The 57,671-nt window shown below is 55.3% G+C and carries 41 protein-coding genes and 4 pseudogenes (2 of these 45 only partly in view); 25 read left to right on the top strand and 20 right to left on the bottom strand.

Going from position 1 to position 57,671, the window contains the following annotated elements; translation table 11 throughout:
* From F8R23_RS17430 to F8R23_RS17415, 4 genes are all read left to right on the top strand, one after another.
* Positions 1-284: the 3' portion of a hypothetical protein gene (locus F8R23_RS17430; protein WP_112346958.1), read on the top strand. 10 nt of this gene lie to the left of the window's left edge; the window shows 284 of its 294 coding nt (coding positions 11-294); its start codon lies off the left edge, out of view; its stop codon occupies positions 282-284.
* Positions 285-409: 125 nt separating this feature from the next.
* On the top strand, positions 410-1,381 hold the full coding sequence (locus F8R23_RS17425; RefSeq protein WP_242503241.1) for a fimbrial protein: 972 nt from the start codon (positions 410-412) through the stop codon (positions 1,379-1,381).
* A 13-nt stretch (positions 1,382-1,394) separates the two neighbouring features.
* Positions 1,395-1,895 (top strand): fimbrial protein, encoded by a 501-nt coding sequence (locus F8R23_RS17420; RefSeq protein WP_129939285.1) that lies wholly within the window; start codon positions 1,395-1,397, stop codon positions 1,893-1,895.
* A gap of 151 nt (positions 1,896-2,046) precedes the next feature.
* Complete coding sequence (locus F8R23_RS17415) at positions 2,047-2,928, top strand: alpha/beta hydrolase (protein ID WP_129936390.1); 882 nt, start codon at positions 2,047-2,049, stop codon at positions 2,926-2,928.
* A 63-nt stretch (positions 2,929-2,991) separates the two neighbouring features.
* On the opposite strand, the gene F8R23_RS17410 is transcribed toward F8R23_RS17415, so the two are convergent.
* The 6 genes from F8R23_RS17410 to F8R23_RS17385 are packed head-to-tail and all read right to left on the bottom strand — an operon-like array spanning position 2,992 to position 10,302.
* Positions 2,992-3,315: a hypothetical protein gene (locus F8R23_RS17410; RefSeq protein ID WP_017893985.1), complete on the bottom strand. Its 324-nt coding sequence runs from the start codon at positions 3,313-3,315 to the stop codon at positions 2,992-2,994.
* A gap of 11 nt (positions 3,316-3,326) precedes the next feature.
* Complete coding sequence (locus F8R23_RS17405; RefSeq protein WP_129936389.1) at positions 3,327-5,636, bottom strand: type VI secretion system Vgr family protein; 2,310 nt, start codon at positions 5,634-5,636, stop codon at positions 3,327-3,329.
* A gap of 46 nt (positions 5,637-5,682) precedes the next feature.
* Positions 5,683-6,075 carry a DUF4150 domain-containing protein gene (locus F8R23_RS17400; protein ID WP_012146887.1) on the bottom strand — a complete coding sequence of 131 codons (393 nt, stop codon included), beginning with the start codon at positions 6,073-6,075 and terminating at the stop codon, positions 5,683-5,685.
* Between the two features lie 10 nt (positions 6,076-6,085).
* Positions 6,086-6,691 (bottom strand): DUF3540 domain-containing protein, encoded by a 606-nt coding sequence (locus F8R23_RS17395; RefSeq protein ID WP_151415851.1) that lies wholly within the window; start codon positions 6,689-6,691, stop codon positions 6,086-6,088.
* A 9-nt stretch (positions 6,692-6,700) separates the two neighbouring features.
* Entirely contained in the window at positions 6,701-7,771 is a 1,071-nt protein-coding gene (locus F8R23_RS17390; RefSeq protein WP_151415850.1) for a pentapeptide repeat-containing protein, read from the bottom strand.
* Positions 7,768-10,302 (bottom strand): DUF2169 family type VI secretion system accessory protein, encoded by a 2,535-nt coding sequence (locus F8R23_RS17385; RefSeq protein WP_151415849.1) that lies wholly within the window; start codon positions 10,300-10,302, stop codon positions 7,768-7,770. The genes F8R23_RS17390 and F8R23_RS17385 overlap by 4 nt, the downstream gene beginning before the upstream one ends.
* 968 nt (positions 10,303-11,270) lie before the next feature.
* On the opposite strand from F8R23_RS17385, the gene F8R23_RS17380 reads away from it, so the two are divergent.
* The 9 genes from F8R23_RS17380 (at position 11,271) to F8R23_RS17340 (ending at position 22,377) form a co-directional block, all read left to right on the top strand.
* Positions 11,271-11,681 (top strand): GNAT family N-acetyltransferase, encoded by a 411-nt coding sequence (locus F8R23_RS17380; protein WP_112346971.1) that lies wholly within the window; start codon positions 11,271-11,273, stop codon positions 11,679-11,681.
* A gap of 25 nt (positions 11,682-11,706) precedes the next feature.
* Positions 11,707-12,393 (top strand): helix-turn-helix transcriptional regulator, encoded by a 687-nt coding sequence (locus F8R23_RS17375; protein ID WP_129936385.1) that lies wholly within the window; start codon positions 11,707-11,709, stop codon positions 12,391-12,393.
* A gap of 19 nt (positions 12,394-12,412) precedes the next feature.
* Complete coding sequence (locus F8R23_RS17370; RefSeq protein ID WP_129936384.1) at positions 12,413-13,708, top strand: cytosine permease; 1,296 nt, start codon at positions 12,413-12,415, stop codon at positions 13,706-13,708.
* Positions 13,709-14,259: 551 nt separating this feature from the next.
* Positions 14,260-14,874, top strand: coding sequence for a helix-turn-helix domain-containing protein (locus F8R23_RS17365; protein ID WP_129936383.1), 615 nt, complete (start codon positions 14,260-14,262; stop codon positions 14,872-14,874).
* Entirely contained in the window at positions 14,875-15,771 is an 897-nt protein-coding gene (locus tag F8R23_RS17360) for a queuosine precursor transporter (RefSeq protein WP_099063335.1), read from the top strand.
* Positions 15,749-16,591 (top strand): NADPH-dependent 7-cyano-7-deazaguanine reductase QueF, encoded by an 843-nt coding sequence (gene queF, locus F8R23_RS17355; RefSeq protein ID WP_129936382.1) that lies wholly within the window; start codon positions 15,749-15,751, stop codon positions 16,589-16,591. Before F8R23_RS17360 ends, queF begins: the two co-directional genes overlap by 23 nt.
* A 124-nt stretch (positions 16,592-16,715) precedes the next feature.
* Positions 16,716-18,863 carry a phosphocholine-specific phospholipase C gene (locus F8R23_RS17350; protein ID WP_151415848.1) on the top strand — a complete coding sequence of 716 codons (2,148 nt, stop codon included), beginning with the start codon at positions 16,716-16,718 and terminating at the stop codon, positions 18,861-18,863.
* A gap of 86 nt (positions 18,864-18,949) precedes the next feature.
* Positions 18,950-20,086 (top strand): ABC transporter substrate-binding protein, encoded by a 1,137-nt coding sequence (locus tag F8R23_RS17345; RefSeq protein ID WP_129936380.1) that lies wholly within the window; start codon positions 18,950-18,952, stop codon positions 20,084-20,086.
* A gap of 161 nt (positions 20,087-20,247) precedes the next feature.
* Positions 20,248-22,377 carry a TonB-dependent receptor family protein gene (locus F8R23_RS17340; protein ID WP_151415847.1) on the top strand — a complete coding sequence of 710 codons (2,130 nt, stop codon included), beginning with the start codon at positions 20,248-20,250 and terminating at the stop codon, positions 22,375-22,377.
* 29 nt (positions 22,378-22,406) lie between these two features.
* Here F8R23_RS17340 and F8R23_RS17335 read toward each other — a convergent pair whose 3' ends face one another.
* The gene (locus tag F8R23_RS17335; RefSeq protein WP_129936397.1) at positions 22,407-23,303 is read right to left on the bottom strand and encodes a LysR family transcriptional regulator; all 897 of its coding nucleotides are present in this window, start codon (positions 23,301-23,303) and stop codon (positions 22,407-22,409) included.
* A gap of 270 nt (positions 23,304-23,573) precedes the next feature.
* Here F8R23_RS17335 and F8R23_RS17330 point away from each other — a divergent pair, with 270 nt between their 5' ends.
* The 3 genes from F8R23_RS17330 (at position 23,574) to abgT (ending at position 27,969) form a co-directional block, all read left to right on the top strand.
* Positions 23,574-24,890 (top strand): M20 family metallo-hydrolase, encoded by a 1,317-nt coding sequence (locus F8R23_RS17330; protein ID WP_112346982.1) that lies wholly within the window; start codon positions 23,574-23,576, stop codon positions 24,888-24,890.
* Complete coding sequence (locus F8R23_RS17325; protein WP_112346984.1) at positions 24,887-26,338, top strand: M20 family metallopeptidase; 1,452 nt, start codon at positions 24,887-24,889, stop codon at positions 26,336-26,338. The genes F8R23_RS17330 and F8R23_RS17325 overlap by 4 nt, the downstream gene beginning before the upstream one ends.
* Before the next feature lie 104 nt (positions 26,339-26,442).
* On the top strand, positions 26,443-27,969 hold the full coding sequence (gene abgT / locus F8R23_RS17320; RefSeq protein ID WP_129939294.1) for a p-aminobenzoyl-glutamate transporter: 1,527 nt from the start codon (positions 26,443-26,445) through the stop codon (positions 27,967-27,969).
* A 46-nt stretch (positions 27,970-28,015) separates the two neighbouring features.
* Here abgT and F8R23_RS17315 read toward each other — a convergent pair whose 3' ends face one another.
* The 7 genes from F8R23_RS17315 to F8R23_RS17285 all read right to left on the bottom strand — a co-directional run bounded on the left by F8R23_RS17315 (position 28,016) and on the right by F8R23_RS17285 (position 43,565).
* The gene (locus F8R23_RS17315; protein ID WP_151415846.1) at positions 28,016-28,591 is read right to left on the bottom strand and encodes an Ail/Lom family outer membrane beta-barrel protein; all 576 of its coding nucleotides are present in this window, start codon (positions 28,589-28,591) and stop codon (positions 28,016-28,018) included.
* Positions 28,592-28,772: 181 nt separating this feature from the next.
* Positions 28,773-29,342, bottom strand: coding sequence for a hypothetical protein (locus tag F8R23_RS17310; protein ID WP_242503240.1), 570 nt, complete (start codon positions 29,340-29,342; stop codon positions 28,773-28,775).
* 107 nt (positions 29,343-29,449) lie between these two features.
* Positions 29,450-29,704: a hypothetical protein gene (locus F8R23_RS17305; RefSeq protein ID WP_129936375.1), complete on the bottom strand. Its 255-nt coding sequence runs from the start codon at positions 29,702-29,704 to the stop codon at positions 29,450-29,452.
* The gene (locus tag F8R23_RS17300; RefSeq protein WP_129939296.1) at positions 29,701-31,158 is read right to left on the bottom strand and encodes a VENN motif pre-toxin domain-containing protein; all 1,458 of its coding nucleotides are present in this window, start codon (positions 31,156-31,158) and stop codon (positions 29,701-29,703) included. Before F8R23_RS17300 ends, F8R23_RS17305 begins: the two co-directional genes overlap by 4 nt.
* A 327-nt stretch (positions 31,159-31,485) precedes the next feature.
* Positions 31,486-41,298: a hemagglutinin repeat-containing protein gene (locus F8R23_RS17295; RefSeq protein WP_244953399.1), complete on the bottom strand. Its 9,813-nt coding sequence runs from the start codon at positions 41,296-41,298 to the stop codon at positions 31,486-31,488.
* Between the two features lie 10 nt (positions 41,299-41,308).
* Positions 41,309-41,839: a toxin-activating lysine-acyltransferase gene (locus F8R23_RS17290; RefSeq protein ID WP_129937312.1), complete on the bottom strand. Its 531-nt coding sequence runs from the start codon at positions 41,837-41,839 to the stop codon at positions 41,309-41,311.
* 10 nt (positions 41,840-41,849) lie between these two features.
* Complete coding sequence (locus F8R23_RS17285; protein ID WP_129937306.1) at positions 41,850-43,565, bottom strand: ShlB/FhaC/HecB family hemolysin secretion/activation protein; 1,716 nt, start codon at positions 43,563-43,565, stop codon at positions 41,850-41,852.
* Positions 43,566-44,143: 578 nt separating this feature from the next.
* Here F8R23_RS17285 and F8R23_RS17280 point away from each other — a divergent pair.
* From F8R23_RS17280 to F8R23_RS17255, 6 genes and pseudogenes are all read left to right on the top strand, one after another.
* The gene (locus tag F8R23_RS17280) at positions 44,144-45,073 is read left to right on the top strand and encodes an aminoimidazole riboside kinase (RefSeq protein ID WP_129937305.1); all 930 of its coding nucleotides are present in this window, start codon (positions 44,144-44,146) and stop codon (positions 45,071-45,073) included.
* A 215-nt stretch (positions 45,074-45,288) separates the two neighbouring features.
* Positions 45,289-46,697, top strand: a pseudogene (locus F8R23_RS17275) (carbohydrate porin).
* Positions 46,698-46,762: 65 nt separating this feature from the next.
* On the top strand, positions 46,763-48,133 hold the full coding sequence (locus tag F8R23_RS17270; RefSeq protein WP_129937303.1) for a sucrose-specific PTS transporter subunit IIBC: 1,371 nt from the start codon (positions 46,763-46,765) through the stop codon (positions 48,131-48,133).
* Positions 48,133-49,542, top strand: a complete 1,410-nt coding sequence (locus F8R23_RS17265) for a glycoside hydrolase family 32 protein (protein ID WP_129938877.1) — start codon at positions 48,133-48,135, stop codon at positions 49,540-49,542. Before F8R23_RS17270 ends, F8R23_RS17265 begins: the two co-directional genes overlap by 1 nt.
* A gap of 21 nt (positions 49,543-49,563) precedes the next feature.
* A pseudogene (locus F8R23_RS17260) lies at positions 49,564-50,606 on the top strand (substrate-binding domain-containing protein).
* Between the two features lie 31 nt (positions 50,607-50,637).
* Positions 50,638-51,456, top strand: a complete 819-nt coding sequence (locus F8R23_RS17255) for a shikimate 5-dehydrogenase (protein WP_129937301.1) — start codon at positions 50,638-50,640, stop codon at positions 51,454-51,456.
* A 48-nt stretch (positions 51,457-51,504) separates the two neighbouring features.
* Here F8R23_RS17255 and F8R23_RS17250 read toward each other — a convergent pair.
* The 4 genes and pseudogenes from F8R23_RS17250 to exbB form a co-directional block, all read right to left on the bottom strand.
* Positions 51,505-51,797, bottom strand: a pseudogene (locus tag F8R23_RS17250) (type II toxin-antitoxin system RelE/ParE family toxin).
* Positions 51,797-52,057 (bottom strand): type II toxin-antitoxin system ParD family antitoxin, encoded by a 261-nt coding sequence (locus F8R23_RS17245; RefSeq protein WP_129937300.1) that lies wholly within the window; start codon positions 52,055-52,057, stop codon positions 51,797-51,799. Before F8R23_RS17245 ends, F8R23_RS17250 begins: the two are co-directional and overlap by 1 nt.
* Positions 52,058-52,194: 137 nt before the next feature.
* Positions 52,195-52,617 (bottom strand): TonB system transport protein ExbD, encoded by a 423-nt coding sequence (gene exbD, locus F8R23_RS17240; RefSeq protein ID WP_085119216.1) that lies wholly within the window; start codon positions 52,615-52,617, stop codon positions 52,195-52,197.
* Positions 52,618-52,620: 3 nt separating this feature from the next.
* Entirely contained in the window at positions 52,621-53,592 is a 972-nt protein-coding gene (gene exbB, locus F8R23_RS17235) for a tol-pal system-associated acyl-CoA thioesterase (protein ID WP_151415845.1), read from the bottom strand.
* Between the two features lie 457 nt (positions 53,593-54,049).
* Between exbB and metC the strand changes: the two genes are divergently transcribed.
* Both metC and F8R23_RS17225 read left to right on the top strand, forming a co-directional pair.
* A complete protein-coding gene (gene metC / locus F8R23_RS17230) occupies positions 54,050-55,246 on the top strand; it encodes a cystathionine beta-lyase (RefSeq protein ID WP_151415844.1) in 1,197 nt (398 codons plus the stop codon).
* Positions 55,247-55,398: 152 nt separating this feature from the next.
* Positions 55,399-56,061 (top strand): DedA family protein, encoded by a 663-nt coding sequence (locus tag F8R23_RS17225; RefSeq protein WP_129937297.1) that lies wholly within the window; start codon positions 55,399-55,401, stop codon positions 56,059-56,061.
* 26 nt (positions 56,062-56,087) lie between these two features.
* Here F8R23_RS17225 and F8R23_RS17220 read toward each other — a convergent pair whose 3' ends face one another.
* The gene (locus F8R23_RS17220) at positions 56,088-56,945 is read right to left on the bottom strand and encodes a LysR family transcriptional regulator (RefSeq protein WP_390901301.1); all 858 of its coding nucleotides are present in this window, start codon (positions 56,943-56,945) and stop codon (positions 56,088-56,090) included.
* Here F8R23_RS17220 and F8R23_RS17215 point away from each other — a divergent pair.
* Positions 56,850-57,056: pseudogene (locus tag F8R23_RS17215) on the top strand (zinc-binding dehydrogenase); the annotation flags it as partial. The gene F8R23_RS17220 and the pseudogene F8R23_RS17215 overlap by 96 nt on opposite strands.
* A gap of 21 nt (positions 57,057-57,077) precedes the next feature.
* Here the strand turns inward: F8R23_RS17215 and F8R23_RS17210 are convergent.
* Positions 57,078-57,671: the 3' portion of an AraC family transcriptional regulator gene (locus tag F8R23_RS17210; protein WP_099063314.1), read on the bottom strand. Its footprint extends 324 nt past the window's final position; the window shows 594 of its 918 coding nt (coding positions 325-918); its start codon lies beyond the right edge, outside the window — the gene reads right to left on this strand; it ends in the stop codon at positions 57,078-57,080.

Here is a 57,671-nt window from a genome sequence, read left to right as displayed (position 1 = left end):
TATCCCCGAAACAAAAGGAAGTCCGGCAGTTGCAGCAAGCTCTGCTACAAGCTTTATTAACGCAGTCCCCTCAACCCAGCCCTTTCATAGGGGTGCCACCTCAGCATGAATGGCTGTCAACCAGGCAACTGGCAGACATCATCGATGTAGGGGTTTATCGGGCCAGAAACCTACTGCTGGAAATGGTCGCTAAAGGTGAAGTTGTGGTCTCCTCTGGCTCAATAAAAAACTCCCTTAGATGGTACCCGGCGGCCATTTTCTCCGGCCATGGTGTCACGGTTTAAATCGCCGCTAACCTTATGTTTATAAAAATGAAAAATAAAACCTTCCGTATCTGGCGGGCTATTTTCATCTATAGAACATCAAGCGTTTAGCAAAATCGTTAGCCACCGATTATTGGAATATTATAGTGAGAAAGACATCCGTTTTATTATTACGTTGCTGTTTGGCCGCCTCCTTCTTTTTACTGGTCGGCAATGCCAACGCATTTACCTGCAGAACCTCAGATGGCGGAATAATCCCTCCGGGAGGCTCCAACACACCGGTTGATGTCAGGGTGCGAATCGGCCCGCAGCTGTCCTACGGGAAAAATGAAATTGTTAACGTGAGTCAGGTAACCTGTAAAAATGACGTTGCCAGCTGGTGGGATTACTTAAAAACAGATGCTCCGGCAATGACAATGAATACCGCCATTTTTGGGGCGATTGGCAGCGGTATGACTATTAATGGGGTAGATTATAACTCCCCAGTTTCTTCTAATATCAGCGTATTGAATTTGACTGGCCTGCAGACCAGCAGTGTCGCTATCAGGGTGTTTATCGTATTGAACCGTTTCCCTACGCCCGATATAAAAGTCAATAAAGGTGACGTTATCGGTCAAATCAACTTTCGTCAGACGAACGACCAATCAGGCTGTCCACAATGCGGTCCTTATCGCTGGCGGTTGATTGCCGACAACGACGCCTATTTTGTGACGACCAGTTGCACCATCAACAACGGGCAACAAATTAACGTCGCTTTTGATCAAATCAGGCAGGATTACCTGACGCAAAACGTCAGCGACGCACAAATAAAACAGGACAAGGCTCTGACTTATCAATGTGATGACCAAAGCGCCACCCAAGATATTCTGATCCGTATGGTCAGCGACGCCACCGGATTTTCTAGCGATTTTATTAAAACCAGCAACCCAAACGTCGGTGTTGCCATGGTTTATAAAAATGCGGTAGTAAAACCTAACAACAGCTTTAGAACGCGCATCGTTAATGGCATGGGAAGCGACACCATCACCTTTGTTCCGGTGAAAAACAATGTCCCTTATAACAGTATTGCCACCGGGCCATTATCAGGTTCAGCCACGCTTATTTTCAGCGCACCTTGAGGCAGAGGCAGATATGATCACCATGAAAAAAAGGCACCTTTATCGCCTTATTTTAGCCCTGTCGATTATCAGCTTCGCGGCATCGGCCGCAGATCAGGGGACCAGGGTAAACATCACGGCGACCGTGGTAGCCCCTCCCCCTTGTGTGATCAACGAGGGGCGGACTATCGACGTCGACTTCGGTAAGGTGGGCGTGAACAGAATTGACGGCACTCGTTATATGCAACGAGTGGACTACAGCATCAACTGCGAGTTTCTGGACAACACCAGACAACTCAAGATGAAAATTATGGGCAGTGGGGCGGCTTTTGATGCCAATGTGTTAAACAGCAACATTAACGGATTGGGCATAAAATTGCTGGCGAATGGCAAGGCATTCAATATCAATACGCCGTTGAGCATTGATTACACCAAGCCGCCAACCCTGGACGCCGTACCGGTTAAAAGCTCCGCGCTTGCCTTGAAGGACGGCGACTTTACCAGTGGTGCCACGATGCTGGTCGACTATTTTTAAGCTTTTAGCCACGGGGGAATAGATACAGGGCGGCATTCAACGAGTGCCCCCTGCCATCAGGAACAAAAACTCACTCCTGAGCCCGATAGCCATGTCACCTAATGGCCGATGAGATGTTAATATCGACGTTTTTCAGGTGAATAGGCTCAGCATGCCATCTTCTTATCTTCGCTGTCTTACCTTGGTTTTCACGCTGGTTATCGGCGTGTGCTCCCCTATGCTGGCGCAGGCCAGGCCCGATCTGGAACGTAAGATTGGCGTGACCGTTGCCGATAGTCCTTCACCTGATTATCAGTTCAGCGACCTGCCGATCACTTCTGCGGACGGCCAACGCCGTTATCGCATTCGCATAGCGCAACCGCGTATTGCCCCGCCGCCAACCGGCTATCCGGTGGTATACCTGCTGGACGGTAATGCGGTACTGATGGAGTTGAATGCCAGCTTATTGGCCCGGCTTGCAGCGCAAAAACAGCCGCCGGTATTGGTGTTGCTCAGTTATGACAACGATCTGCGCATCGATGCCAAAGGCCGCAGCCACGATTACACGCCGGCCAATGGTGGCGCAGATGCCTTTTTGAAACTGATCGAAAGCCGGGTTAAACCGGCAGTGGCGGCAAAGGTGGCCATTAACTCTCAACGGCAAACGCTGTGGGGGCACTCTTACGGCGGTCTGTTCGTTCTGCATACGCTGTTAACCCAGCCAGCCGCATTCCAAAATTACGTCGCCGTCGAACCTTCACTGTGGTGGGGAAAGGGCTTTATTCTGCAGGAAGCACAGCGGGTTATTGATCGGCATTCGACGTTGTCCGCCCATCTGTGGCTGTGGACCGGCGGCGGTGAGAAAATGCGCAGTGCGCCGCCCAATATCAAACAGCAACCGCTCCCCGCCGACGCCGCTCAGCGTCTGGCCGAACGGCTGGCGACGCTGAACGGGCTTAAGGTAGATTTCCGGGAATGGCCAGGCCTGGATCACGGCGGCATGTTCAATGCGGCCATCGCGCCAGCATTGGATAAGGTAGCTGCAGGCGACTGAATAACACCATGCAGCTAATCTGGCGATGATCTTAATTTTCTGTTTACGAAGAAGTTTTATTATCTACTTATCGAAAACAAACGAAATATGGTCATCGTCCAGATACTTGATCTCAACCTCACAGCCTTTCTGGACCTTTGAAGAGTAAAAGGCGGGAATGGTTTCCTTGCCTTCTACCTGCTTGGTCATCCCCTTTTCATGCCATGAAAGGCGGTATTTTATGTTGGTGGTCCCGTTATCATTTGAACTGATGTAATGGACTTCCTCAACCCGAGCCTGAATATCCCGCCCCAGTGTCTGGATTTTATGGTCGCGGTTAAACAGATAAACAATATAGGCAATGACGCCTACTGTAAGAATCACTGAAATAATAATCGCAAACTTCATCGATTCGTCCCTTAGCCGAACATGGTCAGACCGTTAAATGATGACATTATCTTCCCGACATGAGCCATCGCATCGATAAAAGCTACACGCCCCTCGGTGGTGGTAAGATCAAAGGCTGTCTTATCAAATTTCATATTGGTCAACCCGATCTTACCGCTCGCAGTAACGCTCATTGAATAGCCTTCCGTAACGATTTTCGCCGCCGTGAAATCAAAAGAAAACATGGAGGCAGACTCTTTATGATCTTTGTATTCAAAAGCATGTGGCGTCTTGATGCTCACCTTTTCCGCACTGTCGATGGTGATCATTTTCGGTGAGGTGATGGATACCCCTCCTTGTACCGTCTGCGTCCAGCTTCCCAGGATGTCCGTCTTGGCATCCTTGGTGATGGTCTGTACTCGCCCCCCCTGGATCTCGTCCGTGACGTCCTGGGTGACGATATTATGGCGTTTTCCCGTGACTTTGTCATAGCGATCCCCCTTGAGGAAGGAGTCCATGCCGTCGTCATAGGTGCGGGTCACCTTGCCGGTAACATGTTGATCTTCTATGCCATCGGTATCGACGCTCCGCTTTCCCTTAATGGTTAGCGTTTCCCCGCCGCTGGTAATATCCGACGTCCGGCCATTGGTGATAGTGATCTTTTCGCCGTCTTTAAAGGTTTTGGTTTCCGGTTTGTCGACCGTCGTGGTACGTGTGCCGTGGAATTGGAAAATAGCGTTGCCGAACACCTCATCCTTCTGGTCTTTTTGGATGGTCGTGGTGCGGTTACCGTCTACGGCCACCGTTTTATCGTTCTCTACCGAAATATTCATATCTTTTTCGGCATGCAGCTGCACCATCTCCGAGCCCGCTTTGTCTTCAAAGAACAGATGGCTGGAATTATCACTGTGGCCATCTTTAGAGCGCGTCATAAAGCCCATCATGGTCGCGCCGGCGGGCAGCGTCCACGGTGGCATACAGGCTTCGTTATACACTCGGCCGGTGACCATTGGGCGGTCCGGATCGCCATTGATAAAATCAATCACCACCTCATCCCCCACTCGTGGGATTTGCACCCCGCCGAAGCCCTGTCCCGCCCAGGCGCTGGAAACTCGTACCCAGCAGGAACTACTTTCATCCCCTTTCGCCAGACGATCCCAGTGGAACTTCACCTTCACCCGGCCGTATTTATCGGTCCAGATCGATTCCCCTTGAGGCCCCACTACCCGTGCTGTTTGCGGGCCATGGGTACGCGGCCACGGGGTACGCTGTGCGGAGCGGAATGGCGTGCTAACCGGGATCACCACAAAATCAGTGCGATGCACCGCCTCTTCCCCCCCGCTGGCGTAGCTGTTCTCTTCAAGATCGTAACGCGCGCTCAGTACCAAATACTCTCCGCCGTCGCTGGCAAATGGCGGATTGATCAGTGCAAAGGTACAACCCGGCACAATACCCAACGCGGTAGCCGTTGCGTCGATGCGCTGATGTTCAGCCTGCCACTCCTCTTGCCGCACGCGGGCGTAGGTTTCGCCGTGGCTGTGTTCCACGAAGTGCCCCGGCCAGTCGTAGTAGTCAATCTGGCCCGGTGAAGGTGAGGTTGGGTTCTGTCGCGCCTGGAACAGCCATGCGTTGGGCTTGCGGAAGTCGTAGTCGTCGATGCTGTAGATCCCCGGCGTCACCCGCTCGGATATCGCCCACTGGCCTATCCCCTCTTCGCCGGTGCTGCCACCGGAAGGTGTAGCGTGGTAAGGAATGGCTTCATAGCCGCTAAACGGCTGATGCTGCTGAGGGGCGTCGTACAGTACCATCGTATGTTTATCCGCCTCATGGCGGAAAAAGAAATAGATCCCCTCAAGCTCCATCAGGCGCGAAATAAAGTCGTAACTGCTCTCCTGGTACTGCACGCAATATTCCCAATTGCGGTAATTACCGGTGAGCTGGTTCTCCATCTGCACGCCGTACTCATCAAGTACCGTTTTGATGATATCTGGCACGCGCTGGTTCTGGAATATTCGCTGGTTGCGATCCCGCTTCAGCGGCCACAGGTCCGACTCCATGGTCAGCGTGTAAACCACGTAACGTTCACCATTTATATCCGCGCTATGCACGTTGACCCGGGTGATTTTACCGTTGAGATAGCGTGGTGCGGCAAGCAGCCCCTGAGTAGGGATAGTCAGGGTAATGGGCTGACCCAGCATGGCCCTGCGGTCGAGGCGGGCATGGGTGCTGAGTAACGTCACGTTCAATTCAAATGAACGAGAAACGACTTCCTCACCGTTAAGTTTCCAGAACTTCAGCGTTCCCTCGCCCGCAGGCGTTGTTGCCGTGATACGGTCAAACATAGCTTCTTACCCCTATAACTAAGACAGCGTTATGCCGCTCTGCCACTCATGGAGCCAGCATCAGGACTTTGAATTGACTGGGTACCGCGCGTATACCCACGGCATTGGTTGAATTCTGCAGGCTGACGCTGGTCAGGCGCGTCGCCGGTGTTCCTTTGAGCAGTACGGTAAAGGAACCGGTGAGATGACGCGACGGCCCCATCACGGTGCCTGATGCCACGCCGGTGGCAACACCGGGGTTATCCCCGTTGGTCAGCGGCGTCACCGTTGCCATGTTATGTGCAGGCATGCCCATAAACAGAATATTCAGCGCATTGGGGACCGCCGTTGGCCCAAGAGCGATATCCGGATAAGGTATCGGGGTTGGCGTCGGCATCGGCGTCATGCAGACATCGGGAAAGGCCAAATCGGTGCCCATCAGTTGACAGTTGGCAAACATCGCGGCCTCCTCAGCCCATATGGATCTGTTCGGCATCCACTTTGGTGATTGCCTTCGAAGTAATAACGGTATTTTGCGCATGCAGACGCGCATAATCTTCGGCCTGCATGTCCAGTTGCCCGGCACGTACCTGCTCCGTTTGGCGCGTAGTGCGCAGCAGGTTATGGCTCACCTGAGTCACGGTTTGCCAGACTGACTCCGCATGCTTGCCCACCATGCGCGAAAGGCTTACCCAGGCGGAAAGTTTGTCGCCGCTGTACTGCATTTCGCTGATATGGCAGTCCCCTTGCCTGGCGCTGACGCGCAATGCCTCACTGCTGAGGCTGATTTCGCCGTGGCTGCGGATATGCAAATCGCCCGGTACGCTCAGTTCGGCCATTTCCGGGTTGGCACGTTCCAGCACCGCCAGTAGCCACACCTGATTATCCACGCTGGTGATAAGCACCAGATCCCCCATCTGCGGGGCAATAACGCAGCTGGCGGCACGCTGACAGTGCCAACCGCGCCCTTCACTTTCCACGCTCAGGCTGCCGTTGGAAAAGCAGTGGGTAACAACCCCCGCGCTCTGTAACGGCGGTACCACTGCCTGTGCCAGTCTGTGATTGATATTGTTCATCTTCTCTCCTTAACGACGGCTCTGATGCTGGAGGCTCCAGGCCTCCGCAGCCAGTAACTCTTCATCATATTCAAGGATGCCCCGGCGATCGGAAAAATGGGCCCCCTCCTGCCGCGCCCGATGGAACCGGGTGCGGGAAAATGTGGCACTGCGGAAATCGGCCCCGCTCAGATCGGCACCGGTGAAATCGCTGTAAGTCAGGTCGCTCATGGCAAAGCGGCTGCCTTCAGCCTTCACCTGCCGCAGAATGCTCTGGAACAGGCGGCTGTGGCTAAAATCGGCCTGTTGTAACCTGGCACCGATAAACAACGCCTGATCAAACAAACTGCCCTGGCAAGCGGCGCCGGTGAGATCCGCACTCATAAACAGCGCCTGACTGGCGTTCACCCTCGTGAGTTGGGCATTTTTTAGCGAAGCGCCTTTGAAATTGCATTGCGTCAGCTGCGCCCCGCTGAAATCCACCGCATCGAGCTGATTATCGGTAAACTGGCAGCCGCTAAAGCGCTGCCGGGCATAGTTTTTTCCGCGTTGATCGCAGTTGAAAAACACCGCCCGGTCGAATTGACTGTTGCCCAGACGGGTAGTGCGCAAGTCGAGATTGAAAAAGGTCGTCAGCAGGCACTGGCACTGCTCCAGTTGCGCTTCATCCAACGAGCTTTCGAAGAAGGTGGTACGTTCCAGCGTGGACTGGTTGAAGCTGCTGCCGGAAAGCGGGCTGCGCATAAATTGGGTAGCGTCAAATCTGCTGCGGGAAAAATCGCTGTTGCCAAGAGCGCAATGATTAAAGATGCACTGCGTCATTAGCGTGTCGCTGGCGCTGATGGCCGTCATCTCACAGTCGTTAAACACGCTCTGCTGCATGTTTGCACCGCTCAGCCTTGCCCCATTCAACGGACACTCATTGAACACCGTCTCATGTAAATTAGCCTCCTGGAGGTTCGCCCCATTCAGTGAGACATCCTGAAAGATACCGCCGGACAGGTCGTACCCTTGCAGATCCAGGCCATCCAGGTTGCACGCGTTAATCATCTCGCCATTTTTAATTTTTTGCTGTAGCTCTGTCGCGCTCAGCGTCGTCATGACAGTTCCTCATCACGCTTCGGCAGCGTTTTCACCCGGCTGGTATAGGCATTGCCCAGCCGCGTCTCCATATTGATAAAAGATTGTGACAAATCGGCGCGGAACAGGTTGGCGCCGGTAAAGTCCGCGCCATCCAGTTGGGTTTTCTGCAACAGTGCCCCCATAAGGTTAGCACCGGTGAAATTGACCTGACGGAAATCGGTGCGGATCAACAGGCTTCCCATCAGGTTGGCGCGGGTGAAATCCGCCCTCTGGCAATCCGCCTCGCTGAGATCGCTGTTCTCCAGCTTTGCCAACCTAAAGTTGGCCTGCGTCAGTAAAGCCTGGCGCAGGTTGCTCTCCTTCAGCGTCGCCTCGCTGAAGTCCGCGCCGCTTAAATCGCTTGCCATTACGGCGGCGCAGGTCAACAGCGTAGCTGCTTTAAACTGGGCTTGCGGCAGCTTGCTCTCCACCCAGTTACAGCTTTCAAGCCACGCGCCGTTGAAGATAACGGCCTGCAACTCACACTGTTGGAACACGGTTTTATGCAGCCTGGCGTTGCTGAAATCGAGCTGCGGCAGCGTTAAGTTCATCACGATGCACTCCTCCAGCGCGGCACGGTGGAAACGGCAGCGGCTGATCCCCACCTGTCGTAGCAACAGCGTTTTTAGTGTGGCATGGCTGAAATCGCACCCTTCAAACAGGGCATTTTCCAACTGGGTTTCCGTCAGATTGGCACCGCTGAAATCGGTCTGTCGGCACTGTGCCAGCGCCAGGCTGGCCTGGGTCAGATTGCATTCACGCAGCGAACTGTTGCTTAAATCGGCCCGCGCCAGCATCGCCTCAGTGAAATCAGCGCCGTCCAACTGACAACCGCTGAGATCGACGCTTTCCAGCAACGCCTTACGGAAATTAGCACCGCGTAAATCCATGCCGGAAAGGTCCGCGCCGGTGAAATCCAACTCGCTGAAATCCCCTCCGCACGCCATAGTGTTCGAGGCGCGCTGGCGAATAATCCGGGCGATATCCCCCGTCATGCGTTTCGCCGGCGGTTGATGCTGAACTGCCATCAGATACATCTGGTGCAGCGATTCGCGGCTCTGCGCCAGTTTCTTCTCCGTCATGCTATCCGCGTGCTGTTGCAGCATCTCCTGCATACGGTGCATCGATTCCGGACCACGTGGGCGATGGTCTTGTTTGGCTCCCTGCCGGGCTTCTACCTCGGCCTGGCGAGCCTCAGCCTGCGCTTTCATCTCTTCAGCTTGACGCTCCAACCGCTCGACAAACTCCGGCAGTTCATCAAGCCGGGGCATCTCTGGCGGCGAGGTATTCGCCAGTAACTCGTCAACGTCCGTCCCCTCGGCTTCCAGCCTGGCGCGGTGCTGCTCCCGCATTTGACTTACCCGGTTTTGCATATTGTTTTGCATCGGGCTAGCTGTTTGCTGCATTTCGCTGTCAATCCAGGGGCCGATAATCTCTTCCGGCAACAAATCTTTTTCCCGGAAGGCAAACAGCGCACCCTTGCCTTTATCCAGACGTTGGGCCAGCACCTTGCGATAGTGGTTGACCGAACGAGTGGCACCGTTTTTTTCCAGCGCCGGCATAAGCTGCAGCACGTCCGCCGCATCATCCTCGTTGATGCGGCAACTTCCCTGCCAGATCAACATCATCTGTTCCAGATGCGGGAAGAACCAGACCGTGGTGGCACGCAGCGCAATTTCTTCAAACAGCGTTTCATCACCACGCAGACGATTGATAAAGCAGCGCGCCCGCCACGGCGGTAGCCTGCCCGACTGTAATGGTTTCTCCGGATGCATATTCCAGATATGCCACTCGGCTTCGGGCGGCAACTCATCCTGTTCCGGCCACCACTGATCCGGGCTGGCCGCGTTAAATACACGCCAGTCGGCATCGCGGGAAAGACCAGGAAAGTCATTCTTCAACCAGTTGGCATCATAGGCTTTGCCCATGCGTTTAAAACGACGTGGCCAGGTCATGTCCAGCGGCCCAAAACTTGCCGGTTCGGGCTGCTGACGCGGTGAAGTCATGCGCAGATGCTGCGATTCGATATTCGGCAGGCGACGGTAAACCCCCTCCTTATGCTGCTCCTCCACTGCACCGATACCATGAGGATTCTCTTCGTATCCTGTGCCACCAAAAGCACGGCTCCAGTCGAGGCGCATCGATTCAAAATTGCGCGGCGGGGTAGGATGTGAACCAGACCAGATGCGATCGCCAAAAGCCAGCAGGGTCTTACTGAGGTTTCCCACATTAATACGTACTGCGCAGCTGTTTTTTTCCTTCTGGTGATGGGTATAAGCATTACCCGTCGCCAGAAATTCGGCACGGACTTTCGGTATCGCCACATCGATGACGCCGCCGCTGGTTTGCAATTCAGCCGCCGCCAGTTGCCATAGCTCGACTTCCGGGCGCAGCTGGGGCGTTGCGCTCATATCCAGCAATGCCATCACGGAAACGCCAAGATAATTTTTACCTTGTAAGCGGAAAGGTCGATTTAATACGCTCAGACGCAGAGGCTTAATAATCTTCATATAATGCGCCTTTAGGCAGCCAGTTAATGAATGCGGTTAAAAAGTGGGATAATGCATCTGACTAGGGTTCTATCGCATTAACCGAATGAGTGCAAGATGGGGCTCTTAATGATTATTCCCCTAAGCCAGAGAATAAAGGATATCTATTGCAGCAAGTCACGCAGGGTTGGTGATACTTCCCCTTCCCAAGCCAAGCGCTGGCGGGGCTAACGCTTTCTGGCATTCGCCTCCTGTCTCAAATGAGACCGGCTGAAGGCCTAGAATTAAGATTAGTCTTAATTCACGATAGTGCACTGCTATTTTTTTGCATTAATCCAAAGCAGGTTCTATTACTAATAAACCCCAAACCCTTCCATTATTAATAATAGGTTGCGCATCATGACTACAGATATGAATTTTAAGCTGGAGGGCGTAGCGGGAAAATCAAAGGATTAAATCACAGACCGTTCAGGCCCTGATGGATAAAACCGTGCAGGTTATTTTGAAACACGGTGAGTAGCATTTAGCCGTTGGTCTTCGCCCCGTATTAAAGCAAATGAATAACACCTATCTCCCCTGCTCCCCTCTGACAAGCTGCTGTTAAAGCACAGCACTTTTTCGGCCGACGGCCGACGATGCCCATGGGCAGATTTGTGCACGGATCCATCAGAAGGCTGAACGTGGCGGCTCCCCTTTGGCAAGTTAGCTTGCTCTACCGGTGGAGCCTGAAGGACTAAAGTATTTCCTGGATGAGGCCCTGGTGAGGCACAATAGGAAGATATTGACTGAGCAAGGCTGACCGCTATTTATTACCGCGTATTACGCTATTTTCCAACCTTGTCACAGTTAATATAAACGCTTGGCCCCCTGACGGGAACGGGTGAAAACCACCCTTGTAATACATTACGAAAAGTGATAGTTAAACCCGTTGGCACGCATCAATTTGATTGTGCTAACTAATTATTATTACAGGGAACTATATTATATCCATGAAAATAAATATTACCGACCAGCCAAATCCGCAAGACGAAGAGTTCGTTATTGACAGCCTTTGGGGTCACAACGAAAAAACCGAACACGTTGATATCCACCCTCTGTTCCTGACCGTGACCGATGACGAAGGTAAAATTGTTGCCGGCCTGGTGGCCAGAACCTGGTGGGGTGGGCTTGAGGTGCAGTATCTTTGGGTCAGCGACCAACATCGTAAAAGCGGCTATGGCCGTCAACTGATGCTCCAGGCCGAAGAAGAGGCCCTGAAACGGGGGTGCCATATGGCCTATGTGGATACCTTCGACTTCCAGGCACGCGGCTTTTACGAAAAATTGGGCTATCAGGTGTACGGTAACCTGAGCGGCTATGCCAAGAAGCACACCCGTCACTACCTGGCAAAAGAGATTTAACCCAGTTTTAATCGGTGAGGTCAGAATGGATTCGCCCGACAATAATGAATTTTATTTGAAAGGCCTGATTGCCATGATAGAGCACTTAAGTGAGCCATGGGGCATTAAGGATCTGGCATCCCGACATATTTACATGAACCGAGCCGCTTACCTCTATACCAACACACCGTTGAATTTTGATATAGCCGGTAAGCTGGACGACGAGTTCCCCGCCGACTGGGCCGAATGCGCGGCCGATTTTGTAGAACACGACAAAATGACGGAAGTCTCGCGCGATCGGGTTGCCGTAATAGAAACGCATTATTGGTACGGCAAAGACAGCCTGACGCCGTTTATCAGTGAAAAACTGCCGATTTATAACGATAAAAAAGAAGTGTTTGGGGTGATGTGGAACGCCAAGCCGCTTAACACTTTATCCCCATTGAAATTTATCAATCATCAAAAGCCCAGCGTCCTGACCACAGAAACCAACAGCGCTATTTTCACCCGAGCCGAACTTGATGTGATATTTTTAATGCTGCAACGGCTGTCGGTAAAAGAGATAGCCAAAATATACAACATCAGCAATAAAACCATAGAAAATAGAATATATAACATCTATCAAAAATCAGATGTTCATACGCAGCAGCAGTTTGAAGAATTTTGCAAATATGCGAATCTGGACAATTATATTCCCGATCGCCTGATAGCAAAAGGCATTCAGTTTATTTAATAGCAAGGAATACCTCACCGTGATAAAAATTGAAGACTATCCGCTAACCCGGGTACCTCAGGATAAAAGAGTCTCGTTTTTAAGCGTCGCCATTGTGCATATGGGCATGCTGACCGCTCTGGATCAGTTTATGCTGGGTGCCGTATTGGGTCACTCGATGACGCTGTTCGATGCCTTCACCGCCATTTTCGTCGGCAGTCTGATCTTTGGCGTAGTGACCTACGGCCTCGGGCTGGCGGGCATGCGCGAAGGGATCTCCGGCAGCCTGCTGGCCCGCTGGTGCGGCTTTGGCCGACTAGGATCGGTGCTGATTGGTGTGGTGGTGGCCGTCAGCCTGCTGGGCTGGTTTGGCATACAGAACGCCATCTTCGCCAAGTCGCTGGATTTCGCCCTGGGGAACAAGTTGGGTTTTGGCCTGGCGGCCGGTCTGTCCGGTACCCTGCTGACCATTCTGGTGGCCTTTGGCTTCAAAGCATTGCGCATCGCCGCCCGGATTGCGGTGCCGATGTTTATTATGCTGGTGGCCTATATCTCTTACATCACCCTCACCGGCCATAATCTGCCGGAGATTATCCAAATGATGCCGCCTGGCGATCCGCTGTCGATCAGCGCCGGTATCACCATCGTGGTCGGCGGCGCCATTGTCGCCAGCCTGATGACCCCCGATCTGACGCGTTATTCCAAAAACGGCAAGCACGTGCTTGGCGTAACCCTTTTCACTATTGTCGCCGGGGAGTTCGTGGTTAACGGTCTGGCGCTGCTGATCGCCAAAACGCTTGGCACGGCGGATGTAGTCACCATTATGTCGCAAGTCGCCGGCGGTGCGGGTCTGCTGGTGGTAGTGTTCTCCACCTTAAGGGTGAATGACCTCAACCTGTACTCATCGTCACTGGGCATCGTCAATGCGGTTGAAGGCATGACCGGTAAAAGGCTGAAATACACCGCTACCACGCTGGTGATTGGCGTATTGGGCACCACGCTTTCGGTGCTGGGGATCCTCGACCGGTTTGTCGATTTCCTGACGGTGCTGGGCGTGGTGTTCCCACCAATTATCGGTGTGATGCTGGTGGATTATTACTTGCTGCGCACCCACCGTAAAATTCTGGATGAGAGCCGCCGGGAAGGCAAACTGCCCGATCAGACGCCGACCATTGGCTGGGCGGCGATCATCGCCAGCATTGCCGGCAGTATCGTCGGGTTAGTGACCGAGTGGGGCGTGCCGACCATCAACTCATTGCTGGCCGCCAGCCTGTTGTATTGGGTGTTTAAGTTGGCGCTAAACCGCGCTCAGAAACCGGCCCACGCGCAAGGCTGAGCTGACCGTTAGCGGCAAGGCAAAATGTCATCGCCACTCTCCAGCAACTGGGGAGTGGCAAAACAATAAACTGGGGATCGGACAAACGGAAAGCTGTGGTTTTAAAGCTGAAGACGTATTTGGAGTTCCCTGGTGTCGGTAGCTAAAACATCCTTTAATACCCAGAGAATGGAAACGCCTCCCTCCCTGAGCTTTTTATTATAGAAGTTGTCAGACAATCGTTTATTAACCGTTTAGACCGTCAAGAAACACTTCAGTGTGCGTGAACAGTAGCTCACAAAAACCACTGCGGTCAACACAAAAGTAGACACAAAACTCACTTTTATGTCTACTTATTCGAACCTGTAACCTAAACAGTTGATTTATATTTAATTACCTTTTATTTACATTTCATTCATCATAATAAAATCATCATTGGCCGTGATACCGGGTAGTTGAACATCATTTTAAAAGAGTAATCAGCCGCTTACCTCCCCTCTTGTGGTGTCAGTTCTGGACAATACCAATGCGTGCGATATAGTGAAGCCGCCAGAATATTGTAAGGAATGCTTATGAAGACCACTAACGCCCAGCGCAAAAGTAACATCATTAAGAATATTGAATATCTGATGCGCACCCGTGGCGAAACCAAGGCATCCTTCTCTAGTCGTACTGGCCTGACACGAACCACTATCTACAAGATCCTCGACGGACGGGTCAACAACGTGCAGCAGGCCACCGTTAATCGGATTTCAGATTTCTTTGGGGTTTCCTGCGAAGAGATCGAAGACTATGATTTGGAAAAGCTGGAACTGCTCAACGAGACGCTGTCCACCGAAGGTAATAAAAACCCTTCAGCGATCCCTATTATTCCGCAGTCCTGTTTTTTAGCGGCTACCGGTAAGAAGATCGGCCAACTGGTCACCGAATTCCCTTTGACTTATTTCTTCGGCGATGAGTCAAATATGGTAGCAATGAGAATAGAGACCGAAATAAAAGGTTCATTTATTCCAGGTGAGGTGATTATTATAAAACGCCCGCCGGTATTAGTTTGCGATTCGCCTTTATTGTATCACTCGGGAAAATACGGCTTCTTTGTGGTTAACGACAAAGAAGAAAGTAGCATGGAGAAAAATCATCAGGATACCGTGCAATTCCTGGGTTATATCTTTGGAGAAAGGCTATAAATGGAACCGAATCAAAAGTTCAAGCTATTGGGCTTTACCCGGCATGGCACTCTGGCTGCCAATGTCATGGTATTAGCCACCGGCAAAACCATTACCATGGGGCTGAATGAACTGGCCGACAGCGATATATCGGAAGATCTGAGTCGGCATGAACTGCAGGCGCTGTATCGAAAAATCTACGGTAACAATCAGCAGCAAACCGCCTATGAGCTCAGCGATCGTCATGAACGATCCTGGTACGCCTACCTGATCATTACCGTGGCGCTCAGCGTGATTTATATCTTCTCAACCCTGTGCGGCGTCAAACCGATTCAAATCCCCGCACTGAACCTGATCACGCCCCCGGCAATATTTATTTACCCCCTCACCTTTATCCTGGTGGATATTCTGAACGAGTTTTATGGACTGCGGCTGGCCAGGCGCACCATTATCATCTCGTTTATGGCCAACCTGATTTTTGTGCTGGGCGTTTGGGCGACCACGCTGGTACCGAGCATTCCGCAGTGGGAGTTCAGCAAGACTTATGACGGCATTGTTCACAGCATCATGGCGGTGTTGGTGGCTTCATCCGCGGCCTATTTAATCTCCGAGAACGTCAACTCCTACCTGCTGTGCAAAATCAAGGAACTGACCAACTCTCGCTACCTGTTTGTGCGGGTGATCACCAGCACCGTGGTGGCCTCGGCCATCGACAGCGTGGTGTTCTGTACCCTGGCGTTCTACAACGTATTGAGCTGGGACATCATCAAAACCATGATCCTGTCGCAGTTCCTGATCAAGGTGGTCTACGCCCTGGTCGGTGTTGGGCCGATTTACGCCGCCCGCAGCCTGTTTAACCGTTATATCAATACCGATCTTGCAAGGAGCAATGAATATGCATATCAAAAAACAAGATAAAATCACCCATCTTGGCGCCAACTCCGATTACCCGGACCAGTATGCTCCCGAGTTGCTCGAAGCCCTGCCGCGCGCTCGCGGCCGTGATCTGATCGGCGTAGATGAACAGCAGCTGCCATTCCACGGCTATGATCTATGGACCGCCTTCGAGCTGTCCTGGCTCAACGCCAAAGGCAAGCCGGTGGTTGGTATTGGTGAGTTCACCCTGCCCCATTCCTCCACCAATCTGATCGAGTCCAAGTCATTCAAGCTGTATCTCAACAGCTTTAACCAGACGCGCTTCGACAACGTGGAACAGGTCAGTGCCGCGATGCAAAAAGATCTGTCGCAGGCCGCCAACGGTCAGGTCGGGGTGAAGTTGTATCCGGGGTTAGACGGTTATTCATCGCAGATCGACAGCCTGCCGGGCATCAATATTGACGATCTGGATATCGCCGTGGATAATTTTGACTTCAAACCGGAATATCTGGACGGTGCCGCCAGCGAACAGGCGGAAACGGTAACAGAGACGCTGTCCTCCAACCTGCTGAAATCCAATTGTCTGGTCACCAACCAGCCGGACTGGGGCAGCGTAGTGATCCACTATCAGGGCCGGAAAATCGATCGCGAGCGCCTGCTGCGCTACCTGATCTCCTTCCGTCAGCATAATGAGTTCCACGAGCAGTGTGTCGAACGCATTTTTAACGACATCAAGCAAAGTTGCCAACCGGAAAAACTCAGCGTGTTCGCCCGCTACACCCGTCGTGGCGGCCTGGACATCAACCCGTTCCGCAGCGATTTCGAAACGGCACCGACCCTCGGCCGCTTGATCAGGCAATAATCGTTCGACCTGTCATGCCCCCGCCCGGGGGCATTATTTTTCCCCGTTCATCTCCTTGTTATTTTTCGCCATTACCGTCGTTAACAACTATCTTCAAAATAACCCTTAGGGAGATTAACGACGCATGCCTGACTTTTCGCGCAGAGAAATACTGCGGGCTGCCGCCATAGGATCGGCCTTTACACTGTTACCCGCCTCGATCCGCAAAGCGCTGGCAATCCCCGCCAATAACCGCACCGGCACGATTAACGATGTCGAACACGTGGTGATCCTGATGCAGGAAAACCGTTCCTTCGACCACTACTTCGGCACCCTGCCCGGCGTGCGTGGCTTTAGCGATCGCTTCACCATTCCTTTGCCCGGCGACCGTCACGTCTGGCAGCAGCAAGGTGAACAGCGGCTGGTGTTGCCTTACCATCTGGACAGCAAGCGCGGCAACGCCCAGCGGGTTAGCGGCACGCCCCACTCGTGGGTAGATGAGCAATCCGCCTGGGACAGCGGCCGCATGAGCGCCTGGCCGACCTACAAAACGCCCACCTCGATGGGGTATTACCGTCGGCACGAACTGCCGTTCCAGTTTGCGCTGGCCGAAACCTTCACCCTATGCGACGCCTATCATTGCTCGATCCACGCCGGTACCAATACCAACCGCCTGTTCCACTGGACCGGCACCAACGGCCCGACGGCAGCCGGAGTCGCGGTAGTGGTCAACGAGTGGGACAGCCCCGGCCCGGTTGAGATCGGCTACCAGTGGCAGACCTATCCGGAACGACTGGAAGCCAGCGGCGTCAGTTGGAAGGTCTATCAATTTTTACCGGATAACTTCACCGATAACCCGCTGGCGGGTTTCCGCCAGTACCGCGCCGCCAGCGTTAAGGTCGGCAACCCGGCGCAGCCACCGAAAGATTTCACCGCTTTTGTGCCTTACCGCGATGAGCTCAATGCCGATGCGCCGCTGTATAAGGGCAATGGCAACACGCTACCGGCCGCCGACGGCAACGATTTGGACGCGATTCTGGCCGCTTTCCGCCACGACGTACAGCAGGGCAAACTGCCGCAGGTGAGCTGGATCATCGCCCCGGCGGCCTACTCGGAACATCCCGGCCCTTCCAGCCCGGTGCAGGGCGGCTGGTTTACCCAGGAGATCCTCAACGCGCTGACGGATAACCCCGAGGTGTGGAGTAAAACCGTACTGCTGGTTAATTACGACGAGAACGACGGCTTCTTCGACCATATGCCTTCTCCTTCTGCGCCGTCATTACGTGAAGACGGCAGCTTCGCCGGTAAATCGACGGTGCCGTTCGACAGTGAAATCTTCCAGCACGTCGCCCCACCCGGTTCACAAGAGCAACCACCGCCGGACGGCCGTATCTATGGTCCCGGCCCACGGGTACCGATGTTGGTGCTGTCCCCCTGGAGCCGTGGCGGCTGGGTCAATTCACAGGTCTTCGACCACACTTCGGTACTGCAATTTTTGGAGCAACGTTTTCAGGTGCATGAACCGAACATCAGCGCCTGGCGACGGGCGGTGTGTGGCGATCTCACTTCAGCATTCAACTTTGTCGATCCCAACAACGAAACCCTGCCCAGCCTGCCGGCCACCAGCCGCCACGCCGCCGACAGTCTGCGCCAGCGGCAGGAACAGTTACCGCAGGTGCCCTTGCCAGCGGTGGATAGGCAGCAATTGCCGCGCCAGTCCCGGCTGGCACGCCCGTCGCGTGCATTGCCTTACCAACTTCACGTTGAGGCCACCGTTTTCCCCGAACAAAAGAGGCTGACGCTCAACCTGTTTAATACTGGCGAACAAGGCGCGGTATTTCATGTTTATGACCGACTGAATCTGGATCAGATCCCACGGCGCTACACCGTCGAGGCCAGTAAGGCCGTCAGTGATAACTGGTCGACGGAGGACAAGTACCACCTGTGGTTACTGGGCCCCAACGGTTTTCATCGTGAACTGCGTGGCAGCATTCAACAGCCACAGCCAGAAGTGCGGCTGACCCCGCAGAGTGACCGCCTGTCGCTAACCCTGACTAACCCCGGCAGTGAGACGACAACGGTGACCATCGCCCGCTGCCCCTATACGCAAAACGGCCCCTGGCAGATTGAACTGCCTGCAGGTGGCCGTCACCAGCAGGCCTTTGACGCCAAAATCAGCGGGGGTTGGTACGATCTTTCATTACAAGACTCACAGGGCTGGCTGCGCCGCTTGGCGGGGCGTCTGGAGAACGGTGAGCACAGCGTCAGCGATCCGCTGATGGGCAAAGCTTAAGATATCCGCACTGGGGTGTTCAAAAAGCGAAAGGATATGGATTATCATTAACTTCTTTATTCCATGCCCGATGCCCAAGGATCTCCATGCCTGCCGTTCTTATTGCCAAAGCCAGCCGTTGGCTGGCCGCCTGTGCCCTGTTGATGGCCAGCACCGTTCAGGCCGCCCCAATCGTCGTTACCGACGTCGCCGGACGCCAGGTCACCCTGCCGCAACCGGCCAAACGCGTGATCCTGGCCGATGCCCGTGCGCTGCTGGCGCTGAATATTTTGCATCCGCAGGAACCGTTGAAAAATATCATCGCCTGGGATAATTCGCTGAAGGTGAAGGCTCCGGACCTGGTGGAGGCCTACGCGAAGAAATTCCCGCAGGTGATGCAGATCCCCACCTTCGATAATCCTTATGTCAGCGATTTCAGCGTGGAAAGTGCGGTGGTGCGCAAGCCGGACCTGATCATTTTCGACATCGGCCTGCTGAGTAAGCTGAAAGACAGCGGCGTACTGGCCCAACTGGAAAAAATCGGCATCCCGGTACTGATTATCGATTTTCGCCAGCAGCCGCTGACCAATACCGTTGCCAGCATGCAGTTGCTGGGCAAGGTGTTTGATGAGCAGCAAAACGCCAATACCTTTATCCAGCTTTACCAGCAGCGTCTGGATCTGGTACGCCAGCGGGTAGCGACGCTGAAACCGGAACAGCGCCCGAGCGTATTTATCGAACGCAGCGCCGGCATGAAAGGCGAGCAATGTTGCAATACCTTTGGCAAGGGCAGCTTTGGCCAGTTTATTGAAACCGCCGGCGGAAATAACATCGGCAGCAAGCTGTTCGCGGAAATGGGCGGCGAGGTGAACGTGGAACAGATGATTGCCAGCAATCCGGATTTCTATCTGATGACCGGTGCAGACTGGAGCCGCGGCCATAAAGGCACACAGGCGGTGCCGCTGGGTTACGCCACCGATGCGGCCACCACCCAGCAGAAGCTGACGGTACTGATGAACCGCACCGGCCTGAACGTGCTGAAGGCGGTAAAAGAAAAACGCGTAATGGCGATTTATCACCAATTCTATGACTCACCGCTGAATTTTATTGCGGTCGAGGCAATCGCTAAACTCCTGCACCCGGACTTATTTAAAGACATTGATCCGCAAGCAGATATTGAAATGGTACATCAAAAATTCACCGCATTGGATTACAGCGGCGTGTTCTGGGTCACCGCAAAATAACCCTGACTCAGGGCCCGCCAGCCGGGCCCTGACACCTTAGCTCCCCCTTTAGTTACCCACTGAATTATTCCGAAATAAAGTTATTTACTTGCCAATAATTATCATTAAGATTGTCATTTCTAAAAAAACACATCTGGGTTTGAAACTTTTAAGGCATTATTATGTCAATTCTTTTTCGTCTTTCGCTACTGGCGGCTTCCGTTGCCATGGCGCTGCCTGCCCTTGCTGCTGATAACAAATCTCAAAATGACGCTCCCGCTGATAACATTACCGTGGTCGGCAACTGGCTGGATAACCCGGACACCAGTTCGGTGTTGCTCAATCACCCAGGCGCACGCTCTATCGTCACCGAACAACAGATGCATGAACAAGGCGACCAGACCATCGCCGATACCCTGCGCGGCGTACCGGGCGTCCAGGTACGTGACAGCAACGGTACTGGCGGCAGCGATATTTCGCTCAACGTCGGCGTGCGCGGCCTGACTTCTCGTCTTTCCCCACGATCTACCATCCTGATGGACGGTGTGCCTTTGGCGGTAGCCCCTTACGGTCAGCCACAGCTGTCGATGGCACCGCTTTCCATTGGCAGTCTGCAGTCGGTTGATGTGGTGCGTGGCGGCGGCGCGGTACGCTACGGGCCGCAAAACGTCGGCGGCGTGATTAACTTCGTCACCAAAGACATTCCGAAAACCTTCGGTGGCTCAGCCAGTGTGCAAACCCAGGGTGCCAGCCACGGCGGGTTGAAAACCCTGACCAGCACTTCGCTCGGCGGCACCGCCGACAACGGCTTAGGTGCCGAACTGCTGTACTCCGGCCTGCACGGCCAGGGCTATCGCGACAATAACGACAACACCGACATCGACGACTTCATGCTGAAAACGCGCTATGCGTTTACCGATCGCGATGAGCTGCTGGCCAATTTCCACTATTACGACGGCAAAGCCGGTATGCCGGGCGGGCTGAGCAGCGCGCAGTATGCGCAGAACCCGTTCCAGTCGACCCGCCCGTGGGACCAGTTCGAAGGGCATCGCAAGGATATGTCTTTCAAATATAAGCATCAGGAAGACGACAAACAGTTCGAAGTGCTGACCTACTTCACCGACAGTTATCGCGGCAGCAGCATCGAATCGGAAGGCACCGGCAAGAATGCGGGCATGAAACGTATGGTGTCCTACCCGCGCCACTACTCTACCTGGGCAATTGAACCCAGCTATTCGCAAGTCTTCCGTTTCTGGGACATGGCGCACGAGATCACCCTCGGCTACCGCTACCTGAACGAAACCATGGATGAGAAGGCCTCGCGCTCCGCCTGGTATAACCCGGCGGACATCAGCTCAACGCCGGAAACGCCGGATTACTACCAGCACACCTCCGGTGGCACCGCCGCTCACGCGCTGTACATCGATGACACCATTAACGTCGGCAACTGGACGGTTACGCCAGGCCTGCGCTACGAGAGTATCCGCACCCATGTGGACGACGCGTTCAACAACATCAGCCGCGAGAAGAGTTACAGCGAACCGCTGCCGTCGCTGAATCTGATGTACCACATGTCGGACGCCTGGAAGCTGTTCGCCAACGCCAACACCTCGTTTGGCAGCATGCAGTACTTCCAGTTGACCAAAGGCGGTAATGGCAACCAGCCGGCACCGGGCCTGACGGCGGAAAAAGCCCATACCTACGAGTTCGGTACCCGCTATGACGACACCATCGTCAAAGCCGAAGCCACGCTGTTCTACATCGACTTCGACAACCAGTTGCAGTACATCAGCAATGATATCGGCTGGACCAATATGGGTGCCACCAAGCACAAGGGCATCGAACTGGCGCTCAGTTACGATCTTAGCGAGCTGAACCGCGCACTGGACGGCGTGAGCGTTTACACCAGCTACACCTACACCAAGGCCAGCACCGATAAGGGCGACTTCGCCGGTAAAGACCTGCCGTTCTATTCACGTCAGGTGTATACCGTCGGCACCCGTTACGCCACCGGCAACTGGGTGTGGAATCTGGACAGCTATGCCCAGTCCAAACAGCATTCACCGGGTACCGGGCCGGATTATGTGACGCAGGAAAGCGCCGATGGCCAGTTTGGCGACATCGCCGGTTATATGGTGTGGAATATGCGTGGGGAATATAACTTCGGGCCGCAGCTGTCGAACCTGACGCTGGGTGCCGGGGTGAAAAACCTGTTCGATCAGCGCTACTTCACGCGTTCCAACGACAACAACTTCGGCAAGTATGTCGGTGAACCGCGCACCTTCTTTGTGCAGGGCTCCGTGGCATTCTGAGGTTAGCGCCCTCTCAGGGGGCGCTAATTTCACCGGCAGTGCAACCGGAACAGGCGCGCCAGGTGCGCGCCCATCGGCGTCAGCGTAGTGTCCTTGCGCTGGATCAGATAGAACGTCGCCTTGGGCAGGCTCTCCTCCAGCGCCAGCGGCACCAGATGCTTCCCCAGTATCGGATCGGAGATCACATCCACCGACAGAATGCTGACAAAATCGCTCTGTGCCACCAGGCTGGTACAGGCCATAAAGGTTTCACAGGTGACGCTGATCGACGGTGCCATCCCCAAATCCCCGAACAAATCGTGCAACAAGCGGTAATAGCTGCCCTTTGGCGTCGGCATGGTCCAGTCACAGTGCTGCAGTTGCTTGAGTGACGACGCCCCCTCCATCGGATGCCCCTTGCGCACCACCACCCTGTACTCTTTTTCCATCAGTCGTTCGTACTGCAACTCATTATCCATGCTGCTGGGGTAATAGGTATTGACGGTGAAATCCAGCTCGCCCTGGCGCAGCTCCGGGATCATCGACACCAGTTGCCCTTCCACAATCCGCACTTTGACCTTCGGATATTCGCGGTGGAACTGATTGATGACCTGCGGCATGACGGTGCGCGCAATGCTGCCGCCGACGCCAATATTCACCGAGCCGCCCGCCAGCCCCAATCGCTGCTGGATATCCTCCTGCGCCACCCGCAGCTCTTCGAGGATCAGGCTGGCATGCTGGAAAAAGTTATCGCCGCAGTCGGTCAGCACCACTCCCTGGCTACGGCGAACAAACAGCTTGGCCCCCAGCACCGCCTCCAGTTCCTGAATCGATTTGGTCAGCGCCGGCTGGGAAAGTTGCGAAGTCCGGCTGGCGGCGCGGATGCTGCCCTGACGGCTGACTTCTACAAACGCACGTAATTGGTGCAATTTTATTGAGGCGGGCATAGGCGAATGGCGATAACCGTTGTTTATCAATAGCAAGATATTGGCATCTTATTTAGCCCGATTCCATTGTGTACATTCGAAAAAACATAATAAATAACCAAATTCTTATTTCGCTTAATTAAACGCATTTTCTGCGCCAATAAGCGCATTTCACGGCAGTTAGTCACTAAATACGTCATTTTCATTCCATAGCTTCATCGTCTGATTTCAGTTCAGCGCACCACTGCTGCCCGGCGTTTACCCGGGCGCGATAACTTATGAGATATCCCAATGAATAATCCGCTTTCGATGTTGGTGTCCGATTTGTCCCCGCAGCTGCAGGCCTGGCGCCGCGATTTTCACCGCTATGCCGAGTCCGGCTGGTTTGAGTTCCGCACCGCTACCCTGGTGGCAGAAGAACTGGATCGGCTCGGCTACCGCCTGCAACTGGGGCGCGAAGTGATTAACGCCGATGCCCGCATGGGGCTGCCCTCGGCCGAGGCCCTGCAGGCACAAGAGCAGCGCGCCCGCGAACAGGGCGCACTGGATAAGTGGTTGCCGCATTTTTCCGGTGGCTTCGCCGGTATTGTCGCCACGCTGGACACCGGCCGCCCCGGCCCGGTGATCGCCTATCGCGTTGACATGGACGCGCTCGATCTCAACGAAAAGCTACAGCCGGATCACCTGCCGTTCCGCGAAGGCTTCGCCTCCTGTAACAGCGGCATGATGCATGCATGCGGTCATGACGGCCACACCACCATTGGGCTGGGGCTGGCGCGGATATTCAAGAGCCTGGAGCCACAGCTCACCGGCACCATCAAGCTGATTTTCCAACCGGCAGAAGAAGGCACCCGCGGCGCAAAATCCATGGTGGAAGCCGGCGTGGTGGACGACGTTGATTTCTTCACCGCCGTGCACATTGGCACCGGCGTAGCAGCTGGCGAGTTGGTGTGCGGCAGCGACAGCTTTATGGCTACCAGCAAACTGGACGTCACCTACCGCGGCGTAGCCTCTCACGCCGGGGCCAAACCGGAGGATGGCCGTAATGCCCTGCTGGCGGCAGCGCAGGCCACAGTGGGTCTGTACGCCATCCCACGCCACAGCGAAGGCAGCTCACGCATCAACGTCGGCGTATTGCAGGCCGGAACCGGCCGCAACGTGATTGCCGATCGGGCATTTATGAAGGTGGAAACCCGCGGGGCCACCAACGCCATCAACGAATTTGTTTACCAGCAGGCGCTGAACGTGATCGAAGGCGCGGCCAAAATGCACGGCGTGGAATACGACATCGCCCTGATGGGCGCGGCGCAGAGCAGTAAACCGACCCAGCCTTGGGTGGACTACATTCACCGCCAGGCCCAGGAGATTGCCGAACTGACTTCGGTGGTCGATCGCCGCGAGCAGGCCGCCGGTTCAGAAGATGCCACTTATATGATGGAACGGGTGAAATCCCACGGTGGGCAGGCCTCTTACGTGATTTTCGGTACCGAACTGAGCGCCGGACACCACAACGAGAAGTTTGATTTTAACGAACAGGTGCTGGCGGTAGCGGTAAAAACGCTGGCGTCGCTGGCACTCAACCTGCCGACCTTTGGGAGCAAAGCATGAGTAACCCGCAGCTGCTGACGTTTATCAATCAGTACATTGACCAACACCAGCCACGCTTTAGCGCATTGAGTGACAGCATCTGGGATCACCCGGAGACGCGCTTTACCGAAACCTATTCCGCCAATCTGCTGGCCGACGCGCTGGAGCAGGAAGGCTTTACCCTTGAACGCGGCGTTGGCGGCATCGAAACCGCGTTTATCGCCAGCTACGGCAGCGGCCAGCCGGTGATCGCTCTGCTGGGTGAATACGACGCCCTCGCCGGACTGAGCCAACAGGCCGGTTGTGCCACGCCGCAGCCGCTGGTGGAAAACGGCAACGGCCACGGCTGCGGCCACAATCTGCTGGGCACCGCCGCGCTGGCTGGGGCATTCGCGGTGAAGGCCTGGATGCAGCAACAGCACCTGACCGGCACCGTCCGTTTCTACGGTTGCCCCGGTGAAGAAGGCGGTTCCGGCAAAACCTTTATGGTGCGTGAAGGGCTGTTCGATGACGTCGACGCTGCCCTCACCTGGCACCCGGAAGGTTTCAGCGGTATGTTCAATACCAGCACCCTGGCCAACATACAGGCGGCGTTTCAGTTCAAGGGGATTGCCGCTCATGCCGCCAACTCACCGCACCTGGGTCGCAGTGCATTGGATGCGGTGACGCTAATGAACACCGGTGCCAATTTCCTGCGCGAGCACATTGTGCAGGAAGCGCGGCTGCATTATGCCGTCACCAATACCGGCGGCAGTTCGCCCAACGTGGTACAGGCCGACGCCGAAGTGCTGTACCTGATCCGCGCACCACAGCTCGATCAGGCGCAGGATATTTACCAGCGGGTGATCAACATCGCCAAGGGTGCGGCGCTGATGACCGATACCCAGATGACGGTGCGTTTCGACAAGGCTTGCTCCAACTACGTGCCAAACCGCAGCATGGAACAGGTGATGTATCGCTATGTCTGTGACTTCGGCCTGCCGGAGTACAGCGAGACAGAACGTAAATTCGCCGGAGAGATCCGCCAAACGCTGAATAAAGACGAGCTGCGTAATGCCAGGCTGAATGTCGCCCGCACCGGCGGCGCAGCCGGACATGAATGGGTACAGCAGTTGGGCGACAAGGTGTTGATGGACGAGGTCGCCCCTTATGTGGCATCGGAAGATCTGCTGTACGGCTCTACCGACGTCGGCGATGTCAGTTGGGTCGCGCCGACCGCCCAGTGCTTCAGTCCGTGCTTCGCCTTCGGTACGCCGCTGCACACCTGGCAACTGGTGGCACAGGGGCGTACTTCGATCGCCCACAAAGGCATGTGCCTGGCAGGCAAGGTGATGGCGGCCACCGCCGTCGAACTGCTGAGCGACAGCGCCCTGTTGGCGGACTGTCGCCGTGAGTTCGAACGCCAGCGCGCCGAACAGCCTTATAGCTGCCCGATCCCCAAAGACATCAAGCCTTCACCGTTAAAGTAGTCACCAAGCAGCAAAGGCCTGGGAAACCAGGTCAGTCATAATAATTATAATTAAATCAAATAATAAAAAATAAACACAACAGGACAAACACAGAGGGTAAGACAATGAGTGAGGTCACAACGTCAGCCGATAAAAGCCCTGGTCGCGTTTTTTACTGGGTAGAACGCATCGGGAATAAAATCCCCAATCCATTTTTGCTGTTCGTCTATTTAATCGTTGTTTTAATGCTGGCCACCGCGCTGTTCTCCTGGCTCGGCGTGGCGGTGAAAAGCCCGGCCACCGGCGAGTTGATCAAGGTGAATAACCTGATGAGCGTGGCGGGCATGCAGTGGATCTTCCCGAATATCATTCATAACTTCAGCAGCTTTGCCCCGCTGGGTGCGATTTTGGCGCTGGTGATCGGTGCCGGACTGGCTGAGAAGGTTGGGTTGCTACAGGCGCTGATGTACAAGATGGCCTCACGCGTTAGCGCCCGCTATGCCAGCTACCTGGTGTTGTTTATCGCCTTTTTCAGTCATATTTCTTCCGACGCCGCACTGGTGGTGATGCCGCCGCTCGGCGCGCTGATGTTTCTGGCGGTGGGCCGCAACCCGATAGCCGGGCTGCTGGCCGCTATTGCCGGGGTTGCCTCCGGCTTTACCGCCAACCTGCTGATCGTCACCACCGACGTACTGCTTTCCGGCATCAGTACCGAGGCCACCAAAGCGGTGGACGCCGCCGTTCACGTCAGCGTGATCGACAACTGGTACTTTATGGCCACCTCGGTGGTGGTGCTGACCTTCGCCGGGGCGCTGTTGACCGATAAGTTTATCGAACCGCGCCTGCCCAAATGGCAGGGCAGCGCCGAGGACAAAATTGAGACGCTAACTCCACTACAGAACCGTGGGCTGATGATGAGCGGCATTGCCGCGCTGGTGTTTATCGCGATTATCGCCGCCCTGGTGGTGCCGGAAGCGGCCCCGCTGCGCGACCCGAAAACCGGCTCGGTGATCCCATCGCCGTTTATTAAAGGCATTGTGCCAATCATCATCCTGTTCTTCTTCACCGTTGGCATTACCTATGGCGTGGTCACCAAACAGATCAAACGGCCAGACGATATTCCCAACCATCTGATAGAGCCGATGAAAAGCATGGCCGGCTTTATCGTGATGGTGTTCCCGCTGTCGCAGTTCGTGGCGTTCTTTAACTGGAGCAACATGGGCAAGTTTATGGCCATCGGCCTGACCGATATGCTGGAGGCCGCCGGTATGAGCGGTGCCCCGGCGTTTCTCGGGCTGATGTTTCTCTCGGCCTTCCTGTGCATGTTTATCGCCAGTGGCTCTGCCATCTGGTCGATTCTGGCCCCGATCTTTGTACCGATGTTTATGCTGCTGGGCTTTCATCCGGCGTTCGCCCAGATGATTTTCCGCATCGCCGACTCTTCGGTGCTGCCACTGGCACCGATGTCGCCCTTCCTGCCGCTGTTCCTCGGTTTCCTGCAGCGTTACCGCAAAGACGCCCAGCTCGGCACCTATTACGTGCTGATCCTGCCCTATCCGCTGGTGTTCTTTGCCGTGTGGATTTTGCTGCTGCTGGCCTGGTACGCGCTCGGCCTGCCGATTGGCCCGGGGGTTTATCCAAAGATGGGATAAAGGTTGTCGGCCTCCTTGTATCGGGAGGCCGGAAGCATTCAACTCATCAGAAACGATAGCCAACGCCGATGTTGAAGCCATTGATAGAACGGTTTTTACCACCGGCATCCAGGCTGGAGCCTTCGTAGCCAATATCCACCGCCAGATTCTCCATTGGGTTAACCTGGAAACCGACGCCGTACATAAAGGAAGTTTTCTTCTGGTTACCGCTCTCTTCACCCATATATTCGTAAGAGCCGTTTGCGTAGTTATTCCAGGATGACTTGTAATCAACTTTGTTATAATTCAGGCCCAGCAAGCCGTAGACGCTGACAAGTTGGTTAAAACGGTACGCCGGCCCCACAGACAGTGAGTAGTATTTCACTTCAGCATGGTTATCAATGACGTCGCGATAGAGATTGTAAGACTCGTTCTTGTCACCGCTCATATAGGTGAATGAACTGATAACACTGACTGGCGAATCCCACTCGTAGCGGTACTTAATGTTCACGCCGTTGATATTCTTGAAGTCCTGTACCTTGCTCTGCGCATAGCCGGCAGTGATAGTGCTTTGCCCGGCCTGGGCCGCCGTGCCGAAACCCAAAGTGGAAACAACCAGAGTGGCGATGACTAACTTTTTCATAAAATCTTCCTTAATTGTAAGTGGAACAACTTTAGTGCTTAAAAATAGGTATCCATATCGCATTGACGGCATAAATGGTTCGTTGGATATAATTAAAACCAATTGATAGATAAGGTTAGAGCGTAGCAAATCCGGCATTATAATTAATCAGTAGAACCGGTAATTTGCGAGCGGCCACACATCAATAATAATTCCTGCCACCCAACAGACCGGTTTTATAGTTGCATTCTTTGTCTTCATTACCCCACGACCTTGGTGCATGGTTACTGCTGGTCAGGTCAACAACACTTACACCCGAGTTGGATGAGTAGATGTCATAATCGTGCCCAACCTCAGGTATAAAATTTGAAGAGCGCGTAGCTATGATTTGATTATATTGTGACCTAAACGTCTCTTCTTTATAAGTGATACTGACATGCTGATTCGCTTTGATTTTATACTCTATCGCATCCATCCCCTTCATCTCAGTAGAGGGCGGCAACATACCTGGCAGTTTCTTATTGTAGGTAGATTTTATACCCATGACGTTGACACCAGCAGTCAAACTCTTGGCATCCACAAGTTTGTAGCACTGTCCTGCTTTTTCATAAACCTCAAGAGTTAATGGCGGCAGGTAGTTTTTCACCCTGATCCTGGAAAAATCCGCACCTGCGTAATCATCTACAGATTTTGTTAAGCTCACGGAGCAGCCAGAAACAGCGCTGACTGATAGAAAAAAAGCAATCAATCTTATTGATATTTTCGAAACCACAGCCACTCTCCACTTTTATTTTCAAATAATCACTTCGTTAGTAACAATATAACCCATATACAGTTTAAAATTTTAACAAAAATAAAGAATATCAAAGTTGCATCGTCTTAATCATCAGATTTAACTTTACGCGATTTATACCAATCCAACCCCCTAAAAATAACAGCAACCAAAGAAATTGCACTACCACCAATAAAGCCAAAGAAAATAGCCCTATGAATTTGTTCAACAGGGAAATCGAACTCCCCTTTGGTTAAAAACAATACCGCTGAAATCGCCACTCCAATTAAAAACAAGAAAGTAATACAAAAAAACCAGCTATAAATAAATAACTTGGCATATTTAAAAAATAATCTAATCATTTCTTATTTTCCTTTTCATCAGCGGGCTTTGAGACATCCTTTATAAACCCACTAGTAAACTCTGATGACATACCGCCAATAAAATCATATACATACCCTGGAATTTTATCGTCGCCAAGGATCGTCTTGACCCCCTCAGGGGCGTACTTACCAAACCCGCCCCCCACAAGAGCGCCACCCGCTGCAGCACCAACCGAAACTGGATCAGCCCCATCAGTAAAGATCGTTCCGCCAATTGCAATACCGATATTGGCTGGGATACCTCTTCCTGGTGCCAATCCTCCCGTGACTGCCGCCGCCGTGGTACTCCAATAATCATAAGTTTTGGTTTCATGCCCTGGTTGATTCATGTCATACCATTGATACGCTGCATTCGCTCCGCCACTTAAGACGGAGCTGACGGCAACTTTACCGATCGATGCTGCTGGCCCAAGGTAAATCGCCCCCGCAATCATTGCGCCATCAGCGTAACCATTTACTATCACTTTAGCGATATCGGCTCCCTCAGGCATATCTCCCTTGGCGTAATGACTCATTGCGGCTTGAATTTCATCGAACGATTTTCCTTCGTTCATCATACTTGCTTGTAGAGTAGTCGCCCCCTGGCCATAACTCATCAACCCTGGTGGTAAAGTAATATTCTGGTCATTGTTCTCAGAGGTATTCTTACCGGATTGCCCGCCAGTGACGGCTCCGGCCGTATCACCGCTTGCCAAACCACCGGCCAAACCGCCCGCGAGCGTGGCCAATGCAGAAACCGTCTGGCGCTGCTCTTCACTCATTTTACTGAAATCGCTGGTACCGAACATCGCCTCGGCAATCGCCTTGGTACCCAATGCCGCCGTCGCAGCGCCCGCAGCACCGGCAGCAACCGACTGACCTTGTAGTTCTGCCAGTGCACCAGCCACCACCGCATGCGCGATAATACGACTTTCCTCATTTGGCGCCAGACGGTGTATCTGTTCCGCCAGATAAGGCGCAGCCCCACCGGCAATTGCCGCCTGCAGATCGCCACCGGCCAACCCTTGCACCGCAGCGACCGCTGCCTGCATACCTTGCTGTACCTTACCCCCCGTACCATAACCCGACTCGCTAAACGCCTGGTTATAGGCCGTCTGATAAATCTGCGCGTTGATATCCTCAGCGGTGATCACCTCACCAGGCTTATCTGTCGCCAGCTTGTCTGCCGCCGCCTTGCGATCGGTATCGGTGACGTTATTCATCTTCTCTTTGGCAGCCTTGGTGGCCGTGATCGCCCCCTCGGTCCGCGCAATGTCCATAGCCTGATTGCCGATCTCGCCGATCAACTGCGCCTGCTGCAGGCGTTTCTGCTCTTTCTCTTTATCGAAGATCGGGCTCAGGGTTTGGTTGGCGTGCTCTACGTCGCGGCTCAGGTCACTGACGTTCTGCGTCTGTTTGTCCTGATCGCGGATGATGATGGTGCCGTCACTCACCGCCGCACCGGGAGTTATTCGGTTGTGGCGGCAGGAAGTTGGGATATTTAGGGCTTAGAAGCAAGAATCCCGGTTCGATGGCCGGGATTCTTGCTTCTAAGAGTTCAAACAACTCATCTATAGTAAAAATACCAAAAAACAAAACCAGCAGGTGGTCCCATCCAAGTTAGTTTGAGACAAATAAATAAGTCTTCCTCTGAAAATGGAAAGTTACTATTAACATCCCAAGCTAACCAAGCTCCTAATAAACGTCCAAACATTGTCAAAATGAATATGACTAAACTTATTGAACAACATAAGTACAAAAGATTAAGTAATGACTTCGTACTATTTCTCATTACTTTTCCCCGTATTTTTTTGTAGTTTATCCTGAACCATACCTGACACGGCTGTATCGCCAACATTACCGATTATGGACGGTAATGGATTCTGTGGAGCTGGTTTGGTTATTGTCCAAACTCCTGTCGGAACCCATTCATATTGTTTTGATATTGGGTTTAGTTTTTTATCAAATGGCACTTTTATAACATTACCTGCCGCATACCCAGCGGAAGCACCTGCTTTACTCAACAGTGCTGCAATAAATGGATCATTACCACTAATTTCAGCCTGATAGTACCCGCCAGCTGCGTTCCACATGACTGTTGGGTTATATCCTTTACCGGCTGTAATTGCGCCGATAACTCCCGTTCCTATAACATCCGACAACTTCACCTCACCCGTCGTACCATATTGGATGCCAGCTCCAAGCGCAGAAGACACACCCACAGCAATTAATTGCTCTTTCCCTTTAGTTACGCCATTCGTGATTATGGCTTTTCCTCCCATCACAAGTACCGGCCAAGAGGTAGGATCGGTGACAACCGCCAGTACACGATCTCTGGTGGTAATATTATCTTTCAGGAACTTAAGATCTGACCCATTAAGATAATTTACCAGTGCTGCGGCGTCTGGATCCTTCAATTTCTCACTCAAACGGAACTGTGCCGGGTCAGCATCTCGGGCGACATTGGTATTCGCCTGAATAACCTCTTCCCAAGTGACACAAGCAATACCGCCCCCCGTGCAGGCGTCAGACAGTTCTTTACTATTTTTATTACTGATTTCTATGTACTTTTCAAGCACCGGTTTGCAATCTCTCCCAGCAGCTTTGCACGCTGATAACTCTTTATCAAGCTGACGGGATTCCGTCTCACTCAACCAGTTGTTCTCAACCACCGTCTTACCGGTCTGCGCACCCGCGATTGCATCAGCACTGCTATCACCAATCAACCCACCGGCCAGACCTGCTGCGAGTGTAGCCAATGCTGATACTGTCTGCTTCTCCGTTTCGCTCAGTTCACTCACCGGCTTACCGTAGGCTTCAGTAGCAATCATACCAATAAGTTCAGCGGTCGCAGCACCACCCGCACCAACTAACGCGTTGTTGCCCTGAGCCGCCGCCAGCGCACCATTAACCGCTGCATGTGCCAAGACTCGGGCTGCAGGATCTTCGATACTGTCTGCTATGACTTTGGTGATATAAGGCGCAGCTCCATTAGCCAGTGCGCCCGTCAAATCACCACCAGACAATCCTTGAACGGCTGCCGTGGCTGCCTGCATCGCACGTTGAACCTTACCTCCCGTACCATAGCCCGACTCGCTGAACGCCTGGTTATAGGCCGTCTGATAAATCTGTGCGTTGATATCCTCAGCGGTGATCACCTCACCAGGCTTATCTGTCGCCAGCTTGTCTGCCGCCGCCTTGCGATCGGTATCGGTGACGTTATTCATCTTCTCTTTGGCAGCCTTGGTGGCCGTGATCGCCCCCTCGGTCCGCGCAATGTCCATAGCCTGATTGCCGATCTCGCCGATCAACTGCGCCTGCTGCAGGCGTTTCTGCTCTTTCTCTTTATCGAAGATCGGGCTCAGGGTTTGGTTGGCGTGCTCTACGTCGCGGCTCAGGTCACTGACGTTCTGCGTCTGTTTGTCCTGATCGCGGATAATGATGGTGCCGTCGCTCACCGCCGATTGGGTGGTTGAGCTGTCGTGTCCGCTGTTGTTGGCCCCCACCAGCAGGCCGTTGGCCATGTTGCCGGCAAACTGGCTGCCGATGCTACCGCCGGAACTGATGCCCACGCTCTGGTGCTCCACCTCGAAATCAGCCTGATTGTGGATGTCCTTAAAGCCCAGCGTCCCAGTATCGAGCTTGTTTTTGTCCGCCGTGGCGGTGCTGCCAATCACCGCGCCGTTAAGCTGGGTATGTTCGCCTACCGTCAGATCAAAGCCGCCCTTACCGGCGAATATACCGGTCTGCTCCTGCACGCTGTCGTAGTTGCTGTGCATCTTGTCTTTGCTCAGGCTGATGCTGCCGGAGCCGGTCATCGAGCCGAAGGTAAAGCTGCCACCGGCGCTGGCGTTCTGCTGTTTGGAATCGTAACGATCGCTGTCCTGCTGGCTTTCCAGCAGCAGATTGCGGCCCACGTCGGCCTTCACCGTTTCGCCGGTGACCTGTGCGCCGATCAGGTTGGTGTCGCGTCCGCTGGTGATGTTGACCTGATTACCGGCGTTCACCGTGGTTTCGGTATGGCTGGTGCCATTGCCCTTATCAAAGCCTTTGCCTTTGTTGAGGCTGGCGGAGACGCTCAGCCCGATGCCACCGGAACCGACACCGATACCCACGCCCAGCGTGCCGCCCTGGCTTTCGTTCTTGCCGTCCAGATACTGGGTGTTGGCGGCAGAAAGCAGGTTCACGTCACGGTTGGCATTCAGGGTGACGTCTTTACCCGCCTGCAGTTGGCTGCCCTGCACGGTGATGTCACCATCCTGGCCCTTCACGCCGTTGCCGCTGGCGGTGATGCTCAGGTTGTTGCCCGCCGTCAGGCTACTGCCCTGCGCGGTGCTCTGCCCGCTGTTCTGGGTCGAGGTGGAAGACTGGGTACCGTAGGAAATACTGATCCCCACCATGTTGTTATTGGCCGGATCGGCACCCTGCGCCTCGGCTAACCGCGCCGCCTGCACCGCCTGCACGCCACTTAGCGCCGCTTTGGTGCCCTGCAACGCCGCCAGGCGGCTGTCGTCGGTAGATTTTGCCTGCTGTGAGGTTTCCACCGCGGTGTTCAGCGCACTGCCGACCGTGCCGGAAAGCGCCAGCGTCAGCCCGGATTTCTTCTGTTCAACCTTGTGGGTCTGGCTGTTCTGGTCCTGCGCCTGCGTCACCGACACATTCTTGCCGCTCAACGCCATGTCTTTGCCAGCCACCAGCTCGGAACCGGTCACCGCCAGGTTGTTACCGGCACCCAGCGTCAGGTTGCCATTCACGCTGCCGAGGGTGCTGCCCTGATTGGTCAGCCCCTGCGCGGTATCGGTGGTTTTCAGGCTTTCGGTACCGTAGCTGATGCCGATGCCGCCGCTGCTCATCAGGCCGGATTTCTTCTCCTGCTTGAGGTGCAATTCGCGATTGCTCTCGGCCGCGCCAGTCACGGTCAGATCGTTACCTGCCAGCAGTTTCACGTCCTGAGTGCCGGCCACGCTGCTGCCCTGCACGCGCAGATCGTTACCTGCCAGCACGTTGATGCTGTCACCGCTCAGGGTGCTGCCCTGGACAGTTTGGCGATCAAAGCTGTCGCGGGTGGTGGTGGTGGTTTTCGACATCAGGCCGTTGCCGCCGGTCACCTTATGACGTTCGTCCAGATCGCGAGTGTTCTCACCGTTGAGGATGTTGATGTCATGACCGGCATTCAGGTTCAGCGCCTCACCGGCGGAAACCGTTGCCGCACGGGCATTGAGATCGTTGCCCGCGTTGAGGGTCACAGCCCCCTTGCCGACCACTTCGCTGCCCACCTGCTGGCTGTTGCCCTGTTTCAGGCTGTTATCACCGTTCCAAATCAGGTTGTCACGGCTGGCGGTGGTCACCGTATTCAGGTTGAGATCGCGTCCGGCATTCAGCACCGTCTGGCCGTTCTCACCGCTGTTAACCACCTGCGCCGCATCCAGTTTGATGTCGCGACCGGCCTGCAGCATCAGCTTGCCGTCGGCGCCCTGCACATACATGCCCGCCACTCTGTCGATGTTGGTGCGCTCGAAGCTGTTGGCGCCGTTAACGCTCTGCGCCGTACGGGTGGTGCTGATGGCATTAATGTCACGCCCGGCGCTGGCCAACAGCGAGTTGTTGCCCTGGATCACACCGCCAATATTGTTGATGTCAGTACGGGCAATCAGACCTACGTCGGCACCCTGAATATTGCCCGCTACGTTGGTGATATTGGCCGCGCTCAGTTTCACCACTTCGCGACCGGCGATATGCCCGCTGTTAAACAGGCCTTCCCCCAGATTGAGGTTGACGTTGCGCCCGGCAATCAATGCGCCGGAACCGTCTAAATCGCCCGGTTGCATGCGGGCATACACCTGCGGCACCAGCACGTTTTGCTGGCTGCCGTCCGGTAGCGTGACCTTGGCATTCACCAGCCAGACGATGTCTTTGGTCAACAGCCCCATCTGCTCTGGCGTCAGCGCCACACCGACCTTCAGGTTATATTGCTGGCTAAAGGTCAGCCCCTGATCCATCAGGGCCTTGAACTGTTCTTCGTCATTGTTGTAGCCGTCCAGATAACGCTGGCCGGTCAGATTGATCACCTGTTCGCGGATCAGCCGCTGCTCGTAGTAACCATCGCCCAGACGCTTCAACACGTTGTCCTGGTTATTGGTGGCCTTGGCAATCATGTAGTCCGAACCCAACCAGGCTTTTTGGTTGGTGAAGCGTGGATCGGTTTCCACCAAATACTGCCCACCCGGTGCCGGATTGGTTTTGAACAGGCTGTTGTCAGGTAAGCGAGTGTCCGGCCCGACAATGCGTACCACGCTGTCTACCGCGTCGCCCTGCTGGCTGTTTACCTTGTTGGCGACTTCAAACTGCTGGCCCGGTTGCAAGGCTACGGCCTGGATCACCGGTATCGCACCGCTGCCGATGCTCTGCATCCCGGCGGAGATATCACTGCCGGTCACCACCGCATTCACCCCACCGGCCGCACCGATGGTGGCATCGGTACCCTGTGGCGTCAGCGGCGTGATGGCGATCGGATTGCCTGCAACCTGCCCGTGGTCGATCAGCTGGCTCGGTTTCAGCGCAATAGTCTGAATGGTGGTCGGCGGCGTGTAGGCCGTGGCGTTATGTCCCTGCTTGTCCTTGCCTTTCTTCTTGATGCGGTAGTAATTGATCACTTCCCCGACGTCGGTAGTCAGGCGCTGGCCCGCTACCGCCACGTTATCCACGCTGCCAGCATTAATCGCCAACGTACCGCCCGCGACCACCTGGCTCTTGTCATTAAGCAGATGACCGGCGTTGATCGCCATATCGCCACCGGCGATTATCTTGGCCGGATCGCTTTCCTTGATCTGGGTTTCCTGCACCGTGCGGTTGAAATCGAACTGGTTGTAGTTGTCTTTGCGCCCATCCGGCGTGTTGAGGTAGTTCACCTCATTGTGGGTGATGCGGATCTCGTCCGGCTGATAACGCTTGTCGGAGCCGCTCAGTTGGTATTCGGTCAGCTTGTCGCTGGATACTGTCACCAGCTCGGTGCTGAAGTGGTCATTGACGTTATTGATCTGCCCGGCGGACAGCGCCATGTTACCGGCAGACTCAATGGTCGAGCTGTGGTTGTTGAGGGTGCCCGCCTGTCCGCTGGCAAGATAGTTGGCATCAAGCTGACCGCCAATCGCCATATCGCCACCGCTGTAGATCAACCCGTGCCCGTAGTTGTTCAGCGTTTGGGTGCCAATATCCACCCGTTCGCGCCCGGCCAGCGTGGCGGCGGTGCCGTTCTCCGCCAGGTTGTTGAAGGTCACGGTCTGCACGCCGATGGCGTCACCATAAATACGGCCGGTTCCAATGTTGGTCAGCGTGTTGGCCGTCAGCAGGGTGTGCTTGCCGTCAATCAAGCCGTAGTTGGTCAGGGTGCCATTGACCGTCAGCCAGTCCTGCCCGGCATTGATCTCACCGCTGGCACTGTTGAACAGGTTGTTGGCGTGCAGATCAAGCTTGGAACCCGCCAGCAGTTTACCGCTGTTGGTCACATCACCCGGCGTGGTGAAGTTGAAATTGCCATTGGCGATCATCTCGCCGCTGTTATTGATACCCTGTGCGCTGATCAGGTTAATGTCGCCCAGCGACAGCAACTGCCCGTCGCCGCCGATCGCTGTGGCATTGATGTCCAGCAGCTTGCCCGCCTTGAGGGTACCGGCGGTATTCAACAGGTTTAGCGCTGCGCCCTGCAACTGCAGATTTCCGCTGGCCGCCAATTGGCCACCGCTGTTATCAAGCTGGCCGGCGTTGGTGATGGTCAACTGTTGGTTAGCCAGAATGTTGCCACCACGGTTGCTCAGCGTGCCGGTGTTCAGCATCACAGACTGGCCTTCCAGCCCTTGGTTTTCAGTCTGAGTGCTGTCGTTGGTGAACTGCAGAGCCTTGAGCATGACGCTGGCACCGCTGCGGATCAGCCCCAGGGTGTTATCGATAATTCCCTGAGCACTGTCCAGCAGCAGGTTGCCGACCGCCTGAATTTGTCCGTTGCGGTTATCCAAACCGTCGCTGGTGAGGGTTACCGCCTTCTCGCCGATAATCCGTCCGCCGTTGCTGTTGTCCAGTTTCAGCGCCGCCAGAGTGAAATCGCCTTTGGCTCCCAGCGTGCCGCCCTGGTTATTGAGGCCGCCACTGCTGAGTTGCAGCTGCCCCAGACTGTGCAAGGTGCCGTTCTGGTTATCCAGCAACTGGCCATGGGTGTCGATCTGCATATCCGCGCCCGACTGCACCAGCCCACCTTGATTACTCAGGCTGCCGGTGGTGTTGAGCTCCAATGCTTGCTGCGCCACCAATTTGCCACCGCCGTTCAACAGCGCTTCGGCGTCGAGCTTGAGACTTTTACCGGCAATCATCACGCCCTGGCCGTTGTCGAACACGCCGGTGGTGAGGTTCATGGCACCCTGGCTGGTAATACCGCCTTTATCGCCACTGTGGTTATTGGTCAGTCGATCGACTGCCAGTTCCAGCCGATCACCGCTCTGGATCAGACCGCCATCGTTGTTATTCAGGCTGTTACCGTGCAACTCCAGCACCGTCTGGGCCGCCAGTTGGCCGCCCTGGTTATCCAGCAAACCGAAGTTGATCTTCGCCGCATCGGCGCTAACCAAGGTGCCCTGGTTATTCACCAGATGGTCACTATCCAGCTGCAGTTTTTTACCTGCGCCAATCACCCCAAGATTGCTGTTATCCAGCAGTTCTTTGGCGTTCAGCACCATATCCTGACCGGATTTAATTGCTCCGCCCTGGTTGTTGAGGGTGTTGACCGCAGCCGATAAGTGCTTCTCGGAAGCCAACGTCCCCTGGCGGTTATCTAGTTGGGCGCCGTGCAATTGCAGATCGCCCGAGCTGGCGATAAAACCGCTCTGGTTATCCACCGCTCCGCTGTCGATCGTCAATTTACCCAGGCTGCTGATGCCGCCATTCTTGCCGCTGTCGCGGTTGGTTAAGGCCTGCCCCTGGGTATTGAGAGTCGCATCGCCGCCCGCCTGCAACAGACCGCCGTCATTGGTCAGCGCCAGGCTGTTGATGTTCAACTGCTGCTTGCCAACCAACGTGCCTTTGCTGTTATCCAGACGGCCGGTGAACAGATCGGTCGTGCCGCCGCCTACCAGCATGCCCTGAGTGTTGTCCAGCGCGCCGCTGTGGATCGTCAGCGTCCCCTGGCTGAGGATGCCGCCGGTTTCACCGCTCTGGCGGTTACTCAAGGCTGCGCCCTGGGTATCCATGCTCATGTTGCCGGCGGATTGCAGCAGGCCGCCATCATTGGTCAGCGCTCCGCTGTTCAAGCGCAGATCGCCAGTGGCGGCAATAGTGCCAAGCTGGTTGTTCAGTGCGCCCTTGCCGAGTGCCAGAGCAAGCTCGCCGCCCACCACCTGTCCAGCCTGATTTTCCAGCCCGGCACCGCTCAGTTGCAGGCCCTGTTTAGCTTCGATACGACCGCTGCCGTTGTCCAATACCTGTTGGGCCGCAACCTCTGCACTGCCTGTAGCAGCGGAAACCAACCCCTTGCGGTTATCCAGTTTATCCGCCTGCAGCCGGGTATGCTGGCTGGCCGCTAACTGCCCCTGGCGGTTATCGAGTGCCCCACTGACCTGTGCCTTCAGGCTCCCGTCCTGCGCGGCAATCACTTTGCCATTCTGGTTGTTCAACTGTGCCGCGTTTAGCGTCACGTTGCCGTTGGCGGCCAGTTGGCCCCCCTGATTATCAATACCCTGGCGGGTGTTGAGACGCATTTCACCGTTGCCGCTCTGCACCAGTTGGCCATTGCGGTTAGACAGGCTGTCGGCATCCAACGTGATCTGCTGCGCCGACGTGGTACCACTATCCAGCACGTAGTCGCCACCCAGCATACTGAGCTGGCCGTTGGACAACAGCTTGCCGCCATCGCCCTGCAGCCGAGCGGTATTCACCGTCAGCGCGCCTTTACCGGCATGCACGATTTCCCCGCTCTGGTTGTCGATACTCCCGGCATTCAGCGTCAGGCCATTGCCGTTGCTGGCGATACGGCCACCGGCGTTGTCCAGCTTAGCCTGCGGGCTCAGCGTCAAATCATCGCCGCCAAGCTGGGTGATTTCGCCCTTACGGTTCGATAACTCATGCGCATTCAGCGCCAGTTTATTCGCCGCCAGCTTACCGCCGTCGTTGTTCAACCGCTTGCCGCTGGCGGTCAGTTGTTGCGTTGCTTCAACCTGCGCATTGGCCGTGGTCAAGTCGCCCTGTCCGGCGTCCAGCGTGACATGAGTGGCCGCCGTCCGGCTGCCGCTGAAATCCGCGCCCTGCCCATTAGCACGCAGATCGCCCGCCGCCAGGTTCTGGCCTTGTGCTGTAAGCTTACCGCTGGTGGTCAGTGCCAGTTCGCCACTGCCGCCCAGCTTGCCATCCTGCTGTACACCGGCCGCCAGCGTACTGCCTTTGCCGCTGCTCAGGCTGGCTGCCTGTACTCGTACATAGTTACGCGCAGCGATAGAGCCGCTGTTTTGCACCTCTCCGTCGCTGTTAACCCCGGCATTGCCCGCCGCAAATACCGAACCGCTGTTGCTGACACCGCCCTTCGAGGCCAGTTGCGTATCGCCGCCGCTGCTGATTTTGCCGCTGTTTTCAATCCGGCCGTCAGCAGTCACTACCACACTGCCGGCCTGCGCACCGATATTACCGGCGTTACGCACCCCGACGCCGGTTTCGGTACCGATCATACGGATCTTACCGGCATACATGCCGCCCAGCTTCGCCACGTCCACCGCCAGTTGCGGGCGGGTAGCAGGATCGTCACTCTGCTTGTCGATCTGTTGATGCGCCACATCAACCTTGTTGCGACCGGTGGTTACTTTGAGATCGTTAGCCCAAAGACCGGCATTGATCTTCGTCGAGCGGGCGATGATCTCGGTGTAATCCTGGCGCGAACTGTCCATACCGGCACCTTCAACCACCACTTCGCCGCGTTCGACGTTAAAACCGGTCAGGTTACCGTTGTTCATTTGCGCCTGACCGGTGGTCAGGGTGGCGCGGTTGGCATTGATAAAGCCGCAGCCGTTACAGGTAATACCGGACGGGTTGGCGATCACCACCTGCGCCCGCTGACCGGCCACTTCGATGTAACCGTTCAACCGGCTGGGATCGCGGGAGTTAACCTCATTGAGGATCACCTTGGCTTCGCCCTTCGCCAGCCATGGGTTGCCATCGACCCAGCCGCCCTGTTGGGTTTGGGTCATTTTATGGGAGTTGTTGAGGATCGCGCCCTGCTTGTCAACGTCAAACTGGCTGTAGGTATTGCGGGACACCCCACCGGCGCTTGGCGTTTGAATATTGACCTGTGGCGTACCGTTGGCGCTGTTAACAATGGTCGGCTGCTGGCCACCCGGCGCATTGCCGTCGGCAATAATCGCCGCCTGCACCGGCTGTATGGCACCCAGCGCGATCAGCAAACTAAAGCTGACGGCGCTGATCTTACCGATACATTGGCTCAGCGTTTGACCCAAACCCGGCGAACGGGCAGATCCGGCACGGCCGGAGCGGGCGATATCCGCCACCACCATCAGCATGCCACGCGCTTTGTTGAAAACGATACGATACAGGTTCTTGTTCATGGCAATGTCCTTATTGAATTTCTGACGGCTCGACCGCTAACGGGTGGCTTTCCCACCACTGCTGCGCTTGCTGATGGCTGACCTGCGTACCTTTAAAGTTCACCACGCGTTTTCCGCGTTGATCCCCCCGGTGATACAGCGCCCGTACGCACAGGTGTGGGAAGATCTCCCCGGCGATCAGATTGCGCATTTCCCTCGTATGGCCAAATGGCGCGATCCAGTCGCAAAACCACAGACGATCGCCACTGTTCCAGTCACTTTCCTGCATGTTCACCGCCGGCTGCGTCAGGTAGCGTGCCTCAGCCTCCTGGCTCATCCAGGCCCAGCTGAGGAAGAACACCGGCTGATTTTGCTGCGACACCAGCACATATTGCTGGCGCTTGATAATCGGTAACAGCAGCGTTGGCAAGGTGTGCAACGGCGCATCGCGGTGCATCGGCGAATGCATCCACAGCCAGACCGCTGCGCCAAAGGCTTCCGCCTCACTGTCGTCACCGCCGAGGATCAGCGGCGCTCTGATATCGTATTCGCCTGCTCGCATTGTCATGCCCTCAGTAGTTCCAGCTCAGGTTAAAACCCAGGGTGACCGGGCTGGTGCTGAAACCGTCCGGTTTGGAGAACGGCACACCGGCGAACAGGTCGTAACCGACCTTAAACGCATAGCCGCGCAGGCCGACCACGCCGCCAGCCAGGTGTTGCCCCGCCAGATAGTCAGAACCGTAGCCCCCCACTTCGCCATAATCGGCACCGAAGTACAGCTCTTGCCCCTGCAAGGGTGTGCGCCAGGCCAGATCGTTACGGAGGAACCAGCCGTGGTTGGCATTCAGGGTGCGCTCACCGTCAAAGCCGCGCACCGTCCAGCGGTTGCCGATAGCGAACTGATCCTGCGGCGTCAGCGGTGTATCGCTGATTTGGCGCTGGTATTGCACGTTGTATCTGAAGTTCTGGCTAAACAGGCTGAACGGCACGTCGAGCTGGGCGTTGAGCTGCACAATTTTGCTGAGCGCCGTCGCCTCGCCAAAGGTTTCTTCTGGTGCCGGCAATGCGCCGAACCAGCGGGTGCCGCGCTGATAGCTGACACCGGCGTCCAGCGTGGCCTGTTGAATATAGTGGCGGTGCTGCAACCCCAGCCGCCAGCCGGAGGTGCGCCGACGCTGCACGTCCACTTCGGTATCGTTGATGTAGTTGCTGGATTCGCGGGCCAGCACGTCATAGGTCAGCGTGGTTTTTTGGCTGCCGTTGCGGTGCAACACACGGCTGAGCTGGAAATCCAGGTTCTTGCTTTTGCCGCTATAGCGGTAATCCTGATTCTGACCGGCAATGGTCTGGTGGTAGTCGTAGCTGTTGGCGGTCACCCCGGCCATCCAATAGCCGAACGGCACTGAATAATGACCGGTGATGTTTTTAGTGCCTTTGCCGCCCTGGTTTTGCAGATCGGTAGAGCCGGAGATATAGAACAGATCGCTGAGCGAGAATGGGTTATCCAGCGACAGGGTCAGGCCACCCTGATAACGCCCGGTACTCTTGGTGCCGGAATCATCCAGTGAGGCGCCAATGCGCCACATGCGTTCCTGTTTCCAGTTCAGGGCAATATCGCTTTCGCCGGGCTGTTCGCCGGGAATGATTTCCATGTTGGCCTGCACCGTCGGCAGGCGCTGCAGGTTTTCCAGCCCCTGTTCGATATCGCGCAGATCCAGCAAATTGCCCGCATGGGCCGGGAAGCTGCTGTAAGGCTGAATGTAATGGCCGCTGTCCGGCGTCAACTTCACCTGCCGCACGTAGCCTGGCACCACCACCAACCGCAGCTTGCCGCTTTTCAAATCCTGAGTCGGTGCCAGCACGCGGGTTGTGATATAGCCGTGATCCACCAGCCGGTTTTGCAGGGTGCTCATCAGCAGGTTAATACCCTGCCCGCCCAGGCAACGGCCCTGCGCCTGATTGGCGATACGCTGCAACGGCAACCAGTGGGGGAGTTTTTCCTGCCCGCTCAACTGCACCTGTTCGATAGGGAAGCAGGGTTTTTCCTGCGGGAAAGCAATGCGGCCAAAGCTGGATGAAGGTGGCGACAAGCGAACATCCGGCGTTGGTGGCGTCAGTTGCTGTTCCAGTGCCTTTTGCCGCTGCTGCTGTATGATCAGCTGTTCGTTGTTTGGGGTTGCCGCTAACAGCGGTTGGCTGAAAATAAACAGTGGCAAGACAACGGAGCTAAATGGAATACAGCCCTTGCGCGCTGCAAGGCTGCGCGAAGAGAAAGCGGGATGGCGCATGACTTTTTCCCTGTCGAAAGACAAATAAAAGATAATAATTGTAAAAAATCGCGAACATTATGCGCACGAATAGCCCACAATCAACTTAATTTTGCGCCAAATTGGGGCCTGGATTACAAAAAACAGAATAATAACACTCTGCCACACGAATATACCCCTCACTACCTCACGATAAATAAAAAATATAACAACATGTATTTAAAGGATAAAAAATGAAAATAATTTCATTGTTGATTTAATTTTATGAATAAATGCATCTAAGAAATGCATTTATTCATCACTTAAGAACCATACCGAACAATGACCGTAATTTAGGAAACCTCCTATTTAAAAACCCTCTCAACCATTATTAATCACTCTAAATAGTTACAGATTCTATTAATACCAGTTCACTTTTTTAATTACACTTGTCAACGCGTTACTTATCTTAAACCGCTATAAATTATTCCCTTTTGTTATTTCCCCCTCCCGTCATCTGTTCGAACCTGGCCAGTCTTCTTTGATTCTTTCGTTGCATTGCTAAACCGGTTCTTCTATTTTAGCTCGCCATCAGACACCGATGAAAACGGGGATCAAACATGGTTAATCGCGTATGGGTGCTGGGTGATGCAGTTGTCGACCTGGTACCTGAAAATTCAAACAGTTACCTTAAATGCCCCGGTGGCGCTCCGGCCAATGTGGCGGTCGGTATCGCCCGCCTGGGTGGCAACAGCGCCTTTATCGGCCGGGTAGGCCAGGATAGTTTCGGCGCTTTCCTGCAGCAGGTACTGAGCGAAGAGCAGGTCGACATCGGCCATATGTCACAGGATCCAGACCACCACACCTCTACCGTGGTGGTGGATCTTGATCTGATGGGCGAACGCTCCTTCACCTTCATGGTCAGCCCAAGCGCCGATCTGTTCCTGCAACCCGAGGATCTGCCTGATTTCAAAGCGGATGAATGGCTGCACGTCTGCTCTATCGCTCTGTCACAGGAACCCAGCCGCAGCACCACCTTCACCGCAATGGAGAACATCAAGGCGGCCGGTGGCTGGGTCAGCTTTGACCCAAATATTCGTGAAGACGTTTGGCACCAGCCGGAAGCGCTGCGACCCTGCTTGCAAAAGGCGTTATTGCTGGCGGACGTGGTGAAGATTTCGCTGGAAGAACTGAGTTTTATCAGCAATATCGGCGAGTTGGAGAGCGGTATCGATTGGATGATGCAGCGATACCCACTGCGTTTGTTGCTGGTGACACTGGGCGGCGACGGTGTCTGCGTGCATGACGGCAAACAGATCCGCCATTTCCGCGCCCCTTCAATCACCCCGGTCGATACCACCGGTGCAGGTGACGCCTTTGTCGCCGGTCTGCTGGCCGCACTGGCTCATCTCGGCGCTTTGCCGCAGGAAGCTCAGTGGCCTGCAGTGATCGCCCAGGCCCAGGCCTGCGGGGCGCTGGCCACCACCGCCAAAGGCGCTATGACCGCCCTGCCGCATGCCGACGAGTTGCAGGACTTCCTGCGGCGCTAACCCGATAGCTACAAGTCAGGCCCAATGCCACAGGGCATTGGGTACCTCCCCACTTTTCATCTCCAGAACATAATTTGCGGACTTGATCACAATAGCTGAATCGGGTTAGCAAACTTGATTGCCAGTCGCCGTTCAACTCTCTATCTTTCTTCGTGAAAAACCGGTTTAGCAATTTAGCAAAAAATAATAACAACCACCCCGGATGATAGAAAATCATGAAAAAACTTGGCTATCTGGCAGTCACTACAGGGCTTCTCATCTCCACCTCTGCGGCCGCGACTGGTACCAATACCAGTATCGAAGCCGTCTGAATGCGCTGGAACAACGGCTGCAACAGGCCGAGCAGCGAGCTGTCCAGGCGGAAACGCGTGCCACGGCGGCGGAACGCAAGGCACAACAGTTGGAATTACGCACCGCCAACACCGAGCAGCAAACCCAACAGGTTGTTCAGCGCACCGCGACGCTGGAAACCCACGCCGCACCGGCCGGCAAGCTGCAACTCACCGGATTAACCGACCTGAAACTGTATGGCGACGTCGAGTTCAACCTGGACGGCGCCAGCCGCAGCGGCCAGCTCACCTCGCTGAAAAGCAGCGACAACAAGGACTGGAAGCCGGGCAACAAAGAGCGTTGGGATATCAACGGCCGTATTCTGGTTGGTGTGGACGGCTACCGACGCAATCCGGACGGCAATTTCTCCGGCTTCAGCGTGCAACCGCTGGCCGACATGACCGGAAAAATGAACCTCGACGATGCCGCCTTCTTCTTCGGTAACGAAAAGAACTGGCAGACCAAGATTGGCCGGTTTGAAGCCTACGACATGTTCCCGCTCAATCAGGATACTTTCATCCAGTATTCCGGCAATACCGCCAACGATCTGTATGCCGATGGCTTCGGCTATATCTACATGATGAAAGAAGGCCGTGGCCGTAGCAGCAGCGGCGGCAACCTGATGCTCAGCAAGTACGCCGGTGACTTCTACTTCGAGCTAAATACGCTGGTGGAAGACGGTACCTCACTGTTCCAGGATGAGGCCTACCATGGCAACAGCCTGGATAATAAGAAAAATGTCGCCTACCTGCGACCGGTGCTCGCCTGGAAAAAAGACCAGCTCAGCGCGGCGGTCGCGATGGAAAGCAACGTGGTCAACAATGCCTACGGCTATCACGACAGCCAGGGGCAATTTGTCGACCAATCCAAACGTAACGGCTACGGCATGACCCTCAGTTGGAACAACACCGCCGCCAATCCGGACAACGGCGTAGTCGCCAACCTGAGCACCGCCTACCTGGATGCCTCCGGTGAGCAGGACTTTACCGCCGGAATCAACGTCCTGTGGCGCCGCTTTGAAGTGGGTTATATCTACGCCCACAACAGTATCCAAGAGTTCAATACCACTGGGATGAGTGCCGATATCAGCAACCCGCTCAACGAGCCGGGCAAATATGACATTCATACCATTCATACTTCGTACCAAATACCAAACATCATGAATATGAAGAACTTCAATCTGTATCTTGGCGCCTACGTCTCAATGCTGGAGGCCAACGCCGAGAACAAGATAGCCAACGCCAGCGACGATCAGCGCTACGGCGTGCGTGCCAGATTCAAGTACTTCTTCTGACGCTAATTAGCTGATTTCCGCCGCGAAACACTGCGGCGGCATTTTTATTTATAAAGGGAGTGAACATGGACATTACCGCAACCGCTAACGCGCTGTTGCCGCTGCTCGGCGGCAAAGAAAACATTGCCAGCGCCGCCCACTGTGCCACGCGTCTGCGCCTGGTGCTGCTGGATGACAGCAAGGTGGACAAGGTGGCAATCGGCAAGCTGGAGGGCGTGAAAGGCTGCTTCAGCAATGCCGGGCAAATCCAGGTGATTTTCGGCACCGGGCTGGTCAACAAGGTGCACGCAGAATTTATCAAGGCGGCCGGTGTCAGCGAATCCAGCAAGTCCGAGGCCGCCGACATCGCGGCGAAGAAACTCAACCCGCTGCAACGTATTGCCCGCCTGCTGTCGAACATCTTTGTGCCGATCATCCCGGCTATCGTCGCCTCCGGCCTGTTGATGGGCCTGCTCGGCATGGTAAAAACCTACGGCTGGGCCGATGCCAACAGCGCCGTGTTTGTGATGCTGGATATGTTCAGCTCGGCGGCATTCATTATTTTACCGATCCTGATTGGCTTCACCGCCGCACGTGAGTTCGGCGGTAACCCCTATCTGGGGGCCACGCTCGGCGGCATCCTGACCCATCCAGCGCTGACCAATGCCTGGGGCGTCGCCAGCGGTTTCCACACCATGGACTTCTTCGGGCTGGAGATCGCCATGATCGGCTATCAGGGCACGGTGTTCCCGGTGCTGCTGACCGTGTGGTTTATGAGCCTGCTGGAAAAACAGCTGCGCAAAGTGATCCCCAACTCGCTGGATCTGATCCTGACCCCCTTCCTGACGGTAGTGATCTCCGGCTTCGTCGCCATGCTGTTTATCGGCCCGGCCGGCCGCGCGCTGGGTGACGGTATTTCACTGGTGCTCAGCACGTTGATCGCTCACGCCGGTTGGTTTGCCGGCTTGCTGTTCGGCGGGCTGTATTCCGCCATCGTCATCACCGGTATCCACCACAGCTTCCACGCCGTCGAGGCCGGGCTGCTCGGCAACCCGAATATCGGCGTTAACTTCCTGCTGCCGATCTGGTCGATGGCCAATATCGCTCAGGGCGGTGCCTGTCTGGCGGTATATTTCAAAACCCGCGATGCCAAGATCAAAGCCATTGCGGTACCTTCGGCCTTTTCCGCCATGCTCGGCATTACCGAAGCGGCGTTGTTCGGCATCAACCTGCGCTTTGTGAAGCCGTTCCTGGCAGCATTGGCAGGCGGCGCGCTCGGGGGAGCCTGGGTGGTGGCCAATCATGTTGGCATGAATGCGGTCGGGCTGACGGCTATCCCAGGGATGGCGATTGTGCAGGCCAGCTCGCTGGTCAGCTATATCATTGGTCTGGTGATCGCCTTTGGCAGCGCCTTTATTCTCTCGTTGCTGCTGAAATACAAAACGGACAGTGAATAATGGAAGAACTGCAATTAATGAAACAGGCCGTTCAGGCGTTGATGAACGGCATGCCACAGGCGCTGCGCGATCCGCACCGGCCGGCGTGGCATCTGGCGCCCAGCGTCGGGTTGCTCAACGATCCCAATGGCTTTATTCAGCATAACGGCGTCTACCACCTGTTCTATCAGTGGAACCCGCTGGGTTGCGATCACCGCAACAAATGTTGGGGCCATTGGCAGTCGACGGATCTGGTCAACTGGCGGCATCAGCCGGTAGCCCTGGTACCGGGTGCCTGTTACGACAGCCACGGCTGTTACTCCGGCTCGGCGGTGGTGGCGGACGGCAAAATCATGCTGGCGTATACCGGCAACGTTAAATACCCCGACGGTTCCCGCACCGCCTACCAGTGTCTGGCGCAAGAAAATGCGCAAGGCGGCTATGACAAGCTCGGCCCGGTATTGCCGCTGCCACCGGGCTATAGCGGCCACGTGCGCGATCCCAAAGTCTGGCGTCATCAGGATCAGTGGTACATGGTGCTCGGCGCTCGTGACCTGCAAAACTGCGGCAAAGTGCTGCTGCTGCGCTCCGCCGATCTGCGCAACTGGCAGTTGCTGGGTGAGATTGCCGGTTCACAGCTGAACGGTATCGGTGATTTCGGCTATATGTGGGAGTGCCCGGACCTGTTTACGCTGGACGACGTCGAAGTGCTGATCTGCTGTCCACAAGGGCTGGCGGCGCAGGCCGAGCGTTATCTCAACGTTTATCAGGCAGGCTATCTGACCGGCAAGCTGGATTATCAGCAGGCCAGGTTCGAACATGGGGCCTTCCACGAGCTGGATCTCGGGTTCGAATTCTATGCGCCGCAAACCACCCTGGCCGAAGACGGTCGCCGTCTGTTGGTTGGCTGGATGGGCGTGCCGGAGCAAGACGAGGATTGTCACCCGACGTTGCAATACGGCTGGATCCACATCCTGACCTGCCCGCGTGAACTGTCGCTGCATCAGGGCAAGCTTTACCAACAACCGGCGCGCGAACTGCAACAGCTGCGGGATGAAGGCCGCCAATGGCAGGGCATCGCCGATGCTGCCCCTGCCTGGCCGGTTGACAGCGCGGAACTACTGCTGACCCCCACGGGGGCATTTAGCGCTGACTTTGGCGGGGCAATGACGCTGGTCTGGGACGGTAACTTGCTGCAGTTGACGCGTAATAACCTGCGTAGCGGGCAGCCGGAGCACCGCTACTGGCGGGGCAACCTCAACCAACTGCAACTGCTGTTTGACCGTTCCAGCGTGGAGATTTTTATCAACCATGGCGAAGCGGTGATGAGCGCGCGCTACTTCCCTGGTCCACAACCGCTGCTGCACCTGAGTGGCGAAGCTCCACTGGCGCTCGAGCACTGGTCGCTGACGCCATGCATGCTAGAATGACGCATCCTTTGATGAATTCAGATGCCGTCAGTGAAAAAAAATAAACGCATAACCATCAGTGATATTGCGCACTGGCTGGCGTGTCGAAATCGACCGCCAGCCTGGTGCTTAACGGCCGCAGCAAGGAATACCGGGTATCCGACGACACCCGCGATCGTATCCTGGCGCTGGCCGGCGAGCACCACTACCAGCCCAGCTTCCACGCCCGTTCGCTGCGTTCTTCCCGCAGCCATACCCTGGGGCTGGTGGTGCCGGAAATGACCAACTACGGTTTTGCGGTAATTTCACGCGAGCTGGAAACGCTATGCCGTGAGGCCGGTTTGCAGTTATTAATCGCCTGCACCGATGAAAATCCGGCGCAGGAAATGATGGCGGTAAACAGCCTGGTGCAGCGCCAGGTCGATGGCCTGATTGTCGCCTCCAGCCAACTCAACGATGCGGAATACCAAAAGATTAATGCCAGCCTGCCGGTAGTGCAGATGGACCGGCTAATCATCGGCTCCGATCTGCCGCTGGTGATCACCGACTCACTGACCTCAACCGCCACATTGGTGGAAAACGTCGCACGCCAGCATCCGGACGAATTCTATTTCCTTGGCGGCCAACCCCGCATCTCACCGACACGCGATCGTTTGGCCGGTTTTCAGCTTGGCCTTGAACGCGCCGGGGTGGTCTGTAAACCGGAATGGATCATCAACGGTAATTACCACCCCAGTTCCGGCTACGAGATGTTCGCCCAACTCTGTGCACAATTGGGCCGACCGCCCAAGGCGCTGTTTACCGCCGCCTGCGGCCTGCTGGAAGGGGTACTGCGCTACCTGAATCAGCACCAGTTGATGGAAAGCGACCTGCATCTGTGCAGCTTTGACGATCACTACCTGTTCGACGGCCTGACGTTAAAAATCGACACCGTGGCGCAGGACTGCCGCGCCCTGGCCCAACACAGTTTCGACATGGTCAGCGCGCTGATTGACGAGCGGCCATTAGAGCAGAACGCGCTATATCTGCCGGGCAGCATTCACTGGCGTCACGCCGGTTCGAAGGCGTTGCTCGGTCAGCCTTAAGCTTTTCTTTTTCCCGGTTAAGGAGCTCATCATGAGCCGTGAGATTAATAAAGATACCCAGCTGTGCATGTCACTGGCCGGTCGCCCAGGTAACTTTGGTACCCGTTTCCACAATTATCTGTACCAGGAACTGGATCTGAACTTTATCTACAAGGCCTTCACCACCCAGGATATTCAGGCGGCGGTGGGCGGCGTGCGTGCGCTGGGCATTCGCGGCTGCGCGGTATCGATGCCGTTCAAAGAGAGCTGCATTCCTTTCCTCGACGAGTTGGATGCTTCCGCCACGGCGATTGAGTCGGTCAATACTATCGTCAATGATGAAGGTTTCCTGCGGGCTTATAACACCGATTATATCGCCATCGCCAAACTGCTGGCGCAGCATCAGATCCCGGTGGAAACCTCCTTTGCCCTGCGCGGCAGCGGCGGTATGGCGAAAGCGGTCACCGCCGCGCTGTGTGATGCCGGTTTCAAAAATGGCCATATCATCGCCCGTAATCCGCAGGCCGGTCAGGCGCTGGCCAATGCCTATGGTTATCAGTGGCAGACAGATGTCGGTGATTTAAGCGTGGATATGATAATTAACGTCACGCCAATCGGCATGGCCGGAGGGGCAGAAGCGGAGCAGTTGGCCTTTGCCACCGCGACAATTGATGCGGCGAAAATCGTCTTTGACGTGGTGGCGTTACCGGCGGAAACCCCGTTGATTCGCTATGGGCGTGAGCATGGCAAACGGGTGATTACCGGCGCGGAAGTGATTGCGCTGCAGGCGCTGGAACAGTTTGTGCTCTATACCGGCGTGCGCCCTACCGATGAGCAGATCGCCCGCGCTGCGGCACATGCTCGCGGCTGAATGGTGCTGAACGTTGGGGGCTAAGCAGATGAGCCTGCCCTTAACGTTCTAACGATAAGCCAGCAAACGTAAAATATTTCTCGCCCCGTGGAATACACGTTCGATCCTGACATTACGTTGTATCGCAGTGAAAACAATAAGATATTTACCATAGGCGCTAATCCTGACACCTGGACCAAGTTCAGGACGCTTTTGATAGGCTTCCGGTGACTCACCGATACGCTGGCATTGTTGTATCGCTCAGAAATAAAACTCAGACCACGGCTCGGATTATCTTGCGCAATATAATCGCCAATATTTTCAATATCACATACCGCTGCCGGCGATATTGTTAGCCCCATTAGTCACTTCCGTTATCTACCATCCGTTGGTATTTAGTCCGCAAACGCGTAAATGCCTCCTCCGCTGGGACTCCCTCACCACTTTCTATTCCCTGTGCAATAGCCACTCGCAGTTGTTCGATTTTTATCGCCCGTTCATGTTCTTCGAGCAGGCGCAGACCCGCCCGTATTACTTCGCTGACCTTGCCGTAACGCCCGCTGTCAATTTGCTCATGAACGAACTTCTCAAAATGAGGGCTTAAAGCAATGCTGGTTGGCATAGCCGACTCCGGAAAATAGTGTTAATTACTATCTATTAGTATTTTCATTTACCGACGACACGTCAGCATTTGTACGAAATTCAGGCAATAAAAAAGGGCGCCTGAGCGCCCTTCTTACCTTGGGTGATGTCAGCCCGCTATTTGGCGGTGCCTTCCATCCCCACCAGCCCTACTTTCAGGTAACCGGCTTTACGCAGCGTATCCATCACGCTCATCAGCGTCTCGTAGTCCACGGTCTTGTCCGCCTGGAAGAAGATGGTGGTCTCTTTGTTGGCCTGAGTCCGCTGATCCAGCACTGACGTCAGTTGATCGGCGCTGACCGCCTGTTCGCCAACATACAGCTGCTTGTCCGCTTTCACCGACAGGAACACCGGTTTTTCCGGGCGCGGCTGCGGTTTGGCAGAAGAAGCTGGGAGATCGACACGGATATCTACCGTTGCCAGCGGCGCGGCCACCATAAAGATAATCAACAGCACCAGCATGACGTCGATAAACGGCGTCACGTTGATTTCATGCAGTTCGCCGCTGTCGTCCAGATCTTCATTTAAGCGCATCGCCATAACTCACCCCACCCGCAGTTGGTGTGAATGCTGTGAACGTTTGGCTTCCGCGGTGGCGGCCAGATCCAAATCACGGCCCAGCAGCAGCAGAACCTGCGCCGCTACGTCGCCAACCTGAGCACGATGACCGCTGATCACACGGGCGAAGATGTTATAAATCACCACCGCCGGGATCGCAGCAACCAACCCCAGTGCGGTTGCCAGCAGCGCTTCAGCGATGCCGGGCGCAACCACTGCCAGGTTGGTGGTCTGCGAGTGGGCGATGCCGATAAAGCTGTTCATGATGCCCCAAACGGTACCGAACAGGCCGACAAACGGCGAGATGGCCCCGATGGTGGCCAGGAAGCCATTACCACGCCCCATGTTACGGCTGTAGCCCGCAACGCGACGCTCCAGACGGAAACCGGTACGTTCCTTGATGCCGTTGTTGTCGTTAGACTCCGCCGACAGCTCCAGTTCGTTCTGCGCATCGTTCAGCAAGACGGAACTGATGCTTTCATCCGAGAAGTTCTGTGCCAGCTCGGTGGCTTCATCCAGCGAGCGGACATTGGCCAACGCCAGCTGTTCGCGGCGCAGACGGCGCTTGGCGCGGAACAGTTCGCTGCCCTTGGAGAACAGGATGGTCCAGGTGACGATAGACGCCAGCACCAGGCCGATCATCACGATTTTCACCACGATATCCGCATGCTGGTACATGCCCCAGACGGACAGATCCATTCCGCGGGTTTCCGGCGGTTGGATGGTCGGCTGTGGGTTCACCGGAGTGATATTTTCCGGGGCAGTTGCGGCAGGCACAGAGGCCGCAGCAACGCTTTGAGTCACGGCCGGATTAGTCGCCGGAGCTGCCTGTGCGCTACCGGCCAGGCCCACCACCAATACCATTGAAGCGATCAGACCGCGGCCGAATGCCTGGCCCCATTGCGCCCGGCCCTGACCGAACGATCCTTGATTTAAATTCTTGCCAGCCGTTTTCACGCTGTGCCTCCACCCGTTACCGATCAAATTTGAGGAATAATTCAGCGTGCGATCATATCAAACCAATCAGGGATTGATAGTAGTTCTCATTATTATTTACCAAATAATCGGGAAAATTACGCTTCTGCCCTCACTAAATGACCAGGGCAACCCAATCGCGGCCTGTTCGGGCCTATAAGCCCCTTTTATAAGGTTTTTCGTCACTTTTACCGCACAGAGATGTAACAAAATCAGGGTTTTTATCGCATTTTGTCGTCACATCGCGGGTTTGCCGATAAACCCACTTGGTTATCATCGACAGACAGAAGGATGGCGTGCTGAAGCGACGTCGGACAGAGGATTACCCCCGCTTTCACATTTGGAAGTTAAAACGTCTGGATGGCTATCATATGTCATGCTAACGTAAGGGCTATCGTAAATACCCAGTGAAGACCAAGCCAAAGGTGAGCCCGCTCCTATGACGTCAAAATACATCGAAACCACCCTGATCGGCGCAGGACGCAACAAGCGCTATACCCAGGGTTCCGTCAATCCCGTCACCCAACGCGCTTCTTCACTGGTCTTTGATTCCGTGGCAGCCAAAAAGCACGCCACCGCCAAGCGGGCACATGGCGAACTGTTTTACGGGCGGCGCGGCACCCTGACCCACTTCGCGTTGCAGGATGCGATGGTGGAGCTGGAGGGCGGTGCAGGCTGTGTGCTTTATCCTTGCGGCGCGGCAGCCGTCTCCAACGCCATTCTGTCGTTTGTCAGCGCCGGCGATCATCTGCTGATGACCGGTTCGGTCTATGAGCCCACGCAGGATTTTTGCACCCATATCCTGAACCGTATGAACGTGGCGACCACCTATTTCGACCCGCTGATCGGCGCAGATATCGCCAGGCTTATTCAACCCAATACCCGCGTGGTGTTCCTTGAGTCACCCGGCTCGATCACCATGGAAGTTCAGGATATCCCGGCCATGGTGCAGGCCATTCGTGCCGTGGCACCGGAAGTGGTGATCATGATCGATAATACCTGGGCGGCCGGAGTGCTGTTCAAGGCGCTGGATTTCGACATCGATATTTCGATTCAGGCCGGTACCAAATACATTATCGGCCATTCCGATTACATGCTCGGCACCGCCGTAGCCAACTCACGCTGTTGGGATCAACTGCGCGAATACTCTTATTTGATGGGCCAGATGGTAGACGCCGATACCGCCTATATGGCCAGCCGCGGCCTGCGCACGCTGGGCGTCCGCCTGAAGCAGCACCAGCAGAGCAGTATCGAAGTCGCTAACTGGCTGGCCACACGGCCGGAGGTGGCGGTAGTCAATCACCCTGAGCTACCAAGTTGCAAGGGCCACGAGTTTTACCGCCGTGATTTCAGCGGCTGCAACGGTCTGTTCTCTTTCGTGTTGAAACAGCGTCTGAGTGATGTGCAGTTGGCTGAGTATCTGGACAACTTCAGCCACTTCAGCATGGCCTATTCCTGGGGTGGCTATGAGTCGCTGATCCTGGCTAACCAGCCGGAGGAGCTGGAAGCGATCCGCCCGGCGGGTGGTGTCGACTTCTCGGGTACCCTGGTGCGCCTGCATATCGGCCTGGAGAACGTGCAGGATTTGATCGCCGACCTCGCCGCCGGATTCGACCGTCTCGCCAACGCGCACTGACAGATTACCTGTTGCAGCGCAACTTTATTCGCCTCGTTTAATGTGTGCTTAAGCTAATAGCGGTACACTAGGCGGGTAACTGTCAGATACGGTCAACACCGCATCCTGGAGAATTTGGCTCCAGGCGCAACCGGCATGCAACAGGATATATAATGGATGTATTACGAGAGATTGTTCATGCGCTTTGGCAGCAGGACTTCATTGCCCTTGCCGATCCAAGCGTAATTTGGGTGGTTTATGCAGTACTTTTCACCACTCTATTTTTAGAAAACGGGTTACTGCCAGCCTCCTTCTTACCCGGCGACAGCCTGCTGCTGTTATCCGGCGCACTGATCGCCAAAGGCGTGATGGCCTTTGTGCCAACGCTGATCATTTTGACCGTCGCCGCCAGTCTTGGTTGCTGGCTGAGTTACCTGCAGGGACGCTGGCTGGGTCACACCAATCTGGTCAAAGGCTGGCTGCTGCAATTGCCCGCCCAGTATCATCAACGCGCACACAATCTGTTTAACCGCCATGGCCTGATGGCACTGGTGATTGGCCGTTTTCTGGGCTTTGTCCGTACCCTGCTGCCGACCATGGCCGGCATCTCCGGTTTGAACAGTACCCGTTTCCAGCTATTTAACTGGCTGAGTGCCGTGGTTTGGGTGGGCTCAGTGGTCGGTCTTGGCTACGCTTTCAGCCAGATCCCACTGGTAAAACGCTACGAAAGCCAGGTGATGACCGGGCTGATGATCCTGCCGTTGCTGCTGCTACTGGTTGGTCTGCTGGGCGCCATGTTGGTTGTCTGGCGCAAAAAACGCGCCGCCTCTTCCTGATGCATTAAAGGGCGGCAGTCGTCGCCCTACAGCGCTTTTTCAACCTGTGCCAGGCTGGGGGGCAACTTGCTCACCAGCGTATCCACCGCCAGTCGTACCTTCAACGGCAAATGTGGCGTTTGCGGCCACACCGCGTGGGCCTCAAATGACATGCCGGGCCGATCGCGCATCAGCCTGACCAATTCCCCTTTCAACAACGATTCCCGCACCAGCCAGCAAGGCAGCCAGGAAATGCCAAACCCGGCCACCATGGCATCAGCCATCACCTGCAAGTCATCCATCTGCAGCCGCTTGTTCGGCATCACTTCCTGTACTTTGCCGCCGCTATCCGGGATCAGCCAATTGCGCACCACACCGGCACGCATGTAGGTCACCGCATCATGTTGAGTCAGTTGTTCGAGGCTTTTCGGCTCACCATGCTGCTGCAGGTATTCCGGCGCGGCGCACAACGTCATGCGGTGGTCGCCAATGCTGCGCGCCACCAACCCACTGCTGCTGGTCAACGTTCCATTGCGGATCGCCAGATCAAAACCATCCTCAATCAAGTCCACGATGCGATCGTTAAATGACAGCTCCAGCTCCAATCCGGGGTGCTCACGCGCCAGGCCGGTTAGCAAGGGTGCAATGCACATACGGCCGAACAGCACCGGCATCGACACTCTCAACCTGCCGCTGACCTGCTGCTTACCCGACTCCAGCAAGGTTTCTGCGCTGCGGATCTCCTCCAGCGCCCGCAGGCAGCGTTCGTAGAACAGCGCACCATCGTCGGTCAGGCTCTGACTGCAGGTGGTACGATGGAACAGGCGCACGGCCAACCGCTGCTCCAGCCGGGCGATGGCTTTGCCCACCGCCGCGCATTGGAAGATCTGGTGCGGGCGGTGGATACCAATGGCTTGCAACCGGTGATTGATCAGCGTTATCGCTTTGACCAACTGCAGCAGGCTCTCGATCATCTCGATCGCGGGGCATTTGGCAAAATTGTACTGACGCGCTGAATTGCCGCCCCGGCTGCGGGATTAGCCCTCCATCATTAGTGGAGGATTGTCGCGCAGTCGGGCCACTTCGTCGCTTGGCGTCACGCCGAAGAAGCGTTTGAATTCACGACTGAACTGCGAAGCGCTCTCATAACCGACGCGGATCGCCGCGGTGCTGGCCTTAAGGCCGTCGTGGACCATCAGCAAACGCGCCTTATGCAACCGATAGGATTTCACATACTGCAAGGGCGAGGTGTTAGTCACCGCCTTAAAGTTATGGTGAAATGCCGAAATGCTCATATTAACTTCACCCGCCAACTGCTCAACGTTGAGGCTGTCGGCATACTGGTTTTCGATGCGTCGCAGCGCCTTGGCGATTTGGCTGAAGTGAGTATGGCGATTAACCAGTTCCTGCAATGACGTCCCGCAGCTGCCACGCAGCACGTGGTACAGAATTTCGCGCACAATCTGCGGCCCCAGCACCCGCGCATCAAGCGGCTTGGCCATCACATCCAGCAGGCGTTCGGTGGCGCACAGCAGCTCTTCCGACAGCTCGGCCAGATTGACCCCGCTACTCTCTTGCCGTGGTTTCATCAGGTAGTCGTCATCGCCGATGTCGATCAACAGATCCTGCAG

This window comes from Serratia proteamaculans, assembly GCF_008830365.1.
GTDB lineage: Bacteria > Pseudomonadota > Gammaproteobacteria > Enterobacterales > Enterobacteriaceae > Serratia > Serratia proteamaculans.
Note: the sequence above shows the minus strand (reverse complement) of the source record. Positions and strands in the feature narration are given on the sequence as shown.

What these genes read in the sequence shown, in the direction of transcription:
- F8R23_RS17420 (WP_129939285.1), top strand. Translation starts at nt 1,395, where the DNA reads ATGATCACCATGAAAAAAAGGCACCTTTATCGCCTTATTTTAGCCCTG.
- F8R23_RS17395 (WP_151415851.1), bottom strand. Translation starts at nt 6,691, where the DNA reads ATGAACAATATCAATCACAGACTGGCACAGGCAGTGGTACCGCCGTTA.
- metC (WP_151415844.1), top strand. Translation starts at nt 54,050, where the DNA reads ATGACGTCAAAATACATCGAAACCACCCTGATCGGCGCAGGACGCAAC.
- F8R23_RS17280 (WP_129937305.1), top strand. Translation starts at nt 44,144, where the DNA reads ATGGTTAATCGCGTATGGGTGCTGGGTGATGCAGTTGTCGACCTGGTA.
- F8R23_RS17225 (WP_129937297.1), top strand. Translation starts at nt 55,399, where the DNA reads ATGGATGTATTACGAGAGATTGTTCATGCGCTTTGGCAGCAGGACTTC.
- F8R23_RS17335 (WP_129936397.1), bottom strand. Translation starts at nt 23,303, where the DNA reads ATGCCCGCCTCAATAAAATTGCACCAATTACGTGCGTTTGTAGAAGTC.
- F8R23_RS17415 (WP_129936390.1), top strand. Translation starts at nt 2,047, where the DNA reads ATGCCATCTTCTTATCTTCGCTGTCTTACCTTGGTTTTCACGCTGGTT.
- F8R23_RS17315 (WP_151415846.1), bottom strand. Translation starts at nt 28,591, where the DNA reads ATGAAAAAGTTAGTCATCGCCACTCTGGTTGTTTCCACTTTGGGTTTC.
- exbD (WP_085119216.1), bottom strand. Translation starts at nt 52,617, where the DNA reads ATGGCGATGCGCTTAAATGAAGATCTGGACGACAGCGGCGAACTGCAT.
- F8R23_RS17380 (WP_112346971.1), top strand. Translation starts at nt 11,271, where the DNA reads ATGAAAATAAATATTACCGACCAGCCAAATCCGCAAGACGAAGAGTTC.
- F8R23_RS17295 (WP_244953399.1), bottom strand. Translation starts at nt 41,298, where the DNA reads ATGAACAAGAACCTGTATCGTATCGTTTTCAACAAAGCGCGTGGCATG.
- F8R23_RS17265 (WP_129938877.1), top strand. Translation starts at nt 48,133, where the DNA reads ATGGAAGAACTGCAATTAATGAAACAGGCCGTTCAGGCGTTGATGAAC.
- F8R23_RS17245 (WP_129937300.1), bottom strand. Translation starts at nt 52,057, where the DNA reads ATGCCAACCAGCATTGCTTTAAGCCCTCATTTTGAGAAGTTCGTTCAT.
- F8R23_RS17410 (WP_017893985.1), bottom strand. Translation starts at nt 3,315, where the DNA reads ATGAAGTTTGCGATTATTATTTCAGTGATTCTTACAGTAGGCGTCATT.
- F8R23_RS17365 (WP_129936383.1), top strand. Translation starts at nt 14,260, where the DNA reads ATGAAGACCACTAACGCCCAGCGCAAAAGTAACATCATTAAGAATATT.
- F8R23_RS17345 (WP_129936380.1), top strand. Translation starts at nt 18,950, where the DNA reads ATGCCTGCCGTTCTTATTGCCAAAGCCAGCCGTTGGCTGGCCGCCTGT.
- F8R23_RS17255 (WP_129937301.1), top strand. Translation starts at nt 50,638, where the DNA reads ATGAGCCGTGAGATTAATAAAGATACCCAGCTGTGCATGTCACTGGCC.
- F8R23_RS17330 (WP_112346982.1), top strand. Translation starts at nt 23,574, where the DNA reads ATGAATAATCCGCTTTCGATGTTGGTGTCCGATTTGTCCCCGCAGCTG.
- F8R23_RS17350 (WP_151415848.1), top strand. Translation starts at nt 16,716, where the DNA reads ATGCCTGACTTTTCGCGCAGAGAAATACTGCGGGCTGCCGCCATAGGA.
- F8R23_RS17390 (WP_151415850.1), bottom strand. Translation starts at nt 7,771, where the DNA reads ATGACGACGCTGAGCGCGACAGAGCTACAGCAAAAAATTAAAAATGGC.
- F8R23_RS17400 (WP_012146887.1), bottom strand. Translation starts at nt 6,075, where the DNA reads ATGTTTGCCAACTGTCAACTGATGGGCACCGATTTGGCCTTTCCCGAT.
- F8R23_RS17405 (WP_129936389.1), bottom strand. Translation starts at nt 5,636, where the DNA reads ATGTTTGACCGTATCACGGCAACAACGCCTGCGGGCGAGGGAACGCTG.
- F8R23_RS17340 (WP_151415847.1), top strand. Translation starts at nt 20,248, where the DNA reads ATGTCAATTCTTTTTCGTCTTTCGCTACTGGCGGCTTCCGTTGCCATG.
- F8R23_RS17285 (WP_129937306.1), bottom strand. Translation starts at nt 43,565, where the DNA reads ATGCGCCATCCCGCTTTCTCTTCGCGCAGCCTTGCAGCGCGCAAGGGC.
- F8R23_RS17305 (WP_129936375.1), bottom strand. Translation starts at nt 29,704, where the DNA reads ATGATTAGATTATTTTTTAAATATGCCAAGTTATTTATTTATAGCTGG.
- queF (WP_129936382.1), top strand. Translation starts at nt 15,749, where the DNA reads ATGCATATCAAAAAACAAGATAAAATCACCCATCTTGGCGCCAACTCC.
- F8R23_RS17360 (WP_099063335.1), top strand. Translation starts at nt 14,875, where the DNA reads ATGGAACCGAATCAAAAGTTCAAGCTATTGGGCTTTACCCGGCATGGC.
- F8R23_RS17290 (WP_129937312.1), bottom strand. Translation starts at nt 41,839, where the DNA reads ATGCGAGCAGGCGAATACGATATCAGAGCGCCGCTGATCCTCGGCGGT.
- abgT (WP_129939294.1), top strand. Translation starts at nt 26,443, where the DNA reads ATGAGTGAGGTCACAACGTCAGCCGATAAAAGCCCTGGTCGCGTTTTT.
- F8R23_RS17325 (WP_112346984.1), top strand. Translation starts at nt 24,887, where the DNA reads ATGAGTAACCCGCAGCTGCTGACGTTTATCAATCAGTACATTGACCAA.
- F8R23_RS17385 (WP_151415849.1), bottom strand. Translation starts at nt 10,302, where the DNA reads ATGAAGATTATTAAGCCTCTGCGTCTGAGCGTATTAAATCGACCTTTC.
- F8R23_RS17270 (WP_129937303.1), top strand. Translation starts at nt 46,763, where the DNA reads ATGGACATTACCGCAACCGCTAACGCGCTGTTGCCGCTGCTCGGCGGC.
- F8R23_RS17375 (WP_129936385.1), top strand. Translation starts at nt 11,707, where the DNA reads ATGGATTCGCCCGACAATAATGAATTTTATTTGAAAGGCCTGATTGCC.